This is a genomic window from Oceanobacillus sp. M65 (genome assembly GCF_052246275.1).
In the GTDB taxonomy this organism is placed as follows: Bacteria; Bacillota; Bacilli; order Bacillales; family Amphibacillaceae; genus Oceanobacillus_B; species Oceanobacillus_B jordanicus.
Window position 1 is genome coordinate 807,399 of sequence record NZ_JBQQCJ010000002.1, and the last position, 57,671, is coordinate 865,069.

General features: G+C 38.7%; 60 protein-coding genes, 1 pseudogene and 2 riboswitches (1 of these 63 only partly in view). Of the genes and pseudogenes, 24 read left to right on the forward strand and 37 right to left on the reverse strand.

The window, feature by feature from the left end:
- The 6 genes from ACTWPF_RS11685 to cbpB all read right to left on the reverse strand — a co-directional run.
- Positions 1-1,402, reverse strand: the 5' portion of a protein-coding gene (locus ACTWPF_RS11685) for an ABC transporter ATP-binding protein (protein ID WP_106896529.1). 350 nt of this gene lie to the left of the window's left edge; only the first 1,402 of its 1,752 coding nucleotides appear in the window; its start codon is at positions 1,400-1,402; its stop codon lies beyond the left edge, outside the window.
- A gap of 276 nt (positions 1,403-1,678) precedes the next feature.
- A complete protein-coding gene (locus ACTWPF_RS11690) occupies positions 1,679-2,113 on the reverse strand; it encodes a TlpA family protein disulfide reductase (protein ID WP_106896528.1) in 435 nt (144 codons plus the stop codon).
- Between the two features lie 169 nt (positions 2,114-2,282).
- Complete coding sequence (locus tag ACTWPF_RS11695; protein WP_106896527.1) at positions 2,283-2,525, reverse strand: YkuS family protein; 243 nt, start codon at positions 2,523-2,525, stop codon at positions 2,283-2,285.
- Between the two features lie 55 nt (positions 2,526-2,580).
- Positions 2,581-3,711, reverse strand: a complete 1,131-nt coding sequence (locus ACTWPF_RS11700) for an N-acetyldiaminopimelate deacetylase (RefSeq protein ID WP_443149205.1) — start codon at positions 3,709-3,711, stop codon at positions 2,581-2,583.
- A gap of 12 nt (positions 3,712-3,723) precedes the next feature.
- The gene (gene dapD / locus ACTWPF_RS11705) at positions 3,724-4,443 is read right to left on the reverse strand and encodes a 2,3,4,5-tetrahydropyridine-2,6-dicarboxylate N-acetyltransferase (protein ID WP_036573391.1); all 720 of its coding nucleotides are present in this window, start codon (positions 4,441-4,443) and stop codon (positions 3,724-3,726) included.
- Between the two features lie 252 nt (positions 4,444-4,695).
- On the reverse strand, positions 4,696-5,142 hold the full coding sequence (gene cbpB / locus ACTWPF_RS11710; RefSeq protein ID WP_036573394.1) for a cyclic-di-AMP-binding protein CbpB: 447 nt from the start codon (positions 5,140-5,142) through the stop codon (positions 4,696-4,698).
- Positions 5,143-5,340: 198 nt separating this feature from the next.
- On the opposite strand from cbpB, the gene ACTWPF_RS11715 reads away from it, so the two are divergent.
- Both ACTWPF_RS11715 and ACTWPF_RS11720 read left to right on the forward strand, forming a co-directional pair.
- On the forward strand, positions 5,341-5,643 hold the full coding sequence (locus ACTWPF_RS11715) for an ArsR/SmtB family transcription factor (protein WP_106896525.1): 303 nt from the start codon (positions 5,341-5,343) through the stop codon (positions 5,641-5,643).
- 13 nt (positions 5,644-5,656) lie between these two features.
- On the forward strand, positions 5,657-6,577 hold the full coding sequence (locus tag ACTWPF_RS11720) for a cation diffusion facilitator family transporter (protein ID WP_106896524.1): 921 nt from the start codon (positions 5,657-5,659) through the stop codon (positions 6,575-6,577).
- Positions 6,578-6,656: 79 nt separating this feature from the next.
- Here the strand turns inward: ACTWPF_RS11720 and fadH are convergent, their stop codons facing one another.
- Positions 6,657-7,424 (reverse strand): 2,4-dienoyl-CoA reductase, encoded by a 768-nt coding sequence (fadH, locus tag ACTWPF_RS11725; RefSeq protein ID WP_106898510.1) that lies wholly within the window; start codon positions 7,422-7,424, stop codon positions 6,657-6,659.
- Positions 7,425-7,575: 151 nt separating this feature from the next.
- Here fadH and ACTWPF_RS11730 point away from each other — a divergent pair, with 151 nt between their 5' ends.
- The 5 genes from ACTWPF_RS11730 (at position 7,576) to ACTWPF_RS11750 (ending at position 10,493) form a co-directional block, all read left to right on the forward strand.
- Positions 7,576-8,427, forward strand: coding sequence for a metallophosphoesterase (locus ACTWPF_RS11730; RefSeq protein ID WP_106896523.1), 852 nt, complete (start codon positions 7,576-7,578; stop codon positions 8,425-8,427).
- Between the two features lie 64 nt (positions 8,428-8,491).
- A complete protein-coding gene (locus ACTWPF_RS11735; RefSeq protein WP_443149206.1) occupies positions 8,492-8,722 on the forward strand; it encodes a penicillin-binding protein in 231 nt (76 codons plus the stop codon).
- A gap of 117 nt (positions 8,723-8,839) precedes the next feature.
- On the forward strand, positions 8,840-9,421 hold the full coding sequence (locus tag ACTWPF_RS11740; protein ID WP_106896522.1) for an SCO family protein: 582 nt from the start codon (positions 8,840-8,842) through the stop codon (positions 9,419-9,421).
- Between the two features lie 330 nt (positions 9,422-9,751).
- Positions 9,752-10,213, forward strand: a complete 462-nt coding sequence (locus tag ACTWPF_RS11745; protein ID WP_106896521.1) for a YkyB family protein — start codon at positions 9,752-9,754, stop codon at positions 10,211-10,213.
- A 64-nt stretch (positions 10,214-10,277) separates the two neighbouring features.
- Complete coding sequence (locus tag ACTWPF_RS11750) at positions 10,278-10,493, forward strand: hypothetical protein (RefSeq protein WP_106896520.1); 216 nt, start codon at positions 10,278-10,280, stop codon at positions 10,491-10,493.
- Between the two features lie 372 nt (positions 10,494-10,865).
- Here the strand turns inward: ACTWPF_RS11750 and ACTWPF_RS11755 are convergent, their stop codons facing one another.
- Together ACTWPF_RS11755 and ACTWPF_RS11760 are read right to left on the reverse strand one after the other, a co-directional pair.
- On the reverse strand, positions 10,866-11,198 hold the full coding sequence (locus ACTWPF_RS11755) for a hypothetical protein (protein WP_106896519.1): 333 nt from the start codon (positions 11,196-11,198) through the stop codon (positions 10,866-10,868).
- 98 nt (positions 11,199-11,296) lie between these two features.
- The gene (locus ACTWPF_RS11760; RefSeq protein ID WP_106896518.1) at positions 11,297-11,467 is read right to left on the reverse strand and encodes an FbpB family small basic protein; all 171 of its coding nucleotides are present in this window, start codon (positions 11,465-11,467) and stop codon (positions 11,297-11,299) included.
- Between the two features lie 113 nt (positions 11,468-11,580).
- Between ACTWPF_RS11760 and ACTWPF_RS11765 the strand changes: the two genes are divergently transcribed.
- A complete protein-coding gene (locus ACTWPF_RS11765) occupies positions 11,581-12,732 on the forward strand; it encodes an aminotransferase A (RefSeq protein WP_443149207.1) in 1,152 nt (383 codons plus the stop codon).
- 12 nt (positions 12,733-12,744) lie between these two features.
- Here the strand turns inward: ACTWPF_RS11765 and ACTWPF_RS11770 are convergent, their stop codons facing one another.
- Entirely contained in the window at positions 12,745-12,921 is a 177-nt protein-coding gene (locus ACTWPF_RS11770) for an aspartyl-phosphate phosphatase Spo0E family protein (protein ID WP_106896516.1), read from the reverse strand.
- A gap of 203 nt (positions 12,922-13,124) precedes the next feature.
- Here ACTWPF_RS11770 and lepB point away from each other — a divergent pair, with 203 nt between their 5' ends.
- The 4 genes and pseudogenes from lepB to ACTWPF_RS11790 all read left to right on the forward strand — a co-directional run.
- The gene (gene lepB, locus ACTWPF_RS11775; protein WP_443149208.1) at positions 13,125-13,649 is read left to right on the forward strand and encodes a signal peptidase I; all 525 of its coding nucleotides are present in this window, start codon (positions 13,125-13,127) and stop codon (positions 13,647-13,649) included.
- Positions 13,650-13,962: 313 nt separating this feature from the next.
- Positions 13,963-15,123 carry a zinc ribbon domain-containing protein gene (locus tag ACTWPF_RS11780; protein WP_443149209.1) on the forward strand — a complete coding sequence of 387 codons (1,161 nt, stop codon included), beginning with the start codon at positions 13,963-13,965 and terminating at the stop codon, positions 15,121-15,123.
- A gap of 15 nt (positions 15,124-15,138) precedes the next feature.
- A complete protein-coding gene (locus tag ACTWPF_RS11785; RefSeq protein WP_443149210.1) occupies positions 15,139-16,287 on the forward strand; it encodes a S1C family serine protease in 1,149 nt (382 codons plus the stop codon).
- Positions 16,288-16,464: 177 nt separating this feature from the next.
- Positions 16,465-16,542 (forward strand): annotated as a pseudogene (locus ACTWPF_RS11790) (YjcZ family sporulation protein); the annotation flags it as partial.
- A gap of 49 nt (positions 16,543-16,591) precedes the next feature.
- Here ACTWPF_RS11790 and ACTWPF_RS11795 read toward each other — a convergent pair.
- The 3 genes from ACTWPF_RS11795 to ACTWPF_RS11805 all read right to left on the reverse strand — a co-directional run bounded on the left by ACTWPF_RS11795 (position 16,592) and on the right by ACTWPF_RS11805 (position 20,460).
- A complete protein-coding gene (locus ACTWPF_RS11795) occupies positions 16,592-18,532 on the reverse strand; it encodes a putative bifunctional diguanylate cyclase/phosphodiesterase (RefSeq protein ID WP_443149211.1) in 1,941 nt (646 codons plus the stop codon).
- 18 nt (positions 18,533-18,550) lie between these two features.
- On the reverse strand, positions 18,551-19,915 hold the full coding sequence (locus ACTWPF_RS11800) for a TrkH family potassium uptake protein (protein WP_106896513.1): 1,365 nt from the start codon (positions 19,913-19,915) through the stop codon (positions 18,551-18,553).
- A 131-nt stretch (positions 19,916-20,046) separates the two neighbouring features.
- Positions 20,047-20,460, reverse strand: a complete 414-nt coding sequence (locus ACTWPF_RS11805) for a YwpF family protein (protein WP_106896512.1) — start codon at positions 20,458-20,460, stop codon at positions 20,047-20,049.
- 165 nt (positions 20,461-20,625) lie between these two features.
- Between ACTWPF_RS11805 and ACTWPF_RS11810 the strand changes: the two genes are divergently transcribed.
- Positions 20,626-20,946 (forward strand): hypothetical protein, encoded by a 321-nt coding sequence (locus ACTWPF_RS11810; RefSeq protein WP_106896511.1) that lies wholly within the window; start codon positions 20,626-20,628, stop codon positions 20,944-20,946.
- Between the two features lie 306 nt (positions 20,947-21,252).
- On the opposite strand, the gene ACTWPF_RS11815 is transcribed toward ACTWPF_RS11810, so the two are convergent.
- Complete coding sequence (locus ACTWPF_RS11815) at positions 21,253-21,705, reverse strand: hypothetical protein (protein WP_106896510.1); 453 nt, start codon at positions 21,703-21,705, stop codon at positions 21,253-21,255.
- Between the two features lie 200 nt (positions 21,706-21,905).
- Here ACTWPF_RS11815 and ACTWPF_RS11820 point away from each other — a divergent pair, with 200 nt between their 5' ends.
- The 8 genes from ACTWPF_RS11820 (at position 21,906) to ACTWPF_RS11855 (ending at position 26,906) form a co-directional block, all read left to right on the forward strand.
- Positions 21,906-22,112 (forward strand): DUF1657 domain-containing protein, encoded by a 207-nt coding sequence (locus ACTWPF_RS11820; protein WP_106896509.1) that lies wholly within the window; start codon positions 21,906-21,908, stop codon positions 22,110-22,112.
- A gap of 72 nt (positions 22,113-22,184) precedes the next feature.
- Entirely contained in the window at positions 22,185-22,646 is a 462-nt protein-coding gene (locus ACTWPF_RS11825; protein WP_443149212.1) for a hypothetical protein, read from the forward strand.
- 18 nt (positions 22,647-22,664) lie between these two features.
- Entirely contained in the window at positions 22,665-23,144 is a 480-nt protein-coding gene (spoVAC, locus tag ACTWPF_RS11830) for a stage V sporulation protein AC (protein ID WP_106896507.1), read from the forward strand.
- Positions 23,144-24,160 carry a stage V sporulation protein AD gene (gene spoVAD, locus ACTWPF_RS11835; protein WP_443149213.1) on the forward strand — a complete coding sequence of 339 codons (1,017 nt, stop codon included), beginning with the start codon at positions 23,144-23,146 and terminating at the stop codon, positions 24,158-24,160. Before spoVAC ends, spoVAD begins: the two co-directional genes overlap by 1 nt.
- Positions 24,157-24,507, forward strand: coding sequence for a stage V sporulation protein AE (spoVAE, locus tag ACTWPF_RS11840; RefSeq protein ID WP_036573440.1), 351 nt, complete (start codon positions 24,157-24,159; stop codon positions 24,505-24,507). Before spoVAD ends, spoVAE begins: the two co-directional genes overlap by 4 nt.
- A gap of 11 nt (positions 24,508-24,518) precedes the next feature.
- Entirely contained in the window at positions 24,519-24,719 is a 201-nt protein-coding gene (locus ACTWPF_RS11845) for a DUF1657 domain-containing protein (RefSeq protein WP_106896505.1), read from the forward strand.
- Positions 24,720-24,745: 26 nt separating this feature from the next.
- Positions 24,746-25,603 (forward strand): DUF421 domain-containing protein, encoded by an 858-nt coding sequence (locus ACTWPF_RS11850; RefSeq protein WP_443149214.1) that lies wholly within the window; start codon positions 24,746-24,748, stop codon positions 25,601-25,603.
- A gap of 76 nt (positions 25,604-25,679) precedes the next feature.
- Positions 25,680-26,906 carry a dicarboxylate/amino acid:cation symporter gene (locus ACTWPF_RS11855; protein WP_443149215.1) on the forward strand — a complete coding sequence of 409 codons (1,227 nt, stop codon included), beginning with the start codon at positions 25,680-25,682 and terminating at the stop codon, positions 26,904-26,906.
- A gap of 102 nt (positions 26,907-27,008) precedes the next feature.
- Here ACTWPF_RS11855 and ACTWPF_RS11860 read toward each other — a convergent pair whose 3' ends face one another.
- The 6 genes from ACTWPF_RS11860 to ACTWPF_RS11885 all read right to left on the reverse strand — a co-directional run bounded on the left by ACTWPF_RS11860 (position 27,009) and on the right by ACTWPF_RS11885 (position 34,467).
- On the reverse strand, positions 27,009-27,986 hold the full coding sequence (locus ACTWPF_RS11860; RefSeq protein WP_106896502.1) for a zinc-binding dehydrogenase: 978 nt from the start codon (positions 27,984-27,986) through the stop codon (positions 27,009-27,011).
- A complete protein-coding gene (locus ACTWPF_RS11865) occupies positions 27,983-28,921 on the reverse strand; it encodes an ArsA family ATPase (RefSeq protein ID WP_443149216.1) in 939 nt (312 codons plus the stop codon). The genes ACTWPF_RS11860 and ACTWPF_RS11865 overlap by 4 nt, the downstream gene beginning before the upstream one ends.
- Positions 28,922-28,941: 20 nt before the next feature.
- On the reverse strand, positions 28,942-29,199 hold the full coding sequence (locus tag ACTWPF_RS11870; RefSeq protein ID WP_443149217.1) for a cory-CC-star protein: 258 nt from the start codon (positions 29,197-29,199) through the stop codon (positions 28,942-28,944).
- 101 nt (positions 29,200-29,300) lie between these two features.
- Positions 29,301-31,034, reverse strand: coding sequence for a carbon starvation CstA family protein (locus tag ACTWPF_RS11875; RefSeq protein ID WP_106896499.1), 1,734 nt, complete (start codon positions 31,032-31,034; stop codon positions 29,301-29,303).
- A gap of 441 nt (positions 31,035-31,475) precedes the next feature.
- Positions 31,476-32,855 (reverse strand): Glu/Leu/Phe/Val family dehydrogenase, encoded by a 1,380-nt coding sequence (locus ACTWPF_RS11880; protein ID WP_443149218.1) that lies wholly within the window; start codon positions 32,853-32,855, stop codon positions 31,476-31,478.
- 190 nt (positions 32,856-33,045) lie between these two features.
- Complete coding sequence (locus ACTWPF_RS11885; RefSeq protein ID WP_106896497.1) at positions 33,046-34,467, reverse strand: hypothetical protein; 1,422 nt, start codon at positions 34,465-34,467, stop codon at positions 33,046-33,048.
- A 112-nt stretch (positions 34,468-34,579) separates the two neighbouring features.
- Here ACTWPF_RS11885 and ACTWPF_RS11890 point away from each other — a divergent pair, with 112 nt between their 5' ends.
- Positions 34,580-34,930: a general stress protein gene (locus tag ACTWPF_RS11890; protein ID WP_036573464.1), complete on the forward strand. Its 351-nt coding sequence runs from the start codon at positions 34,580-34,582 to the stop codon at positions 34,928-34,930.
- 142 nt (positions 34,931-35,072) lie between these two features.
- Here the strand turns inward: ACTWPF_RS11890 and thiT are convergent, their stop codons facing one another.
- The 3 genes from thiT to ACTWPF_RS11905 all read right to left on the reverse strand — a co-directional run bounded on the left by thiT (position 35,073) and on the right by ACTWPF_RS11905 (position 38,146).
- Positions 35,073-35,645 (reverse strand): energy-coupled thiamine transporter ThiT, encoded by a 573-nt coding sequence (gene thiT / locus ACTWPF_RS11895; protein ID WP_106896495.1) that lies wholly within the window; start codon positions 35,643-35,645, stop codon positions 35,073-35,075.
- 98 nt (positions 35,646-35,743) lie between these two features.
- Positions 35,744-35,844: riboswitch (TPP riboswitch) on the reverse strand.
- Between the two features lie 56 nt (positions 35,845-35,900).
- Positions 35,901-37,691 carry a M3 family oligoendopeptidase gene (locus ACTWPF_RS11900; RefSeq protein WP_443149219.1) on the reverse strand — a complete coding sequence of 597 codons (1,791 nt, stop codon included), beginning with the start codon at positions 37,689-37,691 and terminating at the stop codon, positions 35,901-35,903.
- A gap of 203 nt (positions 37,692-37,894) precedes the next feature.
- Complete coding sequence (locus tag ACTWPF_RS11905; RefSeq protein ID WP_106896493.1) at positions 37,895-38,146, reverse strand: phage holin; 252 nt, start codon at positions 38,144-38,146, stop codon at positions 37,895-37,897.
- A 182-nt stretch (positions 38,147-38,328) separates the two neighbouring features.
- Here ACTWPF_RS11905 and ACTWPF_RS11910 point away from each other — a divergent pair, with 182 nt between their 5' ends.
- Complete coding sequence (locus ACTWPF_RS11910; protein WP_106896492.1) at positions 38,329-38,865, forward strand: YceI family protein; 537 nt, start codon at positions 38,329-38,331, stop codon at positions 38,863-38,865.
- 65 nt (positions 38,866-38,930) lie between these two features.
- Here the strand turns inward: ACTWPF_RS11910 and ACTWPF_RS11915 are convergent, their stop codons facing one another.
- The 4 genes from ACTWPF_RS11915 to ACTWPF_RS11930 form a co-directional block, all read right to left on the reverse strand.
- Positions 38,931-39,788, reverse strand: coding sequence for a VanW family protein (locus tag ACTWPF_RS11915; protein ID WP_161465741.1), 858 nt, complete (start codon positions 39,786-39,788; stop codon positions 38,931-38,933).
- A gap of 55 nt (positions 39,789-39,843) precedes the next feature.
- Positions 39,844-40,095 carry a hypothetical protein gene (locus ACTWPF_RS11920; protein WP_443149220.1) on the reverse strand — a complete coding sequence of 84 codons (252 nt, stop codon included), beginning with the start codon at positions 40,093-40,095 and terminating at the stop codon, positions 39,844-39,846.
- Positions 40,096-40,303: 208 nt separating this feature from the next.
- On the reverse strand, positions 40,304-41,518 hold the full coding sequence (locus ACTWPF_RS11925; protein WP_443149221.1) for an NAD(P)/FAD-dependent oxidoreductase: 1,215 nt from the start codon (positions 41,516-41,518) through the stop codon (positions 40,304-40,306).
- Positions 41,519-41,735: 217 nt separating this feature from the next.
- Positions 41,736-42,518 carry a hypothetical protein gene (locus ACTWPF_RS11930; protein WP_443149222.1) on the reverse strand — a complete coding sequence of 261 codons (783 nt, stop codon included), beginning with the start codon at positions 42,516-42,518 and terminating at the stop codon, positions 41,736-41,738.
- 458 nt (positions 42,519-42,976) lie between these two features.
- Between ACTWPF_RS11930 and uraA the strand changes: the two genes are divergently transcribed.
- Complete coding sequence (gene uraA, locus ACTWPF_RS11935) at positions 42,977-44,263, forward strand: uracil permease (protein WP_443149223.1); 1,287 nt, start codon at positions 42,977-42,979, stop codon at positions 44,261-44,263.
- Positions 44,264-44,346: 83 nt separating this feature from the next.
- Here uraA and ACTWPF_RS11940 read toward each other — a convergent pair whose 3' ends face one another.
- The 10 genes from ACTWPF_RS11940 to ACTWPF_RS11985 form a co-directional block, all read right to left on the reverse strand.
- A complete protein-coding gene (locus tag ACTWPF_RS11940) occupies positions 44,347-46,497 on the reverse strand; it encodes a type IA DNA topoisomerase (protein ID WP_443149224.1) in 2,151 nt (716 codons plus the stop codon).
- A 144-nt stretch (positions 46,498-46,641) separates the two neighbouring features.
- Positions 46,642-47,826: a cation:proton antiporter gene (locus tag ACTWPF_RS11945; protein WP_443149225.1), complete on the reverse strand. Its 1,185-nt coding sequence runs from the start codon at positions 47,824-47,826 to the stop codon at positions 46,642-46,644.
- A 14-nt stretch (positions 47,827-47,840) separates the two neighbouring features.
- The gene (locus ACTWPF_RS11950; protein ID WP_443149226.1) at positions 47,841-49,250 is read right to left on the reverse strand and encodes a sodium/glutamate symporter; all 1,410 of its coding nucleotides are present in this window, start codon (positions 49,248-49,250) and stop codon (positions 47,841-47,843) included.
- A 118-nt stretch (positions 49,251-49,368) separates the two neighbouring features.
- A complete protein-coding gene (locus tag ACTWPF_RS11955) occupies positions 49,369-50,229 on the reverse strand; it encodes a manganese catalase family protein (protein ID WP_036573506.1) in 861 nt (286 codons plus the stop codon).
- 266 nt (positions 50,230-50,495) lie between these two features.
- Positions 50,496-51,446: an ATP-grasp domain-containing protein gene (locus ACTWPF_RS11960; RefSeq protein WP_443149227.1), complete on the reverse strand. Its 951-nt coding sequence runs from the start codon at positions 51,444-51,446 to the stop codon at positions 50,496-50,498.
- Positions 51,447-51,457: 11 nt separating this feature from the next.
- A complete protein-coding gene (locus tag ACTWPF_RS11965; protein WP_443149228.1) occupies positions 51,458-52,513 on the reverse strand; it encodes an LLM class flavin-dependent oxidoreductase in 1,056 nt (351 codons plus the stop codon).
- A gap of 83 nt (positions 52,514-52,596) precedes the next feature.
- A riboswitch (SAM riboswitch) is annotated at positions 52,597-52,704 on the reverse strand.
- Positions 52,705-52,788: 84 nt separating this feature from the next.
- Positions 52,789-54,261 carry a D-alanyl-D-alanine carboxypeptidase/D-alanyl-D-alanine endopeptidase gene (gene dacB / locus ACTWPF_RS11970; RefSeq protein WP_443149229.1) on the reverse strand — a complete coding sequence of 491 codons (1,473 nt, stop codon included), beginning with the start codon at positions 54,259-54,261 and terminating at the stop codon, positions 52,789-52,791.
- Between the two features lie 208 nt (positions 54,262-54,469).
- Complete coding sequence (locus tag ACTWPF_RS11975; RefSeq protein WP_443149230.1) at positions 54,470-56,071, reverse strand: YndJ family protein; 1,602 nt, start codon at positions 56,069-56,071, stop codon at positions 54,470-54,472.
- Positions 56,061-56,675 carry a DUF4166 domain-containing protein gene (locus ACTWPF_RS11980; protein ID WP_443149231.1) on the reverse strand — a complete coding sequence of 205 codons (615 nt, stop codon included), beginning with the start codon at positions 56,673-56,675 and terminating at the stop codon, positions 56,061-56,063. Before ACTWPF_RS11980 ends, ACTWPF_RS11975 begins: the two co-directional genes overlap by 11 nt.
- Before the next feature lies 1 nt (position 56,676).
- Positions 56,677-57,588: a DoxX-like family protein gene (locus ACTWPF_RS11985; protein ID WP_443149232.1), complete on the reverse strand. Its 912-nt coding sequence runs from the start codon at positions 57,586-57,588 to the stop codon at positions 56,677-56,679.
- Positions 57,589-57,671: the final 83 nt, after the last annotated feature.

Consider the following 57,671-nt stretch of genomic DNA (forward strand, 5'->3'; position numbering starts at 1 on the left):
TCTCTCCTAGCATCGTATCGTATCCTTTCGGCATTTCCATAATAAAATCATGAGCTTGCGCACGTTTAGCAGCATCAATCACTTGCTCATCTGTCACATTGGGATTTCCATATGCAATATTTTCCCTAATTGACGTTGAGAATAAGAAAGGTTCCTGTAAGACAAAACCAATGCTGCTCCTCAGTTTTTTAAGTTCATAATCAACTACTGGACGACCATCAATTAGTACATCACCTTGTTCCGCTTCGTAAAAACGGGTAATCAATTGCGTAATACTTGTTTTACCTGACCCCGTAGCCCCAATCAATCCAATAACTTTACCAGGAGGTGCATCAAATGAGATGTTTTTTAGTGCTGCATCATCATCCTCTATATAGGTAAGTGTTACATCTTTAAACGTAACATGGCCTTTAATATCCGTTTGAAGAGCATCTTCTTTTTCTACAATATCTTCTTTAGCATCTAGAATTTCAAGTAGTCTTTCTCCAGAGGCTTTGGCTTGAGAAAACTGATTTACGACAAACCCTAGGTTCATCAATGGTCCCATAATATACCAAACCAAACTGAAGAATGCGACAAGTTCACCAGGAGCTAGGCTTCCTGAAATAACAAGATATCCTCCAAAGGTCAGTAAAGCTACAGCACATACGTCCCCTATGAATTCCATTAATGGAAAATACTTTGCCCAAATGTACGACGTCTTTAAGTAATTCTGTCGGTAGTTATCGTTATTTTTGGAGAATCGCCCAATCTCGAAGTCCTCTCGTGATAATGATTTCACTGTATTCATGCCACTAATATTTTCCTGAACTCTGGTGTTAAGGTTTCCAAAGGACTTTCTAATCTTTCTAAATGCAGGGTGAACCCGTTTATCGAACTTAAATACGACAATAATTAGAAAAGGCATCGCTGCCATTGTTACCAGTGCTAGTGGAATGGAATAGTAAAACATAACGGCTAAACTAAGTCCGATTAATAATACAATCCGGATTAATTCTGCAAAGCCCGCGGAAAGAAAAAAACGAAAACCTTCCACATCTGCTGTCATTCTCGACATGATGTCACCTGTTTTAGCATTATCATAGTATTTAAATGATAATGTCTGTAACTTCCCATACAATGCATTTCTAAGTTTATAAACAGATACTATTCCAAATAAATCTCCCAAATACTGATGAAAATAGGTCGCAAAACCCTTAACAATCATTAAAAGAATAAAGATTCCTGCAATGTATGGAATCAGAGAGTATTGATCCCCATAGACAACATTGTCGATGGTTTGTTGCAGTATAATTGGATAAACTACAGTAATTGCGGTTACAAAGACAAGAAATACTAGAGATAGAATGAAGTATTTCTTATACGGCCAATAAAACTGCTTTAACTTTTTAAACGTATTCAAGTTGTTCCCTCCCTCAGGATGTTTATTTCCGTAATTACTAATATAACGGGTTCCGAAATAAATATCTACTGCTTTTGCTTAATTTTTTAAATTTTTTTTCAAGTTAGGTTATTTTTACTTCTTATGTAGTGTTAAACAGAAATTCATCGTAGACAAAAGAATATAAAAAGACATCAAGAAAGCACTTACCCTATAGATAAGTGCTTCCTTGATGCCTTTATAAAAGCTAATCGTATTGGCTACTCTGTTGAAGTGACTTCACAACAGCTATGAAGCTTAATCAACAAATCGCTCAATGCGCTTTTTTAGTAACCTTGCAGAGCCACTAGTCTGTTTATATCTCAGTTGCCCTTCCCCATCGAACAAAAAATAAGCAGGCACTGTCCGAACAGAAAAAGAATGGGATAAAGAATATTGGTCATCGATTGCAATTGGTTGTGCGATATTATATTTTTGGGCTTGTTGGACAACTTGCTTAAGATCTTTATCCTTCTCGGAACGTGGCATATGAACCGCGATGACTTGAATTTTCCCCTTATGGGCTTCCATAACAGAGTTTAAAACTGGAATATTCCTCTTACAGGAATCACAGCTCACAGACCAAAAATGTATAAGAACGGGAAGACCATGTTCTAATTCTTCTTTTCTAATTTCCTGATGAAGCCAATTTGTTGCACCTGAAAGATCCGGAATAGATTCTCGTAATTGCATAACGAACCTCCTTATTTTGCTCCTTATTCCTTCTATCTATATGTCGTACAACTCCACTTTGGTGCCTATAGAGAGTAATTCTAGTAATTATTGACGATAATACCTACTCTCCCAAAAAAGAAAAGCCCTCCTATAAGGAGAGGCTTTGTACCTTCAAAAAACTTTATTATCAGCTAAACTTTTGGTTTACCTGATCACACACTGTAGCTGCATTTGTACCCTGTGCATTTATGACAGGCCCAGAAATAGTCGTATCAGCCATTCCCATTACATCCTTATCCTGGCCAGAAATCACACAGCAATCACAATATGCTGCATCCTCTGCTGATTTTAAGTCAACAACTTCATGCCCCATTTCCATGAGGGCCGCTTTAACATCCGATAACGTACTTTCAACACCAATTCGAGCCATTGTACAGCCTCCTATATAGAAAATCTCCTATATAGTTTCTGCATTCAGATTAATGTTATGCATCATTCACTGTTAATTTTGCAATGGTTTGCACCACTGCCTTTACACCAACAGATAAGGCTTCTTCATTTGGATTAAGTTGCGCATGATGGAGCCCATAAGGTGAGGAAACCCCAAGCCAAAACATAAACCCAGGAATCTCTTTTAGCATGTAGCCAAAGTCCTCTCCCGTCATCGCTGCAGGCGCTGTATCAAATTTAATATCGTTTTCTTTCATTACTTTGGAAAAAAGATGTACATAGGAAGCATCATTATATACTTGGTAATAGTTTGCTCCATAATCGACATCTATCTCACACTCATAAGCAAGAGAAAAACCATCCATTAGTTTTTGTAGTTTGTCCTTAATAATTGGCATGGTTTCCGGACTAAGGGTTCGAATTGTACCTTCTAGTCGGGCCGTTTCTGCAATGGCGTTCTGTACATAGCCACTTTCCATTTTGCCTATCGTAATAAGGGCACTCTCCAATGGATCAATTCCTCTGGAAATAATCTGTTGGAGTTGCACAACAAATTGACTTGCCGCAACCGTCATATCCTTGGCTAAGTGGGGATATGCAGCATGGCCGCCTTTCCCTTTAAAATCAATGAACAATTCACTCGTATTAGCGAAAAGTAATCCTTCCTTGCTCGATACGGTTCCTACTGGTAGCTCAGGTGCAATGTGTAGCGCAAAAATGATATCTGGAAACCACGCTTGGAACACATCAGATTGGAGCATGGGCAAAGCGCCCCCCGGTCCTTCCTCTGCTGGTTGAAAAACAAATAACAGATTATCTACTGGCGGGTTCTCAACAAAGTAATGGATAGAACCAAGTGCAATTGTCATATGGAAGTCATGTCCACATGCATGCATTCTTCCTGTGTGAGTGGAAGAAAAGGTAAGTCCAGTATCTTCTTTGATAGGAAGCGCATCAATATCAGACCGAAATCCTATTGTTTTTTTTGGATTGGTACCTGCTATTCGAACTAGCAAACCAGTCTTCCATTTTTTTACTTGGACCCGTTCTGTCTGCCATTCTGTCAACTTATCCAATAAATACTGCTGGGTTTTTGTTTCCTGAAATCCTAGTTCGGGTATCTGGTGTAATTCTCGCCGTATCGAACGTAGTGTTTCATCACTCATTGTTTCACCCGCTTAATTATCAAGTTTACGAAGTTCTTGCTTGATTTCTGTCTTAGATTTGGTGCTTTCATCAATTTCTTTAAGTACTTTTGCCGGCGTACCAGCAACAAGTGTATTTGGCGCAACATCCTTTGTAACGATAGCTCCAGCAGCGACAATCGCCCCTTTGCCAACAGTTACTCCTTCCAGAACAACTACATTTGCACCTATCACTACATCATCTTCGATAACAACAGGTTTTGCTGAAGGTGGTTCAATAACTCCTGCAAGTACTGTTCCAGCCCCTATGTGGCAATTTTTACCGACTGTCGCTCTTCCACCAAGTACAGCATTCATATCAATCATCGTGCCTGCGCCTATCGCTGACCCAATGTTAATCATAGCCCCCATCATAATGACACAGCCGTCACCAATTTCTACTTGGTCTCTAATCACTGCTCCTGGTTCGATTCTAGCGTTAATTCCCTTTAGATCTAATAACGGGATTGCAGAGTTTCTTCTGTCATTTTCTACAACATAGTCTGATACAACGGCCTTATTTTGTTCCAAGACTGCCTTAATAGCATCCCACTCACCAAATAAAACGCCGCTTTTATTTTCAACAAAGGCCTGGATACTCTCACCAAATTCTAATGCATCCAGATTATCACCCTTTATGTAGACTTTCACTGGGGTACTCTTTTTACTGTTTGAGATAAAACTAATAATTTCATTTGCATCCATCATGTTCAATATCTTTTCCTCCTAATACTATACTATCTTTACTTTAGCAGACGCCTTTTCCTCAAGCAATTATAAACTATTCTGCATTAGAGAAACTCGCATTTGGGCGTCTTTTGTGAATGTGTATGTATTTCTTATACGGGGACTTCCAAATTTCAACCATATCGTTATTGCTTCCTAGCTAACATTTTATGCTTCTGCCCCCGTAAAAAAACGGTGACTCATCTCTATGCATCTTGAGAGTCACCGCCTACTATATTATTATTCATATAATGATGTATAGATATCTTTCTTGAGCTTTTTAAGTATTGCTCTTCTCGTTAAGATTCCATCAAAGTACCCTTCCTCGTCTACTACGCAAACGAAAGGGTGATCAATAACTGCATTTAATCCATCCATTATATTATCTTCCTTTTTTAAGCAAGGCAGACCTTCATTCATAATATCTTTAACTTCCATGTGAGCAAGCTTCTCCATCTCAAATCGTTCCAGACCAAGAATTTCATTCAATATTTTCGTCTTACCGACCGTACCTTTTAGTCGATAGGAAGGATCCAAAACCGGGACAGCTGAGTAGCCAGATTTTACTAAGACGAGTAAAGCATGTTCCAACGGATTGTTTACTTGAACATGCGCTACCTTCTCTGAAGAAATCATTAAATCCCCTACTGTACCAGCAGTTAATTGATTAGCTTGAATCATACTCATAGCATGCGCTCCTTTTACATCTATCTTCACAGTTAACAATAATTTTCCGTTTACACGACAAGCGTAAAAATTTCCAGTTACATGTACAGTTTATCATAACTGAACAAATAGAAAAAATATCTTACCACGTGCCTTGATTATTAAAGCGCACTTATATTACAATATGAGCATATGATCATATTGTAAGGGGGAACTGATTTGAACTATACTCCAATTGATGAAGCATTAATAGATAATGTTTCTTTAACTTTTAAAGCCCTAGCTGATCCGACGCGAATAAAAATACTTCATTTATTATTTCAACGGGAATGTTCTGTTAGTGAAATTGCAGAAACATTAGATATGAATCAGTCAGCCATTTCACATCAACTAAAATACTTAAAACAACTACGTCTAGTAAAGAGCCGGCGAGATAAAACAAAGTATTATTATTCTCCAGATGATTACCATGTTATGAACTTGCTTGAACAATCGATTGAACATGCAAAACATATACGTTAAAGGGGGAGATAAAATGGGTCATAGCCATGAACATAATCATAGTCAAGGACATCACCATCATCATACCTCGAATAAGAGGGTACTATTTTGGAGCTTTGTAACCATCTTCACGTTTATGATTGTGGAAGCAATCGGAGGGTACCTAACAAATAGTCTTGCCTTGTTATCAGATGCGGGACATATGCTAAGTGATGCTGCAGCGCTGGGGCTAAGCTTACTTGCCTTTAAAATAGGTGAAAAGCAAGCCACCTCTGATAAAACATATGGGTACAAGAGATTTGAGATTATCGCAGCATTTATAAACGGATTAACTCTCATTGTCATTTCGCTCTATATTTTTTATGAAGCCTATCATCGTTTTCTTGAACCGCCTGAGGTGAGTGCAGGTATGATGTTTATAGCTATTATCGGCTTATTTGTAAATATTTTAGTGGCTTGGATGCTAATGCGTGGGGATTCTCATGATAACTTAAATATTAAAAGTGCACTTTTACATGTTTTCGGAGACCTATTAGGTTCTGTAGGAGCTATCATTGCCGGGATATTAATTATACTTTTCAATTGGAACATCGCTGATCCAATTGCTAGTGTCATCGTATCCGCTTTAATCCTTTTCTCCGGGGTTAGAATTGTAAGGGATTCTCTTCATATATTAATGGAAGGAAAGCCGGCAAACATCGATGTAACAGCTCTTAACGATTCTATTGGAAAACTTGATGGAATCGCTGATGTGCATGATTTACATGTTTGGTCCATTACATCAGAGTTTCCAGCATTAAGTTGCCATGTAGTTGTTAAGAACAACGTTGATAGGGACCAATTGTTAATTAATATAAATAACTTGGCGAAGAATACCTTCCATATTTCTCACTGTACGATCCAAGTTGAAGGAGAAAATACTTCCATTCATTCTAACTGTGATAATTGTGATTAGTTTTGGCTTTTTATTCCAGAACCTCCACGTTACTTTCCTGTGGAGGTTCTTTTGTTTCCCTCACAGCATAGGATAAGTTTTAGAAAGGAAACTTATTCAGCCATTGGCCCCCGTCTAACGTAATTACCTCTCCATTCATATACGCTGCTTTTTCGGACAGCATAAAATGTGCAAGGTCTGCAATTTCTTCTGGCTTACCTAATCTCCTCAGCGGAACAGATTGGATGGTACGCTTAGCCGCCTCCTCTGATTCGAATAATTTATCTGCCCCTCCTGTACGCTCGATTGGGCCTGGAGCAATCGCATTCACCCTTATTCCATATTTAGTCCCCCACTCGACAGCCAATGTTCGTGTCATATTTAACACTCCTGCTTTTGCAGCTGAAGAGTGAACTACACCAGCTCCCGCATTCCAAGCATAAGTTGCTACCATGTTAATAATCGAGCCTTTTATATTATGTTCTATCCAGTACTGCCCCACTTCTTTGCTACAATAAAACGTACCATTTAATACAATATTAATAACAGAATTCCACCCATTAACCGATAACTCTTCTGCTGGGACAATAAAGTTACCAGCTGCATTATTAATGAGATGATTGATAGCCCCAAAGTGTTCTACTGATTCCGCTACCACTCTTCTTACAGAATCGGGATCTCTTACATCTAATTGGATAGCATGAATCGAGCCCCCGACTTGTTCAAGCAATTCTTGTTTAACCGCTTTCAATTTGTCTTTGTCTCTTCCAGTTATGACTACGTTTAACCCCTCGGCTGCAAATTTCGCAGCCATATGCTTTCCCATACCACTTGTGCTCCCGGTTATGAGAACTGTTTGACCTTGCATTGTCATACCCTTCTCCCCTTCCTACTATTCATACTATTCGGAATCCGACCCAAAGTCAAAGAACAATTAATTAGGTGAATTTTTTTTAAAAACTGTTGTCTTAACATGTTATAATTTACTTTTAACGTATGAAATAGAAAGGTATGACCATATGAATCGACGTTCCTTTTTAAAAAGATCAATTGGCAGCTTACTGGCTCTGATAGGAATAGGTGGAGGTACTTACTATTACGCCAGGGATATCGAACCAAGGATGCTACAAGTTCAGAATGTGAAAATAATGGATGCTACAATCCCTGCATCATTTAATGATTTTAAAGTTGTACAATTCTCAGATACACATATTGGATTTCACTATAGTATAGAACAACTACAAAAGCTTGTTAATAGAATAAATGAAATAAACCCAGATCTAATCGTGTTTACTGGCGATTTGGTAGATGAACCCCATCTATACACATGGAATAATGATTTAATAAATGTTCTTCAATCTCTTGAAGCTCCTCGTGGGAAATTTTGGATTTATGGCAACCATGATCATGGAGGTTACGGAACAGAAAAAGTAAGAGACGTTATGGACGCTTCAGGCTTTACCCTCTTACAGAACGAGCATTCCGTAATCGAACAAAACAATGAGCGAATCATTCTTTCGGGTATTGATGATGTTATGCTTGGTAGCCCTAATCTAAGACAAGCCCTAGAAAATGTGAACCCTGACCTTTTCACGCTATTACTTGCACATGAGCCAGATTTTGTTGATGTAGCAGTAGACTACTCTGTTAACGTACAATTGTCAGGTCATAGCCATGGTGGACAGGTTCGTTTACCATTTATCGGGCATCTTTATACACCTAAGTATGCAGAGAAATATGTAGAAGGAAAATACTTACTAAACGACGGAAACCTACAACTTTTTGTTAATCGTGGTATTGGTACTACCCGTTTGCCATATCGTTTCTTATGTAAACCAGAGCTTCACGTGTACACCTTACACAAGGAATGATATTAACCCATCCTGCAATGCTTGCATAGACTATAAGGAATATAAGAATGAAAGGGAGATCATATTGTATAATCCCCATTATATGCCTTATCGCCAGCACCAGGACCAAGAAGATACACGTTTTTTCCCTGTCCTACCATTTTTGACGGGCCTTGCTTTCGGGCCATTACTATATGGTTCCTTCCAAGGTGGAGGATATCCTCCTTATCCTCCCGCACCTTACTATCACTATCCATATGGATATGGCTACAATCCTGGCCCACCGTATTATCAGCCGTATTACAATCCATACTAACGAGCACGCAGTCGATCTATTTAGTCGACTGCTGTTTTCGTTTACATTTTCGACATGGTTTTTTATCCTCCTTCATGCTAAAATTAATGAGATCTTAAAAGAATGGGGGCCATACATATGTCTACAAGGTCTAAATTACTTTTGTTATTTCTAGGATTGATATTACTATTGGCAGCTTGTGGTGAAAAAGATTATAATGGAGACTTTTCATACGAAGTAAGTGATTTCTCATACACTAACCAGAATAATGAACAATTCGACAGTGGCGAATTGGAAGGAAAATTCTGGATTGCTGATTTTATTTTTACTAACTGTGAGACTGTCTGTCCCAACATGACATCTAATATGGTTGATTTGCAAAAAATGCTTAAAGACGAAGGTTTAGAAGATGTAGAGTTCGTATCATTTAGTGTTGATCCTGAACATGACACCCCGGAGAAACTAAAAGAATACGCTGCCTCAAGAGGAGCTTCCTTTGACAATTGGAACCTGTTGACAGGGTATGAATTCCAAGAAATCAAAGAACTCTCTATTAAATCTTTTAAAACAATGTTAGAAGAAGCCCCTGATTCAGACCAAATGATTCATGGAATCAACTTTTTCGTTGTAACTCCAGAAGGAAATGCGATCAAAAAGTTTAATGGGACACAACCAGCAGAGATGGAAAATATCGTACAATATCTAAAAGAAGTTTATTAGTAGATGCGTTATAAAGTATGCAGAAAAGACCTACAATAAATAAATTTCTTCTTTGCATAACGGTCAATTTGCAAAATAAATCTTCATAAAAAAACTGAGCGGGTTCGGAGTATTTTCGAAAAACCGTTCAGTTTTTGCGTTATATTTACTACAACTATCTCTTTTTAAAAATCCCCTTCTTTAAGAATAAAACAGAAACCTCCTTATGCTGGTTGCGGTGTGAGAGACTTTGAGGTAGGATGTAGACAAGCTATATATTAGATCGTTTAACAATTTTGCAACAGAATCAATTTCAATTTAAAGTTCAAAGTAGTAGAAAGGAGAGAGAGCATGCATAACCAACAACTAAGAGATATTGCCAAAGCATTGTACACTGTAAATAGACATGCAAAAACTGCACCTGAACCACGACACCTATACTATATAAAGAAAGAAACTATAAATCGCCTTCTAAATGAAAAGAAAGCGAACAAAGTAGGATTACATTTTTCTGAACATCCAAAGTTTAGTAATCAGCATTCTACACTCCTTGTCAAAGTAGATGATTACTACTTTCATATTCCGCCATCAAAAAAGGATTTTCAACAGTTAAAACATTTGGGAGCACTCGATGAGAATTATCGAAATCCACAATGCAAAATGTCACTTTCTCAAGCTAAAAAAGTAATCTATGAATATATTGACTGGAAACCACAAGCTCCGTCAACTACCACACCCAAAAAATCATCCTACTATACTCCCTCTTCGCTGGGAAAAATGGAATGGCCACCAAGAAGGAAATCACACCGTTAAATAGGCTGTGATGTTTTAAACTTATATAGATAAGGTATACCTTTAGTAAAAGGAGGCCTTCCGTATGACTGAACTGAAAAATTTTATGTATGAACTGCACCGATACGCTGACCAAACCCATACTTTGAAAGATGCCTATGAAAAATTACCTGAAGCAGAAAAACAGAAGGTTATGAAAACAGCACCCGCATCTGTTCGCTCGCCTGAGGAATTCTTTCATCCGGTCTTTTCATGGTTGGAAACAATGCACAGTGAATATGGTGTTGAAAATGAAGAATAATCATCATCAAAGGATGATAGGAATACAACAAATAAACTCCCAATATTCTGGTGAGCCAACTCATTATAGCCTATAAAAAAATCAATAAATCCGAGCAATGACAAAATAACATTCGAAATCATATATGGTTTCGAATGTTATTTAATTACTTGGAGGAATTTTTAAGTGGTATACTTTCTAAATGAAGTTAGTTGACAAGTAAAAGGAGAAGCATTTTCCTTGCTAAATGGCTTTGTAACATTGCAAATTCTTGTTCCCTTCTAAATGTGCCTTACTACTCTCTGAGTTTACGAATTTATTTCGGAAAGTTTTCGCGTCATCTCGCAAGTTTAGCACCTCACTTATACGTTTGCTTTTCTTTCGGGTTCTGTATTAACTATGTTTTATAAATAGTACCCTAATTAGATTCCATATAACTAATCCAGCCCCAAAGTATGCCAATAGCTGGAGTGTTACTTTTAGAAAGAGACGGAACAATTCTGGTGAGAGTCCCAGCATAAAATAACTGGCAGATAGCATGATACAGAGAATTAAACTAACCATTATATAACTTAGGAGATCGAACACACGGTTCGTAATAAACCATTTCACAGCCGGTCTTACCAATAGATAGCCGATAGCTAAACCAATTGTTACTAAAATATATAGATAACTCGAATCCTCTAGTTTACTTTCCTGCACATTTGTAATTATATTTAAGAACAATGCTATACTTCCTTCCATACTCTTTTTAGCATTGTCCACTAGTTTACCTAACTTTATACTTCACTTTCTTTAACTCTAGAGGTGAAAAATCCCCATCTTTATTCAGATTGTAAAGTCTTGTTCTGGGCTCGTTCCTTCTTCAACATGACACTGTCGGACTGTCTTTTTTCCAAGCGGACTTCGATTTGCGATAACTCCCTTTTATCTTCCATAAGCTCTTGCTTATTTTGTTGAAAAAGTTGTTCGAAATTTAACGTTTTTGGTCGCATATGATACACTCCTTCTAGTATTATATAAAAGTATACCCTATTCTAACTGAAGTAGATCTAAATTTTTTGAACATTTTATAACATTTGAAAAAATGACCATGCAGGAGGCTATAATGGAACATATGTTGAACCAAAAACTTAAACAAATCGAAATATCTGGCATTAGGAAATTTTTTAATATGGTGGCGGATGAAGAGGATGTTATTTCTCTAACAATTGGACAACCTGACTTTCATACACCTGAACATATAAAACAGGCAGCAGTAAACGCATTGTCCTCAAACAAAACAGGTTATACACATAATGCTGGAATCCTTGAATTACGAAAGGCTATCGCTGCATATAATGAAGAGAAATATCATATCAGCTATGATCCTGATAAGGAAATTATCGTTACTACTGGTGCTTCTCAAGCCATCGATATTACTTTTAGGGGGATTTTAAATAGTGGAGATGAAGTAATTTTACCAGGACCTATCTATCCGGGGTACGAGCCACTTATCACCCTAGCCGGGGCGAAAGCAGTTTATGCGGATACCACAAATGATGCATTTAAACTTACAAAAGAGAATTTGGTTCAACATATTACAGATAGAACGAAATGTGTTGTTCTTCCCTACCCTTCCAATCCAACTGGTGCTTCTTTTACCAAAGAGGAACTAAACGAATTGGTGTCCGTATTAAAGGACAAAGATATTTTCATCTTGGCAGATGAAATTTATAGTGAATTAGTGTATGAAAGGCCACATTACTCTATCGCTTCGTTTGAATCAATTAGAGATAAAACAATTGTTATAAACGGCTTATCCAAGTCCCATTCGATGACAGGCTTTCGGATTGGTTATTTACTTGCACCATCATGGCTAGCAAAAGAATTATTAAAAGTACATCAGTACAATGTGTCTTGTGCATCATCCATAAGTCAATATGCTGCTCTTGAAGCATTAACGAATGGTAAAAATGATACGCTAATTATGCAGGAAGCCTATAATGTAAGAAGAGAATATGTATATAAAAGGTTAGTGTCTATGGGGCTGTCTGTTAATAAACCTGAGGGTGCATTTTACTTCTTCCCTAAATTTCCCATGAAAGAAATGGACTCTTTCCAGCTCGGATTGGAGCTTGTTCGTAAAGGAAAGGTTGCTTTAGTGCCAGGTAGTAGCTTTTCAGTGGTTGGAGAAGGATACATGCGTTTATCTTACGCATATGATTTAGAAACAATTAAAAAAGCATTAGATCGATTAGAAGGATTTTTGCAAATGTAAGGAAAGGGGCATCTAGTCGGCTTTACGAGAACTTTGCTTTTTCATATTGTCATAGAGATTCAGTAGGCGATCAAGTTCTTGACTGATTGCTACTGACTCTAAATTTGTGAAACCTTTTTCCAGAGCGACTTCGGTCATTTTTTTACGCAGAAATTCAATACGTTTTAAGAGTTTGTCTAATGCACACATTATCGTAGTTTGTCTGCCCCCTTCTATGTTAATTTACTTTACTTTAGCATAAATTTACAGATTGTGACAAGTTATTTTATACCACATTGTTTATAGGGTATAATATTTTTCCTTGTCATAAACTACAGCAGTTTTGAAACTCGATAACAATTGCTTACTATGCTACTATTATAGAGAAATGTATTTTGGAAAGGATGTCTTCGGTGACCGAACGAAAAAAGAAAAATGAATGGTTCGAATGGGCCAAAGCCATCATTATAGCTGTTTTAATAGCTCTTTTTTTACGTACTTTCTTATTTGCGACATCCATAGTCGATGGGGAAAGTATGGATCCTACTTTGAAGGATGGGGAAAGAGTAATCTTTAATAAGTTTGTTTACCTCGTTGGTGAACCAGAACGTGGAGATATTGTCATCATCGAAAGGCCCCTAAAAAACTATGTGAAACGAGTTATTGGATTGCCTGGAGATACAATTGAAATAAATGGTAGTAGCCTATATATAAATGGGGAAAAATACGAGCAAACATTTCTTAGTGAAGAAGCAGAAATGCAAACCGGAAGCTATGGACCAATCGAGGTCCCTGAGGACAATTACTTTGTAATGGGAGATAATCGTGCGATCAGTAAAGATAGCAGAAATGGCCTTGGCTTTATTGAGGAAGATAATATTATTGGCAGATCAGAATTAATCATCTTCCCATTCGATGAATGGTCGCTAACTAGGTAAAGCACTGTGGGTTCAGCTACAATAACTTCCCATATTTCTCTAAAAAGACAGACAAGCAGTCTGTCTTTTTTTATCTTTCATTGTCATATAAACAAAATCCAATATTCATTAATAGGATACCAAAACAAACAATCCCAAATACTGCTTCAAGCATGCTTATGCACCCCCTGCCCCAAATCTTCTTTCGATCATATCACCTATTTGTTACCCTTTCATCATATCAATATCTTCTCCCTAAATAAAGCAAAAATGTGATAAAATAAAGTAGTATATTTTCATTTGACAAACTTCGAGAGATTTTGGGAGGCACATAATGCTACACTGCCCTTATTGCGGATCATCTATAAAAAGCGACGAACATTACTGTATTACTTGTGGGGAAAAACTTCCTCTTGATATAAATGAGCGATTTATAACTTCAAAAAAATTCAACAAATTTTGGTTGCTTCCTCTTTCTGTTTTTTTCGTGATACTTCTTTTTTCTGGATTACTCTATCTAATCCTGGAAAATAAGACGAATGAAGCGCAGGCATTATACGCCGAGGGTGAAGAACTTGTATTAAAAGGGGATTACGCAAAAGCTAATGAAACATTTGAAACTGTCCTAGAGTACAAGCCACATTTCACGCAGGCAGAGATTTCACTGAGTTTCTTAAGTAAAGCGATTCAGGCAGAATCTTCCCTAGAAAAGGCTGAAAAGCTGTTAGAAGAAGATAAATACCAAGAGGCCCTTTCTCTTATTAATGATTCAGAGAGCGATCTAAATACCTTTAATGGTCCTGGAATAAATAAATTGATTTCTGACATAGGTGCAACAAGAAATAATATAAAGCTTGAACAAATAAAGAATGTACTGAACAAAGAATCTAACATTGATGAATTAAAAATATTACTGTGGGATGCAGAGGCAATAGATAGTACGGAAGCTAATACTATTACCACAAGCATTCGAGAGCAAATAGTAGATTATACGTATACGAAAGCGAATGAACAATTAAACAGCAAGCAATTTAATGATGCTCAGATTATCGTGGAAGACGGGCTGAAATATGCCCCCGACTCAGAGAAACTTCGGAGTCTTAAGACAACAATAGATAAGGAACAGGTGGCTTTCGAAACGGCCCAAGAGCAAAGAATTGAGCAGGCTATGACAACTGCTGAAGAGGAAAGGCAGTTGAATGAAACGGATGCAATTGAACTGGTTGAAGTTGACCTATCAAAGGACAAACAAGGTAAACTTGTTGTACAAGGTGAAGTAAAAAGCGTCGCAACCATTCCTGTAAATTCCGTTTTAATCAATTATTCTCTTGCAACAAAGGAAGGAAACGAAATACTAACAAACGAAGTGTTTGTCTTTCCGGATAAATTATACCCCGGTGAAACAGGTAAGTTTGAATATACTCATTTCGACATAGATGAAAAAGGAAAAGATCTGAATATTGAGGTTCAGAAAATTACTTGGTACACAGACTGACTTCCCCCAAAAGAGGTGTTTTTATTGCATAAAAAGAAATATCTTCCTATCATCCTTTCCGTGTTGTTACTCACGGTAGGAATTGTACTTTGTGTTTTAATGTACAATAGTTGGAATGATGAAGAAATCTCTGTTAATAACCCTACTATTAACAAAGTTAACGTTAATGAAGAAACACTAGATCTTAAATCCATTATTCATGAGGCTGAAAAAAACGTTATTCAAATAGAAGCGCAAAATGACGAAAGTACGCTTACAGGTTCTGGATTCTTATTTAATGAAAAAGGAGATATAATAACGAATGCCCACGTAATTCGTGATGCAGATACCATATATGTTAGAACGGCTAACGCACAAATATATCCTGCTGCTGTTGTTGGCATTGGTGAAAGTCTTGACGTTGCAGTTATCCGGGTACCACAGCTCGCAGGTAAAAATTATTTAGAAGTGGAAAAAGATCTTAATGCGGAGATTGGTGATGAAATTATTGCCCTGGGTAGTCCTCATGGTTTTCAAAATACCGTGACACTTGGAATCATTTCCGGTGCAGAGCGCAATTTCTCAGTTGATGGCTTTGATTACTCTAATGTATATCAAATCTCTGCTCAAATCACCCACGGCAATAGTGGGGGCCCTTTAATTCATAGAAATACAGGAAAAGTAGTTGGAATTAATTCTGTAGGTACAGAGGATGGTACCATCGGATTTAGCATCCCGACAAATGAAGTAATCGGTGACATAGAAAAGTGGTCAAATGAGGCCCAGAATGAGAATTTAGAGTTTACAAGCACAACAGATATTATTGACACAAACACCCCTGAACAATTTATGGAGGATGCAGAGTACCTGATTGACTATTTCCTGGAAAGTATTGATATAAGAGATTATGTTAATGCATATACACTGCTGGGGAGTAATATGCAATCCCAAACCTCTTACCAAGACTTTCGTGAAGAGTACATTCATATCGTAAAGTTAGAGTATAGCGATCTAACTAGCAATGTAACCGAGACGAATACAGTCAAAACAACTGTAGAAGTTGAAATTGAGAGCAAACTAGAAAATAAAGAGAAGACGGAAAAGAAGAAACATACTTTTGAATTTATTACGGATTATGAAAATGACCAATTAAAAATTGTAGAGATTATCGATAATACAGATTAATAATTCCTCTCACTAACCTGTTACCTTCCTGTGGTAGCAGGTTTATTTTTTGAACTAGGCATTCGTCTATACAATTCTAAACGATATACATATAGTAAACTGTAAGAACAAGGGGAGGTGAAAAGAATGGGTTACGGCTATGGCGGATTCGGCGGCGCTGGTTGTGGCGGCGGTAGTGGTTATGGAAATAACTTTGCACTAATTGTAGTGCTTTTTATTCTTTTAATCATTGTAGGTGCAGCTTTTTATTGCTAATTAAACAACAAGCTTGCGCTATTTCATTAATAGCGCAAGCTTGTTTTTCTTATCCTGCTGTTAACAATTGAATTAGCTTTGCTGGTGGTAAAGGTTTACTAAAATAATATCCTTGCATTTCATCACAATTTTCTTCCCTGAGAAATTCAATCTGTTCATGTGTTTCTACTCCCTCAGCAATTACTTTCATATTTAAGGAATGTGACATATGTATAATTGATTTTACGATGGCTTTATTTTGCTTTTGTGAAGCATCCATAAACGTCTTATCAATCTTTAACTTCGTAACTGGAAACACACTTAAATATCGTAATGATGAGTAACCTGTGCCAAAATCATCAATGGAGACAAGGACTCCAAGCTCCCTTAATTGCTGTAAAGTGTTAAGAATGTAGTGCTCGTTTGTCATTGCCATACTTTCTGTGATTTCGAGTTCTAAATATTTTGGATCCAGCCCCGTTTCCTTTAAGGTATTCTTTATTTTGGTAACGAGGTTTTTTTGGTGAAACTGTTTCGCTGACAAATTAACACTTACAATAACAGGGTCATACCCTTTTCCCTGTAAAAGTTTATTTTGCCTACAGGCTTCGTACATAACCCAGTCACCAATTTCTATTATCAGCCCTGTTCGTTCGGCAAGCGAAATAAAATCTAATGGTGGAATATACCCTTTTTCTGGATGATTCCAGCGAAGCAATGCTTCCATCCCGACTATTCCCCCTGTAAGCAAATTTTTCTGGGGCTGATAATGTAATTCAAACTGTTCTTTTTGTAGAGCTTTCCGTAAGTCACTTTCCATTGTAAGCATTGATTTAAAGTTCTCAGAAATAGATGTTTCAAACATTTTATAATTATTACGGTGTTTTTCCTTAATTACATGCATCGCAGATTGAGCGTGAGTCAGCAATGCCTCTGGTGATTTTCCGTTATTCGGATAGACGCTGATTCCAATACTAATAGACGTATAAATGTCGTGTTCTCCAATTTTGACAGGACTCTCAAATTCCACAATAAGATCTTCAGCAAGTTTTACGGTATGCTCCTTTGCCTTTATCCCATTTTGAAGCAAAAGAAATTCATCCCCGCCTATTCTTGCAATGAACGTATCAGGCCCTAGAAAAGATTTCAATTTATCGCTTATTGCTTTTAATAACTTATCCCCAAAAGAATAACCAAGCGTTTCATTTATCTCTTTGAAATAATCAATATCAAGAAAATATACAGCAAGCTGCTCTTCTCCTAATTTCTTAGACTTATTGATTGCTTCATCAAGTATTTTCATAAAAAAGTTTCGGTTTGGAAGATCTGTCAGCTCATCATAATATGCCATGTATTCGATTCGCTTTTCATTTTTCACCTGGTCTGTAACGTTTTTAATAAGAAAGATCCGGGCGCCCTCTTTGCCATGATAGCTAGAATAATCTAATACTTGAATATAAACCGGAGAGCCGTTGCTCTTTTTCCCTGCCAGAATCCCGCTCTCGGTTCCCTTCCACCACTCCGCGTCTATTGTTCCTTTATTAAGCTGTAAAAGTTCGCTAAGTCGAATCGATTTAAGTTGGATACGGGAATACTGAAAAATCGTTGCAAACGATTCATTACAATCTATAATTTTGTCGCCGTCGAGGATAAGTAATCCTTCGCTTTCTTTTACTGTATCTTTAATTTGGAACGTTCCTCCACCTGGTAGCTCGAGGGGCTTAAGAACAATTCCATAGGTGTCCTCTTTTAAGAAAACACACTTGGCTTCAAGAAAGGTTGCATGATCTCGTTTAAGTGGCAAAATACAGGTACAGTTTACTGCCGCTTTCATTTTTTCGAAATCAAAGTAGTCATTTAGGTTAGCTAAAACGTTGTCTTTATTACAGCCTATTAACTTATATGCCGCGTTGGTCCCTGCCAAAAGCGTGCCACTATGATCAACAAACATTATGGGCTCGTTTAAACTGGATAGCAAATTTTGATTAAATGGAAAAAAAGTGTCTTCCATAGTAATGCTCCCTCCATCTTAGCCAATGATAATTTTCTCTTTAGGATAACGATACTTACCGCTTCTTTTTCTATTTTTAAAAGTAAATAATAATGTAATGATCCCTACGCGCCCTATGAACATTAACAACATCAGAATCACTTTGCTAATTGGCTGCAAATCGCTGGTGATACCTAAAGATAGCCCAACCGTACCAAATGCGGAAGTTACTTCATATAATATTTGGGATAGAGAGAACGGTTCAATGATTGACATGATCATCATGGAAAGGAACACAATAACGATAGCCATTAGTGCTACTGCAACAGCTTTAATTAGGTCTTCATCATACACTTCTCTTTTGAAAATGCGAATACTACTTCCACCACGGGCGTATGTAATGATAAAAATGACCACAAGAGCAAAGGTTGTTGTCCTGATCCCGCCTCCCGCACTACTAGGAGAAGCACCGATAAACATCAACAAGGACATAAATAAGTGGTTGGATTCCGTTAATTGCGTGACATCCATTGTTGTGAGGCCTCCACTTCGCGTTGTTACCGACTGAAACAATGCGTAAAAGAAAGACTCGTGCCATGATTTATCTGCAAAAAAGTGATTAAAATCAAGAATATAGATGAACAAAGCACCAATAACAACGAGTATTGAGAAGGTAAATGTTGTCAGCTTTGTATACAAACTAAACCGTATCCTTTTTCTATTTTCTTCTTTTTCGAACAAATATTCTTTTACCTCGATGAGGACAGGGAAACCAATCGCTCCGAAAATAATGAGAAGAATATTAATGAATTGAACAAAATAGTCATTACGATACGGTATTAAGGATTGACCTGTTATATCAAATCCACCATTGGTAATTGCACTAATTGTTCCAAAAAAACCTTGTAGATAGGCTTCACCGGGAGTCGGGAAATAACGCAAGAAATATGTACCCAACACAATAAACCCGATTAGTTCAATGGTAAGCAGCACGAAAACAATTTGCTTAATTAAACGGACCATTCCTTCAAAAGTAGTCTGATTCTGATCCGCCATAATAAGCCGTCGCTCTTTTAAACCAATTTTTTTTCCTAATAATAGCCAGATGAACGTACCAATAGCCATTATCCCAACTGCACCGAGCTGTAGAATAAAGGCCAAAACAAGAATACCTGGCGTGCTCAGCGTGTCTGCTATGGTAATTGTACTGAGCCCTGTAACACTTAAGGCACTAACTGCAGTAAATAGTATATCAATAAATTCTACTCGTACATTCTCCTGGTATACAAAAGGTAGTGACATGAGAATAGTTGACACAATTACTGCAAAGAAATAAAACACGAGCAACACCTGTACCGGTGATAATTTATTTATCCATTTAAAAAATGGACTCCAATAATTCATACTTCCTAACTCCTAACACTTAACTAATGCTTACTACGCCTTTAAAAGCTGTAATGTCACTAACATTATAACAGGCGGTGGTAAGAATTGCTTGCAATTTCGACAAATTCAGGCATCCACCTAAGTCGGCATCATAATATCCGCTGTTTAAACACTGGTAAAAGCGCATTTCCCCGATATCCTTCATCTATCAGGGTAGAGAGTAATAATTCCACTTTACTCGTTTTTTGATCGACCAGTTTCCCGATGAATAATACGTTCATATTATCACCAATATCATTTACCCCTGTAATGTTAGTAATAAAAATAGCAGGTTCATTGCTCTCTGTTGTTATCTTAGCACGAATAATAATCTCACTCTTTTCTTCATAAAGTCTATGTAAAAAGGATGAGTACGCACGGCTAACATACGCTTCTACAGTCCATCTTAGTTGATCATCTTCTCTGTTTATAATCAACCCGTCCATAAGGTCTAAGGAATGACGTTCTATACCATCGTCGTTTAGTTCTAGTATTTGTAAACTCTTTAATTTAAAAGTCTTCATTGCCTTCCTCCATTCGTCGATGAATTAAAAGGTTTTTCTATTATCATTAAAAGTGTATCAGAAATGCATACGATTGAATATATTTATATGAATTTCTTATTATGTTTGGTCAGCTAAGAGGTCGGGTAACTATTTAATAAATAATAGTTATGAGGAGAGATTAAGATGTCAGAACTGTCATCATATAAAATACAATTAAACCAAAATATCCACACCCAAGACATTGTAAAGATTCATCATTACGCTGTTAAGAACGATGTAAATATGTACCTTTATCGAGATCACCTTATTGCTGATACAAAAAACCTACCAAAACTACTATCCTTTTTCCTTCTTTGCAGAAAAAATCAATCATTGGTTCTTATTATTGATGGACAAGATGCAAAAGAAGTGTATTATATGATTTCACAATTACTTAATAAGTCAATAAAAGTCGAACTTAGAAAAGAAAACATAATGGAAAAAGATAAGACTGTTCTCATTTAAAGTACATTTTAGATTAGATAAAGTGAAACTAACAATCAGTGGGGGGTTTCCGTTCTTCCCCCACTGATTGTTAGTTGAACGAATCGGGGTGGTAGCGTCCGTTTTCTCCCACTCAAAACTAGTTTCACCTCATGTTTTGAAGTGGGAGTCTTACGGACGGTTGCACCGGGATAACTTGCATTCGCTTGTCTTTTCTTATACTTGGGTCTACAAATTCAAACTATGTCGTCATTGCATCCTATCCTACCATATGTACTTTCCTTCTTAAAATTAAAAGGAGCCTTGCTATAAAAGCTTGGCTCCTTTTTAATTAAACTCTAACTCTTCAACATGCTCGATCATAATTCTTTCCTCGGTATCGGTAAATAACCTGGCGTTTACATATAATGAGCTACCCTCTATGTTGTCAATCTCCGTTATTACTACTGGGTCCTGTGGGTAGTATACATTCCCTTTACTCAGTTTTTTTGTCACCATACTCCCTGTAAAAGTGGGTTTCTTATCTTTCAAGGAAACGGAAACCAATGGTGACTGATGTTTAATTTCAACAGGTTCCTCTCCCACATACTGAATGGACTGACGAACCTCTATTCCTTCTTCTACCTGAATTACACTCATATGTAAAATGAAATCTCCTTGCTGTTTTGAAAAAGATTTGTTTTCTGCAAGGATAGTATGTCCTCCAGCAAATTGCTGATAAATAAAAACGAATAAGCAAAGAATAAATAGTACCCCTATAAATATATACCTTCTTTTCATTGTATCTCTCTCCTACTTTTTATAAAAATAAGGTCGGCCGTTTTGTTCGCTTATATTATAAGACGGATTTGGTAGTGGAAATGTTTCAACTTTTTCAATATTTTTATAAAAAATGGGTATAAAAGGAAATTTATTAACTGTATATATAATTCTCTTCTTTGTCATTATAAGTAGTGACATTCTTACGAAGGAGGATACACATGACAGTTGGTAGCCAAGTAAAACAGACCATTGCTGGATTAAAGAGTGCACAGGCAAGCTTCGAGCAGTTTGCCCTACAAACAGAAAACAAACAGGCAAAGAAATTATACGAAGACGCAGCACAGCAAACAATGTCTATTCTGCAATCAGTAGAACCAAGAGTTCAACAAATGGAGAAAGAAGAGCCCCAGTATAAGGGTTTCTAAATATAGATAAGTCAAAGGATTGGTTAGCCAGTCCTTTGATTATTCTTTGAGAAAACGGGTGAGAAAATGTCCATGAAGAGATGGCTGCTTCTTATCGGCCTACTTTGTACACTATGCAGTTGTGGAAACGAATCAGCACTTGAACCATCCAAAAATAAAAACGAGGCACTTGATTTAACTCATATTTCGACAAAAGATCAAAATACGAGTCAGCAACAGGCAAACCAGGCAAAAGCAGCCTTAAGTAATTATAAGGAAATCACGGCAATTAAAGCTGTTAATACATCGAAGCAATTAATTATAGCCGTACAAGTGGAACAAAACCAACGTTTAAAACTTGCTAAAATACGAAAACAACTTAGTAAAGAAATGAAAGAAATGTTTCCTGATTTAAAGGTGGAACTAACTACAGATAAAAAGATTGCGATTGAGTTAGAGAAACTGGAAGAAAAACTAAAATCAGGTTCGATGTCCAAGAAAAGTATGGAGAAACGTGTAAAGAAAATTGTAGACCTCTCCAAAGAACAGACTTAACGAAATGAGTGAAGCGAAATGGCAGATAAAAAGAAAAAAAAATTACCACCTGAAGCTCAGAACTACCAGGCATTTCAACAAGATCGCGAAGTAAAGCGTCCCGTATTATTAAATTGTCTTAAGGCGTTCCTTGTTGGAGGTTTCATATGCTTTATCGGCCAATTAATTTCAACCTTTTATGTATATTATTTTAATTTCACCGAGCAAACTGCTGGTAATCCGACAACTGCTACGTTAATTTTTATAACTATGCTACTTACAGGGTTTGGCATTTACGATAGAATTGGCCAATTCGCCGGGGCAGGCTCTGCTGTACCTGTTACAGGTTTCGGTAATGCAGTGATCTCGTCCGCGATTGAATACAAAACAGAAGGATTTATTTTAGGTGTGGGTAGTAACATGCTTAAGCTTGCCGGTCCTGTCATTGTATATGGCGTATTTTCTGCTTTCGTTATCGCATTGATAAAGACCCTTTTAATAAAATGGGGGGTAATCTAATGTTACAAGGTCATCAGACTTGGGTTTTTGAGAATAAACCAACCATCATTTCTACTGGTGTTGTGGGAGGGCCATTTGAAGCCAAAGGAAGTATCCCAGAGGACTTTGATATCCTTCATGAAGATATGTGGCTAAAGCAGGATTCTTTTGAAAAAGCACAACAAATGCTTATGGAAGAATCATGTCAAGTAGCGTTGAAAAAAAGCAGTATTGAAAAAGAACAGGTACAGTTTTTTATTAGTGGAGATTTAATTAATCAAATAACACCTACAAGCTTTACTGCAAAAACCATAGGCATCCCCTACCTTGGTATATTCAGTGCCTGTGCAACATCTGCAGAAAGCCTTGCCCTTTCAGCATATTTTATTAATAGTGGTGGTGCTGATTATATACTTAGTGGTACTTCTAGTCACAATGCTACGGCTGAAAAACAATTCCGCTACCCTACTGAATACGGAGGACAAAAGCCCCCTACTTCTCAATGGACTGTGACGGGAGCTGGGTGTGCGCTTGTTGCTAAAGAAGGCTCCGGCCCTGTTGTTACCTCTGCAACAATTGGAAAAATTGTTGATATGGGAATTACAGATCCCTTTAACATGGGAGGAGCTATGGCAGCTGCCGCTGTAAATACGATAGAAACCCATTTTAAGGATAGAAATATTGATCCTTCTTACTATGATCTTATTGTTACAGGCGACCTAGGCCATATTGGAAGAGAGGTTTCGCTAGACCTGCTTAAACAAAGGGGTTTATCGATTAGAGAAGACCAGTATGTGGATTGTGGGTTAACCATCTACAGAGAAGGACAACCAGTTCTGGCTGGAGCTAGTGGACCAGCGTGTTCGGCTGTTGTAACGTATGGGCATTTTTTGAACAAGCTTAAAAGAGGAGAGATTAAACGAATGTTGCTTGTGGCTACAGGGTCCTTACATTCCCCGCTAAGCATCCAACAAAAGGACCCTATACCATGTATTGCACATGCAGTTTCCATTGAGTCAGGAAGTGATGCAACATGATTTTCTTCTGGGCATTTGTTATCGGTGGCGCCATATGTGTAATCGGTCAAATTTTATTTGATGTATTTAAAATGAACCCTGGACAAACGTTAACCATCCTCGTTATAGCTGGAGCAGTTTTGGACGGAATTGGCCTATACGAGCCACTAATTGATTTTGCTGGCGCTGGAGCAACTGTTCCAATTACAAGTTTCGGTAATTCACTGGTACATGGTGCCATGCAAGAAGCAGAAAAACATGGGCTAGTTGGTGTTGTCACAGGAATGTTCGAAGTAACCAGTGCGGGTATTTCTGCTGCTATTGTATTTGGCGTAATTGGGGCCATTATCTTTAAACCAAAGGGATAGGAGGTGTAATCATGACAGTAGGATCCCAGGTTAAAACATGTTTCTCTTCTATAAAGAGTGTTGAAGCATCCTTGCAAATGCTTGCCGAGAAAACATATGAACAAAATTCCTATCAAGCGTTCAAGGATGCAGAAGCCATTATAACCGAAGTAAAAAACGATTTGCAGAAACAGGTCATTATGCTGAGCAAGGAAGAACCACAATACAACTAAGTTAACCGAGGAAGGAAGAAAACGAGATGCCAGATTGGGTCATAGTTATCGGAAAGTCACTTCTTCTCATTACTATTTTATTTTTTCTAACCAAATGGCTCGGAAAAAAACAACTCTCACAGCTTAATATATTTGAGTATATTTCTGGAATCGTGTTGGGTGGCATTGTCGCGATCCATACAATTGAGCCAGATAGTAACATTTTAAATGGTTTAGTCGCCATGGCAGTATGGTTTCTCGTCCCCTATGCAGTAGAGTATATCTCCTTAAAAAGTAAGTCATTCCGTAATTTTACTGAGGGTAAAAGTACTGTTTTTATTCAGGATGGTAAAATAATGGAAGATAACCTCAAGAAGGAAGGTTATTCTACAGACGACCTGCTAGAAAAATTACGTGATAACAATGTATTTCTTGCTTCAGATGTAGAATTTGCTGTTTTAGAACCTTCTGGTACGTTAAGCGTCCTACCTAAAAAGGAAAATCAGCCTCTGACTGCGAAAGACCTTGGTTTGAAGCTAGCTCCACAGAAAGAACCGCAGGCTGTTATTATGGATGGTAAAGTATTATTAGAACCATTGGCAAATCTATCCTTAAACACGAACTGGCTTGAGACAGAGTTAGATAAAATGAGTGTAAGTATTGAAAACGTCTTTCTCGCACAAGCAGATAATGATGGCCAATTGACAGTGGATCTTTATGACGACAAGATTGCAGTCGCTGAGCCTACTGAGAAGCCATTATTATTGGCTACGATGAAAAAGTGTCAGGCCGATTTGGAGCTTTTTTCCTTAGCAACGAAAAATGAAGAGGCAAAAAAAATGTATGAAAAGAACAGCAAAAAACTGCAGACCGCAATTGACCTTGTCCAATTTCACCTCAAATAGCCTTTTACCAACTCGTCTTTTTCGTGTACAATGAAGAACGGCATTCTTGCAATTACACGAAAAGGACTGAACAGAAATGAAAGAAAAATTAAAAGCATATCGTTTCCCTCTTATTCTCCTTTCTTCAATTATTATTGGCTCCATTATTGGATTGGTCTTTGGGGAAGATGCTACCGTTATTAAACCATTAGGAGACTTATTCATAAATTTACTATTTATGATCGTAATCCCTCTCGTATTCTTTACTATATCCTCCGCCATTGCGAGCATGGATAGTATGAAGCGATTAGGTAAAATCATGAGCTCCATGATGGGCGTGTTTATCGTTACAGGAATTATTGCAGCTGTCTTCATGCTTGTAGCTACCGTGATTTTTGAGCCAGGTCAAGGTGTTGATATTCCTTTAGAAACTCCTGAAAACACAGAGGATTTGACGCTCTCTGAACAACTAGTAAATACATTTACGGTATCTGACTTTGTAGATCTATTCTCTCGTCAAAACATGCTTGCACTTATTATATTCTCTGTTTTAGTAGGTATATCAACCGCATTAACTGGTGAGAAATCAAAAGGGTTTAGCAAATTCTTGACAAGTGGATCTGAAGTATTTATGAAGCTTGTTCAGCTTGTCATGTATTATGCTCCAATTGGATTGGGTGCATATTTCGCTTCTTTGATTGGAGAGTTTGGTGCTGATTTAATTGGGGATTACGCAAAAGCAGTGATCGTTTATTATCCAGTAGCAGTACTGTACTTTGCGATTGGCTTTACTCTATACGCATTTATAGCTGGTGGGAAGCTTGGAGTAATCCGTTTTTGGAAAAACATCCTCTCCCCTGCAGCAACGTCTCTAGGAACAGGCAGCAGTATTGCTTCCCTTCCTGTTAACCTACAGGCAGCGAAACGAATTGGTGTACCAAAAGATGTAAGGGAAACGATCTTACCTTTAGGCGCCACCATTCATATGGATGGTTCCTGCCTCTCTGCTATGTTAAAGATTGCTTTTGTATTTGGTGTCTTTAACATGGACTTTAGTGGTTGGGATACATTTTTAACGGCGATCGGCATTTGTCTGCTGTCCGGGATCGTAATGAGTGGGATTCCAGGAGGCGGATTTATGGGTGAAATGATGATCATTAGCTTGTACGGACTGCCGTTGGAAGCATTGCCAATTATTTCGGCAATTGGAGTAGTAGTTGACCCACCGGCAACGATGGTAAATGTTACTGGTGATACTGTCTCCAGTATGCTTGTTACAAGGCAGATAGAAGGTAAAGATTGGATAAAACAAGCTGAGGTATAAACAAAAAACAAGACCTATCTTATAACCAAAAGAAAGAGAATCATATCGTAGCACTAGTTGGCTACTCATGATTCTCTTTCTTTTTTCATATAATACTTCCTTCTATAGGTTTATGGCTATCTTGCCGAATTGTTTATTAACCTCAAGATATTCAAATGCCTCTTGCATATTGTCTATTGCAAATGTCTTGTCGACGATAGGATGCATATTAAAGTTTTTCATATGATCCAAGAGCGCTCTCAATTCCTGTCTACTTCCCATTGTAGAGCCAAACAGCTGGTATTGCCCATAGAAAAAGGAACGAAGATCGAAGTCGATGGTATCCTCTGTCGTGGCACCAAAAATAACCATGCGTCCACCTTTTTTTAATACATCCAAAGAACGTTTAAAGGTAGCGCGCCCCACACTATCAATCACGAGATCAACTGTTTCGTTCTCTAATTGTTTTACCCAATCTTCGCTATCAAGCAAGACAACATCTGCTCCTAATGATTTTGCTTTTTCAAGCTTTTCTTCGCTTCTTGACGTAACAATTACCCGTGCTCCAACGTTTTTAGCGAATGAAATAAGATAAGTAGACACACCACTTCCAGCACCTGGAATAAATACAGTTTCCCCTTCTTTAATCTGACCTTTTGTAAACAATGCTCTATATCCTGTAAGGGCTGATAAAGCGAGAACTCCTGCTTCCTCCCAAGATAAATGAGATGGTTTTTGTTCCACTTGTTCACTGGATATAACCATTTTTTCGGCGAAGGTTCCATGGTCAGGCATACCTAAGATATCAAATTCTGCTGGTGGAGCATCACTATTCTCATACCAACGCAAACCAGGATTGATGATAACTTCGTCACCTTCTTTAACATTTTGAACTCCTTCGCCAATTGATTCGATTATACCCGCTCCATCTGAGCCAAGAATCAATGCTTCTTTATCCTCTCCGCGCCGATTTGGAATGTAAAGATCACGTCTGTTTAAACCAGCCACTTTTAGGGCCACCAAAACCTGTCCTTCCCCTGCGGTTGGTGTTTCCATATCCTTTACTTTTAACTCGCCATATTCATGTACAAATGCTTTCAATTGCTTTTTCCCCTTTCCACGTATGTACTAAATTTCGATAATTGTGCCTTCGTAATAATATCCTCTGTAAACAATGGGACAAACATAAGGTGTTGGCTCTGAAATTCTTGCTTTATTTTTGAAATGTATTGTTTCTCATGTTTCCTGCGTTTTTCATAAAATGTCCCTTCCACTTCGTTAGGTAATAGTTTATTTACCACTAAGGTATTCACAGAGAGTTGATACTTTTCTAGTAACTCTATCGCCTTTTTTGTTTCAAGTATAGGAAGTTTTTCTGGATTTAATACAAAAATGAATTCCGTCTTTCTTGGGTTTAGCAATATTTCCCTTGCCTGATAGAACCGCTCCTGCCTTGCTTTAAGCACCTCGTATATAGGATCATCTACCGGTTCACCGTCATGTAATAATCTGGAATAATTTTCATTCGTTTTTTGTCTCTTTTGTAGCAGACCATCAATCCATACACCCATCAACTCAGGAAGAGAAAGCAGGCGAATGGTATGTCCTGTTGGAGCAGTATCAAAAACTATTTTATCAAAATTCGCCCTCTCTTCCAAAATAATTGAAATTAATTTTTCAAATAAGGCTGCTTCCTCCGCTCCTGGTGAAGCCTTAGCGGTATCAAGCTGACGATTCACCTCATCTATCATTCCTACATGTACGATACCCTTAATCGTTGATTTCACACGTTGAATGTAAGAGGATGCCTCATAATCAGGGTCAATTTCGATTGCTGTTAAGAATTTGGAAAGGCGTTTCATGGCTCCACCTATTTTCTGATCAAATATATCACCTGTATTATGGGCCGGGTCTGTTGATACAAGTAATGTTCTGATACCTTTTTCAGCAAAACTCCAAGCTAAGGCAGCAGCTGTCGTGGACTTCCCCACTCCTCCTTTTCCACCAATAAAGATGATCTCCTTTTCTGTGTTCATATAGCACCTCCTATTCTATTTTAACAACAACGAATCCCTGATAAGGGGGAGTTTTCCATGCCCATGCGCAAGTGCCAATCATGAAACTTCTCTATTATGTGTGGATAAAGTTCTAGCGTATAGTAAAACACTGGGTTAGGGATGCCAATCATTTCAGAGTATAGTAGTAGCAGAAAAAGATCTTCTTCCTTTCTTAGTTCTCTGGCAATTTCCTGCCGATGCGGTGTACTAAGCACTTCCTCATAAAATGCAATTGCTTTCTTTAGCTTGCCTAGCATTCTATCCCCTCCCTTTAGTATGAAGTTCTATGCTTAATTGCTATGGTGAAATACAAAAAGGAGCTAACTAGCTCCTTTTTGTCATCACACTCAGTTGCTAATTATTCATCTTCTGTTGAATTGATAATCGGTTTTGTTAACACATTAAAGGCCGTTAGGATAATCCAGACAGCAAACACAAAAATAATAGCGCCGAGTACGAACAATAGTGTGTTTGCGTCATTTCCTGCCCATGACCATTCAAACACCACCTGCTGGAACATTGCGTATAGCGTCATAAACATAAGGAAAATCATAGGTATTAACACCACTGCATAGTTTCTCCCTTGCCTCCTGAGCCATACGGCTATTAACATCAAGCTGATGCCTGCTAGTAACTGGTTAGCTGTACCAAATAAAGGCCATAGCTGATAACCACCAGACCCAAACCCTTTCGGCCCTTCTGGCAATAGTACAAGAGCAGCACTAGACACAACAGCTACCGTTGTAGCAACATGCTTTTTGGTTAACGCTGGAACTTTGTATTCTACACCAAGCTCAGAAATAATGTAGCGCATTAATCGTACAGAAGTATCGAGCGTGGTTGCAGCAAAGCTTACAACAATGATCGATACAATGGTTGTAGCAATATCTGCCGGTAACCCGACTCCCGAGGCTAAGTTTGCGGCGCCTTCAATAAACACTCCCAATCCTGCACCATTTGCATCTGTAAAACTGGCATAAGTAGCAAAGAAATCATCTTTATTCGCAAAAAATGTAGCCACCGCAATAATCGAAATAAGTGCAAGAATTCCTTCTCCAACTGCACCAAAATAGCCAACAAAGCGTGCATCTGTTTCTTTATTTAATTGTTTAGAAGAAGTGCCAGAGGAAACCAATCCATGAAAACCAGAGATCGCACCACAGGCTATTGTAATAAATAATAATGGAAGCAATGATTTGTCAGGATTTGCGTTTGTGACAGGAGCCGTCATTTCTGGATTCAAAAATATTAATCCAAGATATAAGATTCCAAGACCTACAACAAGCTGGTGTGAATTAATAAAGTCTCTTGGTTGCAAGAGTTTCCAAACCGGTAGTGTTGAGGCAATGTATACATAGACCATTAAGATGACAATCCAGATGAGAAATGCTGAAGAAGTGGCACCAAGTCCAAACAGTCCACTTGCCCCCTCTCCGCCAAAGTATTTAACCAAGTCAATTTGTAAGAAACCTACTTTGCTAGCCAATATAGCCGTGGCATACATAACACCAAGCGCCAAAAGAGATGGAATGAGCATCCGTTTATTCCGTTTGAATACTGCATATCCAATCCAAATAGCTAATGGAATTTGAATAAACACTGGTAGAACACTAGCCGGATAGGAGATAAATAGATTTGAAATCACCCAGGCAAAAACTGCGTTTACCATTAATACTAGAATTAATATGATAAACAAAAATAATATCTTGGCACGCTGTCCAACTAGTCTGTGTGCTAATGTTCCAACAGACTGGCCCTTATTCCGCACAGAGAGAACTAATGTACCGAAGTCATGGACCCCTGCAGCAAAAACGGTCCCTAGTATCACCCATAAAAACGCTGGAAGCCAGCCCCAATAGACAGCGATTGCTGGTCCTAGTATGGGAGCAGCCCCCGCAACAGAGGTGAAATGATGCCCCCATAAGACGAACTTATTTGTAGGAACAAAATCCACCCCGTCCTTATAACGGTGTGCAGGTGTTACATAATTCGGATCGAGCCTGAAGATTTTTTCTGCTACAAACTTGGAATAATATCTGTAGCCAAGAGCAAAAATGACCATACCAATAAGTGCAACTAAAATACCTGACATACCTTATTCCTCCTATACTAAGTAGTTAACACACCTTCGAAAAGAATATATGGACGTGTTTCTTTAATCCATATGTGAAAGCGCTTTGATTTAGTATGGTTTTATATGGCTTTTTAGAATATTTCAGTGCTCAAATGGTAGTTTATGGGATTTGCAAAACGTAGAAGATTTATCTGTTGTTAATGCAGATTACAAATCTATTGTCGTAGGGTTAAAAGTAGACAACAAAGAAATTTTTACTTCTATGAAATTCCGAAAATGAGGAAAGAAGAATTTTAAACAAAAAAGCCGGACAATAACTTGAATTATCTACGATAAAATTCGAGTTTGTCCGGCGATTACATTTTTATAGATATCTGAAACACCATTCAGCGGAAGAAAATACTTCCATTTGACATAGCGTTCTTTGCTAATGAGAACATATGGCCCAGCGTAATAACTTTAGTAAAGCTTTCCTTGTTTAAATAAGATTGTGGAGAGTTTCATTACAGAGTGGATGTAACAATTTTGCCTTAGTGGAAACGCGTCTCCAAAATACTGCGGATACACTGTTTCAAAGGTGTGTTGCATTTTATCATATAATTTCTCGTAAACTTGCTCTTCACTATAAAATTGCGTTTCTCTCCCTTGTAGCCACTCAAAATAGGAAACGATAACACCACCAGCATTTGCCAAAATATCCGGGATAACAACTACCCCTTTTTCACTGAGATAGCTGTCGGCTTCCCCTGTAATTGGCGCATTCGCTCCCTCAACAATAATCTTTGCTTTCATTTGCTTCATATTTTCCTGGTGGATTTGCCCACCAAGTGCAGCCAATACTAATATGTCTGTATCCATTGTAAGCAAGTCGTCCCTATCGCAAATAGTGGCTTTCACATTGGCCTCTTCCAGGCTTTCTTTATCTATTGGAAGATCACCATTATTCGATTTTGTATACTTTATCAATTCTGGAATATCTAGCCCATCAGCATTATGCAATGTCACGTTTCTATCACTGACAGCTACTACTTTATTGTTCAAAAAGTTACACTTATTTGCTTCAGCTGCTACGACAGATCCAACATTTCCGAAACCTTGTATAGCAATTTTAAGGGACTTGTCTTTATGATCAAGGACAGTTTTAGCAAAAATATTATCCCGTTCGTTTAACCATTTATACTTATCTTTTGTAAAATCATGTAGCATATAGCGAAGGGAGAAATAGACTCCCTTTCCCGTCGCCTGTCTTCTCCCCAAAGAGCCACCGTTTACAACACTTTTACCAGTAAAACTACCTCTATACTTCATACCTGGATGGATGCTCTTGTATTCTCCCATCATCCAGTCCATTTCCCGTTCTCCTGATCCGACGTCAGGCGCCGGTATATCTTTTTCCGGACCAATGATCTGACTGAAATATTGGACATATTTTCTACAGATTTGATTTAGTTCTTTCACCTTAAATTTTCTTGGATCAATTACCACTCCGCCCTTCCCTCCTCCAAAGGGAACTTCATGCAAGGCGTTTTTTAACGTCATTAAGGCAGCAAGGTTACTTACTTCTTCTTCCTCAACAGACTCATGAAAACGAATACCTCCTTTATAAGGTCCTATAATATTATTATGTTGGACACGAAATGCCGGTATCCGAGTCACTTTGCCATCCTCTAACGCGATTCTAAGGAATGATTTATGAATATGATTAGGGGTGGACAAGATAGAGGTGAGAGAAGTAAATGCTTTTTTTCTTGTTTCTCCAGAAATTTCTGGTAAAAATGATTGATCATCAAGCAATGCATCTAGAGATTGTTCGATGATAGTAGAAGTATTGCTTCCCATTTTAGTTCCTCCTGACTAAGATTTGCCAAATGAGGTATAGATCAGCCACCTGCAGGGGGCATGCCAGAAACCGATAGCAGTGCTGCCTTTTGGTTTATGCTCCTTCACCTAAGTAATTGGCGACTGATACAAGCCCCACTTTTTTACGATTCTAACAAATCCAGCCTCAAAGGACCATGAAAACGGTTTATCACCAAAGAAAAATAGCGAAAAGTGTTGCTGCTAGAAGACCAATTATGACTGGAATAAAATTTTTGCGAACGAGCTCCATTACAGAAATACCACAAAAACCTGCGATTGCAATAAGCGATGACCAGGCTACAATTGTTCCTCCCCCCGTCCAAATAGACCCCATTTGCCCAATAGCTGCTAATGTAGCAGCATCAATTGAACCGTTTTCCAACGATGCAGCTAAGGCGCCTGTGAGCGGTAGACCGGAGAATCCCGAACCATCCAAACCTGTAATAATCCCAATGATTAAGATACTTAGCGCAGCAAGAAGGGCATTTTCAGGTAAAAAAGTCTGGCTAGTTTGCACAAGGTCAAACAGAAACGCTGGTTGACTCTCCTCCATTCCTAAAATACTTCCTGAGAAGTCCGAGCTTCCTAGAAAAAAGAAACCAGCAATTGGTATAACTGGGCCCATTGCCTTAAAGGCAAACACAAAACCATCCGTTATATGTGTTGTTATATAATCAAGGGAATGCTGTTTACCAAAGGCTACAGTTGAGAGTAGTAAAAGAATGACTGCTACTCCACCGACAAAGGCAGCTCCATCTCCCCCTTCAAGTCCACTCATTCTTCCAGATAGCAGTTTTTCATATACCATATAAATAACAACACCTAACAGTGTTAGTGGTACAACCACTGCAAATATTTTACTCCACGCGGTTAAATTTTTCGTATGTGCCTTATTCGTCGTCTCTTTTACGGATTGCATTTGCTCCAATTCTAATTCAATTAATGGATCATTTCTATGACGTATTGTTTTCCGGTACAACAAGTAAGCTAACGCAATGGCGATGACACCAGCAATGACAGACAATACAAGGGCACGATCAGCCACTATAGCTGTCTCAATCCCGGCCGCTGTAGCTGATAAGCTTGGTGCTACCTGTACAATATAATCCGACGATAATGCCATTCCTTGACCAGCAAGCGCAATGGCAACTGCTGCCATCATAACCGGCAAACCCGCTCTAATAGCCGCTGGTACTAGCAATGCGCAAATTAATGGGACAGCAGGAGTTGGCCAGAAAAATAATGATATGACATACGTGATAACTGCTAGGACAAAAAAGGAAATATGCCCATTTATCATCATTTTTTGGATGGGTTGGATCATTCGTTTATCTGCACCTAAATCACGTAATGAATGTAAAAGCGCAAGCATGAATGTGATGATTAGGAAAATACTAAACAGTTCCTGTGCAGCAATTAGGTTCGCATTAAAAATGGCTTTAAAGCCTGCTACAAGGTTTCCATTGTACACCCACGCTACAATGAACGTTCCGAGTAATGTTGGTAATACAACCCCTTTTCGAAAAATCATCGTTCCAATAATCAATAAAGTAAACAGTCCATATATCCAATGAGAAATGGTAAGTTCCATCCTACATCTTCCTCTCAATAATGGTTGTATAGCCTATGCATTAAGGGAATGTTTAGTTCTTTGGTTACCGGGAATATAAAAACCATAGAACATTATTAGGAGGTAGAAAAAGATGAAACCATTTATCAAAGAATATACAAATGACGAAGTATTAAAAACAGATGTGAGTATTTTAAAAGACAAAGGGATTAACAAAGATGATGTTTATGTATTGTCCCACGATGACGACCGTACGAAACGAATTGCTGGAAGTGTTGATGCCAACACAATCGGCATAAAGGAAATGGATTTTGGGAACGCAGTCGGAAACTTATTTAATAGTAAAGGTGACGAGCTGCGCTCGAAACTTCAGGAGGTAGGTTTCTCTCAAGCAGAAGCTGAAAATTATGAAGAGGATATGGACGAAGGAAAAGTATTACTAATTGTAACAAACAACGAAAATGCAGCTAGCTACTTAATGTAGTCTTATTACAAAGTCGTTTGTCTTAAGGCTAAAAAACGAGCATGCCAACCAATAATCTAGTTGGCATGCTCGTTTTGTATGTGGTAAAGAAGGTAGTCTCCCTTAATAAGAGAGACCACCCACATGTGAGCGGAATACTTTCTTAATTCGTATTCATTAATGTCCTTGGCTGTTTGTGAAATAAGAAAAAGACAAGTATAGCACTAAGCAGGAAAGCAGGCAGCATGTAAGAGCCATTATATAATAAGGAATACAGCCATACTGGTTGCCCTTCTATTGCTGACTCAAAAAATGTAACTCCTGCAATATAATGTGCACCAAAGCGTAGGATTGATCCTAGAAACACTCCTGCCACTATATATCCCAAATACTTCTTAGTTTGCCCTTTTTGCAGAGCTTGTTGAATTTTTTTAGAAAACATACCTGCAAACCCTAATACAGTAAATGCTACAGCATAGTCAAAAAATCCTTGAAGTGGGTATAATACATAAGCAGTACCTACGGCAATTTGTAACATGCCCCAAAGAAAGCCTGCCAATAAGCCTCCCTTAACTCCCCAACGAAAAGCCACAATAAAAATAGGAATCATAGCAAAGGATATTGATCCTCCTTGGGCCCATATCTTAAATGATAAAAATGGAATAATATCCAACAAAAGTGCAAAGGCAGCAAATATGGCTACCTCAACTAAAAATAATGTGCGTTTTCTATTCATTTCTCTCTCCCCTTTTTAAAGCGAATTTTAAACAAACAAAAAAAGCAATGCCAAGGGGAAGACTTCCTGATGGGAATCCGCTCACATTGCTTTTATTCCATCAAAAAAGCCACCATCCCTACGTTAGTACTAACTAACAGGTTCAAAGGGTAAGAACATCACTGTTCACTCTCAGCCATTGGCTCCCCCTGTAGGCTTTTCAAACTATGCTTTTTTTATTAATTTCATTGTAACCCACATTCTGTAGGCTTACAACTATTGTGTAAGCTCGATAAATTCCTCAACATCCTTCACACATAATTGAATAGCTGCTTCCCAGAAATCAGGTTTCGTTAAGTCGACATTCATATGCTTCATGGCAAGATCCTCCACATTCATTCTACCAGTGTCACGTAGCAACGAAATGTATGCATCCTCAAAGTTTTCCCCTTGTTCTTTGGCGGCAGCATAAATTCCAAGGCTGAATAAATACCCAAAGGTGTACGGGAAGTTATAGAATGGAACACCCGTAATATGGAAATGTAGTTTAGAAGACCAGAAATTAGGATCATATTCATCCAGTGCATCCTGATAAGCTTCCTTCTGGGCCTCTACCATGATCTCATTCAGGCGGTTAACCGATACAAGCCCTTCTTTTCTTTCTTCATAAAAACGGTTCTCAAAGATAAAACGTGCATGTATATTCATGAAGAATGCTACACTACGTTGAATTTTATCTTCAAGCAGTCCGATTTTCTCTTCTTTATTTTGTGCATTTTTAACCGAAGCATCTGCTACAATCATTTCAGCGAACGTGGAAGCTGTCTCCGCAACATTCATCGCATAACGCTGATTTAACCCATTCACATCATTCATAACATGCTGGTGATAGGCATGGCCTAGTTCATGAGCCAAAGTAGCAATATTTGAAGACGTCCCAGAGAATGTCATAAAGATTCTAGTTTGCTCACTATCAGGGAAGCTTGTACAGAACCCACCAGGTCGCTTGCCAGCACGGTCTTCTGCCTCAATCCAGCGTTTGTCAAAGGCCATTTGAGCAAAGTCGGCCATTTTGGGACTGAATTTACCGAAATGGTCTACAATAAACTTACTGGCCTCAGTATAGCTCGATTTTTTCACAGTATTTGTTAATGGTGCTCCAATATCATACATCCTCATTTTTTCTAGCCCAAGAAGGTCTGCTTTTTTCTCTAAATATTTAACAAAGTGCTTTTTATTATTCGAAATAGCTGTCCACATTGCGTCAAGTGTTTCCTGCTTCATTCGGTTAATTGCAAGTGGCTCCTTAAGAACACTCTTCCAATTACGATGCTTATAAGTTTGCAGTCGGAATCCAGCTAAATGGTTTAATGTCTGACCAAAAAGGGCAGATTGTTCCTTCCATGCCTCCCCCAGCTTATCAAAAACAGCCTTTCTTACTTTACGATCTGGATGACCTAATTTATTAGATGCCTGCCCGACAGATAGAGACTTCACTTTATTATCTTCTTCTACTTCCACTGTCATTTTTCCAACGATTGTATCATACATTTGACTCCAGCCGTGATAACCATCAACTCCAAGATCATTGATTAGCACTTCCTGTTCAACAGATAGAAGCTCCTTTGCCTGTTCTCTGTATTCGTTAAGGACAAAGGAAAGCTCCGCTAAACCATCATGCTGAAGTAATGTAACCCATGTGGTATCTTCTATGGCAACTAGCTTTTGTACGAACTTCGACATGATGGCATCTAATTCTGCCCGCAATTCGCTACGTTTACCAACTAGAAGACTTGCTTTCTCGTCCGTTACATCCTGTGCGCTTAGACAACTGATAAACGCGGAAGCTTCTCTTAACTTTTTCATTACACTCTCAAGCTCGTTTACTACACCAGTTAACTGTTCTGCTTCCACATTACCATCTTCTGGAGTAAATGCCTCTACTTCAGCTGAGAATGTTTCTTTATCCTTTTCAATGTCTTTAAGATATGTACGAAATGCTTCTGAATCGCTTCCCCCTGGAAAAATCACATCTAAATCCCATGTTGGGTTATACGTTTGTTGCATAAAATATCTCCTCATTCCATCATTTATATTTGTTTCATTTTACCCTATCTTTTTATTATAACGAAAAATGAAATAATTTTCATCTTGAAGAATTTTCTTTTTTCAAGAAATTTAGCAAATTTCGATTTAGGGTGTTCAAAAATAGCGCTCATTATCTTGAAAGATAACAAAGGCTCCCCAAGCGGGTGCTCAGGGAGTAATGATTATTTCGTTTTCTTTGTTAGCTTCGTTAACCCATTATTCTCAAGCGTTTTCCTTTGTTGCTTACCTTTTTCTGTAATGTAATTATTTTTAAACCACGCAATGAGTGAAGATACCATCGTAAACGTTACTGCAACAAACTGCTCTACTAATTCACTATCAATTGGTAAAGGGGATTTGCCAAATATGACGAGCGTTTGATTAATAAGGGCAACGAATAAAACAAATGATCGAATTAGAGTACCTCTGTCCACTTATTTCCCCTCCTGTCTTTACTCCATACTACGATTTCGCTTAGCAATTGGAACGGCAAACTATTGGGTAAAAGAAAAATAGGGAGGATTTTTATTACTTGACAATACAAGTTTATCATTCTATACTAAGTAACATAAAGTAACTTACGTATTAATAACTTACCTTTGGAGGGATTTTTAAGATGACAAGAACAGTATGGAATGTAGACGTAGTACACAGTGAAATTGGCTTCTCCGTAAAACACATGATGATTTCTAAAGCAAAAGGAGTTTTCAAAGAGTTTGATGCTGTTATCGAAGCAGATGTTGAGGACCTTACAGATTCTAAAGTAGAAGTAACGATTGATGTTAATAGCATCGAAACACGTAATAAAGATCGTGACGATCATTTGCGCTCAGGTGATTTCTTCGATGTAGAAAATCATCCTAAAATTACATTTGTTGCAACAGATATTAAGAAAAAATCTGACAGTGAATATGATGTTACTGGCGATTTAACAATTCGCGGAACTACAAAGCCTGTTACGGTTGATGTAGAATTCGAAGGACAAAGTAAAGACCCAATGAGCGGAAATATTGTTGCTGGATTCAGTGGGAAAACAAAAGTAAACCGTAAAGAGTTTGGACTTACATGGAATGCAGCTGTTGAAACAGGTGGCGTTCTAATCGGTGAAGATGTTACAATCAATTTTGAAATTGAAGCACATAAAGCAGAATAATTTAACTTAGAATACAGCAGGTTCCTATAAGGAAGCCTGCTGTTTTGTTCTACTATAGTAGTTATTTAGGAAGATTCACCCGTAAAATGTTCCACAGAGTCTGATGAAAGGATTCTAACAACCATTCTCCCGTCAGTAGCATGTGCTCTGATTAATAATGGTTGATTATATCTGTTTTTAAATACAAAGTCCGGGCCCCACCAACTTACGGTCGCATCTCTTCCATCAGGTACGTAGGGAACACTTCTACTATGGGCGTATCGCTCCAAGATTTGTATACCTTTCAAGTCTACAGCATTAAAAAGGGTGGAGGAAACCTGGCAAATGCCTCCGCCAATATCTTCAGCAAGCTCTCCTTTTACAATGACAGGAGCACGTTTATAACCTCTTTGTGCTGTTCTCTCCCCTACTACATCATTAAAAGAAAAAGATTCACCTGGAAAAACGACGTGACTATCAATTGCTGCCGTGGCTAATGCAATGTTATCAGCCCTCTCTTTATTTCCCTTTTTATAAAAGGTGGTATAGCTTCCCAGTTCTTTTGTCTGTATTTCTTTGAGCAATGATTGATCAACTTTGGGGTATACCGGCATAGTTGGGACCGTAATATGCTTCATATCCTGCTCATAATAAGCACTTCGAAATAATACTTGAAAGGCTTCTTTATCCAACATCCTGCCAGGTACCTCTGTAATGAGTTCATTATTCTCTGACCAATGGGCATTTTTCGGTTCAATGGCAACCTTCTTTTCTAATTCACTTATCAATGCCTGCAATTTAACTTCATCAATAAATGGCGTTTCTTGAAAGGGATAGAGTCCGTATTGGCTGATTTCTACCTTATCAAGTTTCACGTTACCTATAGCAAACACATTTGAAGCCATACAACTTAATAAAAATACAAGAAGTAAAAGAATACGCATATCGCCAACCTCCTTCACTTAGTATGAGGAAAGAGGTTGTAATACATTCCTTTATTTAAAAAAGGTAAATAAAAAAGGCGAGCAGTGCAAGCGTAATCGTTATCGAGTAGATCCAGATTTGGGTACGTACATTTGATTTCAAAGAGGTAGATTCATATTCTAAAGAACGGGACAATTGGTCTTCAATCGTGTCCCCTTCTTCTTCATACTTTTTCATTTTTCGCTCCTCTTGCTTTAGTGCAAAGAACGTTCCCAATATTGCAAGTATAAACAGGAAAATTAAAAAGATAATTAAGCCGTTATGCACCTGACTTCCCTCCATAGTAAAAAGCCACCCAGCTAAACTGGATGGCCTTGTATTTATCTAAAATCCCTTGAATCTTCCATGTAGTCACTGAGTAATCTAAACCCTACCAACGAAGCAAGTACAAGTAAAAACCCACATAATGTTTTATTCTTCATTCATTACTACCTCCTCGTAATTATCTCGTTCAATTATGACTATTTTTTTATATTTAGAATGGACGGAACTTACCTTTTTTAAGAACCAGCTTCGCTCCACCAAGTAAGAATAGGGAACGGTTATCTACAACTTTCTTCATAGCTGCAGCTGATTTACCAGAAAGCTTATATCCTGACATAACATTACCAATACCATCAGAGTGTCCAAGTGAAGCTACAGTACCTTTATCACTAAATACAAACTCCTCTACTGGCTGATTTGTGATTAGTGATTTTAGATTTGCTGCAACAACGTCTGCTTCCTGCATTGCCAATTGGGCAGTTGATGGATAAGGACGATCTGCTTCTTTGTTCCATACCCATGAGCAGTCTCCAATAACAAACATGTCCTCTACGCCTTCTGGACGAAGATCACTATTCACGTTAACTTTTCCTTTTACTAGTTCAAAACCAGATTCACCAAGAACAGAGCTAGCTTTTACGCCACCAGTCCAAACGATTGTTCCAGCTTTGATTAATTCTTTGTCATCACCAACAACGAATCCTTCAGATGTAGCTTCAGAAATTGCGGCACCGATTTTAAGCTCAACTCCACGATCTTCTAAAGATTTTTTAGCATAATCTACTAGTTCTTTATCGAACATTGGAAGAATAGAAGGTGCTGCCTCTACGTTAATAATACGGACCTTACTACGGTCAATGTCGTATTTTTTGCATAGCTCTGGTACTTTTTGAGCTAGTTCACCAACAAACTCAATTCCAGTGAAGCCTGCTCCACCAACAAGAATGTTTAAGCTTTCTTCACTTACATTCTCTTCATTATTATATTTGGCGAATTGATATTCAATGTGCTCACTAATTAGACGGCTTGAATCGATGTCTTCAATAGCGAAAGCATGCTCAGCCATCCCTTTAATTCCAAAATCATTGGATTCAAACCCTAGAGCAACGACTAGATAATCGTATTCAATTTCGCTGTTTTCTAGAACAACGCGCTTTTCATCTTTGTTAATTTTAACTACAGAATCGTATACGAGTCTAACGCGATTTGGGCTCACCACATCGCTGATCATCACACGCGCCTGATTCGGGTTAATTGTTCCCGCAGCTACTTCATGCAGCCAAGTTGTTTCATAGTGGTAGTTATGTTTGTTTACCAGTACGATCTCTGCCTGTTCTGCTGTTAATTGTTTTGTTAGTCGTTTTGCTGTAGTAAGACCTGCGTAACCAGCTCCTAGTACAACTATTTTTGGAATGCTTGTACTCATTAAAACTTCCACCTTTCTTGAATATACTCTATAATACAAAAGTTAAAGCGTTCAGAATAATAGATAATATACTTGAATCCTATTCAAGCTCGCTAAAAACTTTTTTATAATACCTTTATAATAGCAAAGATTTATTAAATAGGCTAATAATCAGTTGTATCTATTAGATAACAAAACGTTTTAATAAGGGTTTATATTAAATCTATTAGCCCTTAAATTACTGATTTTCTTTAGCTTTATTGTCTTGTTGAGAATTTGCTTTTTCACCTGGTTTTTCCTCTTTAGGTTCATCATCTTCCTTATCAGAACCTTCCTCTTTTTCGTCATCTGTTGCAGGAGGGTTTTTCACTGGATCATCCTTGTTATCAGAATCTGTTGGCTTCGTATCTTCAACAGGTTTTTCTTCTTTTTCGTCTTCCTCTACTGATTCACTAGGAGATTCCCCTTCTCCCCCTTTATCTTGCTCTGTTTCTTGATCAGTGCCACTATTTGTATTGCCACTATCACTTGATGATTTTTCAGTCTTTTTATCAGTAGTGTTTTCATTTTTGTTACTCTTGTTTCCTTGATTTGTAGAGGAAGATTTCTGGTTATGTGTAGACGCATTTGGGTAAGTAGAAACTGTAGTGCTAGCTTCTGCGTCATCTTCTTCTATAGAAAGTTCTTCCGATTCATCGTCAACCTGTTCATCCTCTGTCTTTTCTACCAACAAGCTTGCTTCTTTCATTGCCTCGACAAACAGGGAACTTTTTTGACGCATTAGCTCCCCTGCAGCCGTGGTTTTTTCTACTGCCGGTTCATCAAATTCATCATTTTCTACGGGGGTAATGATAAGGGCTTCTTCCGCGCCCTTCTCCTCTTCTTTGTCAACTTCTTCGACCTTTTCTTCTTTACCATATTTATCCTGCTTTAGCTCAGATTGGTAAATTCCAGTTATCACAACAGCTACAAATGCTGTTAAGGTGAGCAAATTAATGACAAGTAATTTTTTATTTTTCACAACACCGCTCCCTCACTATATGTATAAAGATGTCAAATTAACACGAACGCTAGTATCTCTTATTATTGTAAGCATATTTGCCTATTATTTACAATGGTTTATACTAATAAAGTGGAAGAATTTTCTGTTTCATACCATCCTTTTATTTAATTGGGCAATAAAAATATACTACCCCACTTTTAGTAGTGTTGCGTACTATTTATCAGTTTCGTTAATGGAGAAAGGGATTGACAGCTAACTATTTATGCGTAATAATAAATAGAATAAATTTTACGGTTACCTTTAATCCAGTCCTGTGAGGCTGGCAAGGTGGAACAGATTAGGTCTGTTAAAAGGATGACCTTTGGGAACAGTTACCCAGTGGCTCTATTCTTTCGATGCAAACACCTTGCCCATCTTATGGCAAGGTGTTTTTTCTTGGTTCCAAGGTAACCCGTTAATTCAAGGGGGAAATAAAGATGGCAACATATCGTGAAATTAAGGTGGATGAACGCCTACCAATACTAAAGAGCTTACCGCTTAGTTTTCAGCACTTATTTGCAATGTTTGGATCCACCGTACTGGTTCCTGTTTTGTTTGGAATAAATCCTGCTACCATTTTATTAATGAACGGAATTGGGACATTAATTTACTTATTTATAACAAAAGGAAAAATTCCAGCCTATCTGGGATCAAGCTTTGCCTTCCTTTCACCTGTAGCAGTGGTATTAGGTAATTATGCCGGAGGAGAAGGATATAGCTACGTTCTTGGTGGTTTTCTGGCAGTAGGGATTGTGTTAACCCTTGTTGCCTTAATAGTGAAAATGGTCGGTACAAGTTGGATTGACGTTATTTTCCCACCAGCCGCAATGGGGGCTATCGTAGCAGTTATCGGTCTTGAGCTCGTACCAACAGCTGCCGAGATGGCAGGTTGGATTGCCCCGGCCGATGCAGGAGCTAACTGGGCGATGGATACGGATGTAGCAATTGTTGCGTTATTAACCCTTGCTATTACAATTGTTTGCTGGGTTACCTTGCGGGGATTTTTAAAAATCATACCTATCTTAATTGGAATTATTGCTGGTTATATTATTGCTTACTTCTTCGGCTTAGTAGATTTCACACCTGTGAAAGAAGCGGCTTGGATTTCTCTACCTGAATTTTATCAAATGAAATTTGACTGGTCTGCAATCGTCGTGATCCTCCCAGCAGCGCTAGTTCTTATTCCAGAGCATATTGGGCACTTATTTGTAACTGGGAACATAGTGAAAAAGGATCTTGCAAAAGACCCTGGTCTTGACCGCTCATTGGCCGGAAACGGTATTTCTACAATAATTTCCAGCCTTTTTGGGTCTACACCGAATACGACGTATGGAGAAAACATTGGAGTACTTGCGATAACACGTGTTTATTCAACTTGGATCATTGGTATAGCAGCCGTTATTGCAGTGGTTCTTTCTTTTGTCGGGAAGCTGGCAGCTCTTATATCTTCTATCCCTGGGGCCGTAATGGGAGGAATCTCACTCCTATTATTTGGTATTATAGCAGCAAGCGGAATTCGGATGCTTGTCGAAGCAAAAGTAGATTACAACCGTTCCACCAACTTAATCCTTACATGTGTTGTGCTTGTTATTGGAATTAGTGGTGTTACCATCCAGATTGGCGAAGTTGCTTTAAAAGGGATGGGATTGGCAACTATCGTAGCAATAGTCTTAGGGATATTCTTCAAATTGCTAGATACTTTTAAACTGTCAAATGAAGAATAATAGATAAAGCAGAACAAAAAAAGCAGGCGGTACCATACCGCCTGCTTTTTTTTGTAGTTTCTTGGATCTGATGTATAAGTGGTTTATTTAAAGTCCATTTTCCAGCTGTAATAGCCTTTTTCAGCATTTTTCTCATAAGTTAGATAGGCGTTGAATTTCTTTCCTTTCTTACTGGTGAGTCCTTTTACAAATGCCTGCTTCTTTGTCAACAGATTCTTCACTAATGTTTTCGTAGGTTTCTTTCGCATTGCAGCTAAATACTTGTCATTTTTCCAAATGATAAAATTGCAGCCTTTTTTCCACTTATTACAGGCAAACCCCATATAAACTTCCGTGACAGTTTCTCCACATTCCGGGCATTTCCCTAGTGGTTCATTGGAAATTTTGGCAGGAGTGATTTCATTAATAATCTCACTTTCATCCGCCTTTATCTGATTAACAGAGCTTGTAGTAAACTGTGAAATTACTTCAAGAAATTCTTGCTTACTCCCATCCCCTTTTTGAATATCTGCCAGTGACTTTTCCAGGCGACCTGTAAACTCTAAGTCAAACAGTTGCTTTACTGGGAACGTTTCTACAAGGGTCTTTCCTAGCTTTGTACAAGTAAGGTTTTTCTGTTGTGCAGTTATATATCCTACATCTTTCAGTTTTTTAATAGTTTCAGCCCGTGTGGCTGCTGTACCAATACTAAAACCACCTAAGACTGCCTCCACATCTGCTTCGCCATCAGACTCTTCCTTTAAGTGCTTGCCACATGTCTCCATCACTCGTAGCAATGTCCGCTCTGTATGCTGTTTTGGTGGCTTCGTTACATGCTTAGTGACTTCCGATTTAATCACTGAAACGGAAGCTCCCTGCTCGACCGGAGGCAATAAAGTGTCCTTGGAAGCTATCTTTTCAACCTTTTTCCAGCCTTCAATCAGCTGTACTTTTCCTTTTGTATGAAACATGCCTTCTACGTCAGCAACAGTCGTTACCAGCTTCGTCTCTTCATACACAGCAATTGGCATGAACTGCATGATAAAGCGGTTTTTTATTGCCATATAAACAACCCGCTCATCTGCGGTCAGCCTTTTAGGAAGCAGGTATGTAGGTGTGATAGCACTATGACTTTCCACCTTTGCGTTATTAAATACACGCTTTGTCTTTTGGAACTTTACCTCATCCTTATAAGGAAGATCTTGTATATGATTATCCAATACTTTTTTCATTTTTCCTGTAAGGCTTTCTTCTAAGGCAATACTGGAGGTTCGTGGATACGTAATATACTTTTTCTCATACAACGATTGCGCTACCTTTAGAACCTTATCCGATGTCCATCCATTAAACTTATTGGTGATGTACCCTTGCAAGCTTGATAGATTAAATAAAAAAGGAGGGAATTCCTTTTTCTTTTCCACTTGCTTATCTGTTACATTTCCTTCTTTTCCTTCTAAAACACGTTGGAATTCATCGAGTGCACTTCGTTCCTTAAACTTCTCCTGTTTTCCTTTTTTATATGTTCCTGTGTATTCTTTTCCGTCTTTTGTATAGAATGTCGCATGCAGCCTAAAGTAATCTTCCGCAACAAAGGATTCTATTTCTTTATCACGGTCGTAAATAATTTTTAAAGTAGGCAAAAGAACTCGTCCTATATTAAGGGCCTTCCCTTTCCCTTTTTGATACTTTAATGTTGCCACAGAAGTGAGATTAATTCCGATCATCCAGTCTGCCCATTGTCTACTAATCCCTGCATCTCTTAATGGTTTCATCACATCATTTTGCTTCACTTCTTTTAATCCCTTAATAACTTCTGCAGGTGTCCACTCGTTTAAAAGCAGACGGTAAACGGTTTTATTCGGTTTACTACCTCTATAAATAATACTGTCACCAATCAATTGACCTTCCCGATCATAATCACAGGCCGAAATTATGGCTTCAACATCGTTTCGTTTCATCAGTTTATGTATAGTTTTGAGCTGTTTAGCAGCACCTCCGTCTGTCTGGCTCCTATTACGAGGGTTGCTTTTCACTTTGTACTTTAATTGAGGAGGAATAAAGGGGAAGTTGTCCATTTTCCAACGAGCCATTTTGCTATCATAATCTTTCGCATCGTAGAGCTCTACTAAATGGCCGAACGCCCAGGTAATGATGTAGTCAGCACCTTCAAAGTAACCATCTTTCTTTGTTTTCACTTTAAGTGCATCTGCTATGTTTTTTGCAACAGATGGTTTTTCAGTAAGTATTAACTTCAAAATAAATCACCTTTTTTCATTTATTGGGATGGTAATCCGGAGAGTGTGAATGGGGATTAGCCTATTATACTACATATCTACTATTAAGAAAAACAAAGAAAAAAAGCAACTTTACGAGAAAGCTGCTTTTTAGAACTTCTGATTTTACTTGCTCAATTTCTTGGTAAGTGGGTAAACCCCGACGCTTTGGATAACGAGAGAGAGCATAATTGCTGCAAAGGTTAGGGAAATCAGCATGCTACTTCCGTTGTTTTCTGCTTCTAACCCCATTAATAATGCCACTGACATGGTTCCCTTGATTCCTGTCCATGCTATTAATGTAACATCCTTAACAGAAAAACTTTCTCTCCATTTCGGAATTCCTTTTAATGTGGCAAGTAGAACTACATAGCGAGCAAGCACTGAAGCGATGAAAATGAGTAAGGCAAGCCCCCATTCACTAAACTGAAGATAGCTAGCCGATTGTACGCCGATCATTAAAAATAAAATAGCAAGAACGCTTGGCTCCACAATATCCCAAAATCCATTTAAAGAACTTCTGAAATGTGCTTCCTTAATATTTTTACCAAACTCATAGGATAGCATTAACCCTGCTGTAACGGTAGATAATACTCCTGAGACCCCAATTCCTTCTCCAATGTAAAAGCTCCCATATGCCACAATAATACTTAGCATTACCTGATATTCCCTATGATGTGTGAAATGCACTAGCTTGCTCATTAACCAACCAAAAATCACACCTAATGCGACGCCTCCCAATGCTACAAAAAGAAATTCAGTGACAAATGATCCAATAGCAAAACTAGTATGGTGAAGATACATCTCCAAAAACACTGTAAATAAAACGATACTTGTCCCATCATTCATGAGGGACTCTCCCTCCACTATATCGGCAATCCGCTCATCACTGGATGAATTTTTAAGAATTGAAACCACTGATACGGGATCTGTTGGCGCTAAAATGGACGCTACAAGCAAGGAGGCTGTCAACGAGAGCGAGATAAATACATTACCTATTAAAAAGATAGTTACACCAAGTACAGCTACCGTTAAAAGTAAACCTACTGTTCCTAGACTCCCAATAACCCATTTGTTTTTGCGTAAGTATTTTATAGGAAACCGGTATGCGGACGTAAATAGTAGTGCTGGCAAGAACACCATAAAGATTAGTTCCTTTGATATGGTGACACTACTGAAAAACGGTATAAAGGAGAGGCCAATCCCTATTAATACTAAAACGATAGGAACTGGAAAAAAATTTTGTTTCTTGTCAATAGAGTAAACGATATAGCCAATTACTAATAAGATTAAGAGTTGATGTGTGTTCATACTACTTTTCTCCTTTATTTTTTACCAAAATAGAATAAACCTACCACTGCTCCAAGCAGGCACATGACCAATGATACGATTAAAAATGGTATTGGTCCAAATTGGAAAATTAGTGGGACAGACAAAGCAGTCACTAGCCCCCCACCAAGGAATGGTTCGTAAACAAGCTGCTTATAGCCAAAACCTTCAAAAGCAGGTGACTTCCCGTCAGGATCTGCCACACGCATTAAAAGCAGACCTGTTGCTGTAATTCCCATGGACTGCCCAAAATCACCAATTCCACGCTCAAACCAGTAAGAAGGTATAATTCTCGGTGCTAAAATAATAAACCCGAGTACGTTCCAAGCAATACCAGCTCCTGCCATTAATAAAAATGGAACAAGGTACTCGCCTATAACATCAAGAGACACTGTCCCAATTGCAGCTAGAATTAATATATCAAGAGAGAATCCCTGAATTCGATTAACCATTCTACGATCTAAGATCTCAGTCTGGTCAAATTTGTTGAAGATAACTTGAATGATGATCCCCCCAATCATCGCTAATGGGAACAACGGGATATATGTCATAAACTCTGAATCTGTTATAGCACCCCATGTTACACTTTCTAATCCAATTAGACCTTGTAAAATTAGCCAACCAACTAGTATAGCTAACCCGACCATAGCAAAATGCAACGAAAGTGGTTCGATAGACTCTGGCCTAACTGTCATATTTGCAGCAGGTTCTCTATTTTGAAATTCCATTACTCCCTTTTTACGTAATTCGGAGAAATCCTCTACATTTTTTACGATCCTCGTTTTCTTTTTTCGGACAGCCCAATTAATAAGTATAATCCCAATAATCACACCAGAAAGCACCCCAACTGTTGCCAGACCTATTGCGAGGTCATAGGCTTCTGAGAAACCGAGATCCCCAAAAGTCCCAGCCATCCCAGCTGCAGTTCCGTGTCCACCTTCAAACGCCACTTCAATTAACGCTCCTGCCATTGGAGGAATATCAAAGAAGGGAGTTAAAACCAGTATAGTAAGTAAGATACCAATCACGTATTGTCCCCAGCCTATCGTCCAACCGAAAGCAAGCTGTGGTCCACCATAATTCCATACCTTAGACAGACTAGGTATGGTTGCACCAAGAAACAATGTTGCAAATACGATATTTATCATTAATCCTGGTAACGCACTCCAAACTTCCATTACTTCTTCCGTCATGATGCCGTTCACCCAAAAAGAGTTTTCTCCTGTGAAGTTTTCCAGAATTCTCCCTAATACTTCGGGACCTAGTAATAATGCTAAAAAACCGCCTATAATAGATGAAGGTAAGAATAAATTTTGCAACCATTTCACACGCATACGGATCCATTTACCAACGAGCAGAAAGAATGCAAGATATAATAATGTAAAACCAATTTGGCCTGGTGTCATGAATACTACCCCTTTATTTTGCTTAGTTCCTTGTTTTTTCCCTTCATAAAATTAACTCAAACGCAACTTTGAACATAAAAAAACTCTCTGCCATATACAGAGAGTTTTCAATACAGTTCTATTTTGTATCAGGGTCTGGCAGGTCATCTGACTTGCGCATTGCCCATGCTGGTGTATTAAAAATATAAGGAGGAGCGGGAGGGAGGTGTGGTGCTGGAGCAAATGCAACAGGTCTATCAACATAATTAAAAGTACCACAGCCATCCATACTTGGGCCATGTGCCCATCTACCTTCAGCACTTGCATCTCCTTGGGAGAAATTAAATAATGTATAGGCAACCTGCTGTACCTCTAGTTCTCGAGGGAAAGTACTCGGGACAACTATGTTTTCTTTTTCTTCAAGCTCTTTAATTGCAGCATACCACTGGTTTTGGTGGGCCGTATCTCGTGCTATAAGCCAAGATAATGTATTTCTAACGCCACTATCATTCGTCATCTCATATAAGCGAGCAACCTGAAGTCTTCCCATTGACTCTGCCATTAAATTAGCTCGGAAATCGGCAATTAAGTTACCACTTGCTCCAATATAACTAGCTGTCCAGCGATTACCCACACTATCTACAGGCATTGCTCCTAAACCTGAAACAATGGCATGCTGTGGATTTGAACCTCCCAATATAGCAGCTACAACTGGATCATCCACAGCATCATCCAATTCCAGATCTGGTGCGTTATCCAGAAGACGCGCAATTAGCGTGGCTAGCATTTCTACATGGGCAATTTCCTCTGTTCCGATATCCATTAATAGATCCTTGTATTTCCCATTCCCTCTTACGTTCCACCCTTGGAATAAGTATTGCATCATAACCGATATTTCACCGTATTGGCCGCCTAGAACTTCTTGTAACTTCTTAGCAAAAACAGGATCTGGACGATCAGGCTTGGCATGGTACTGTAAATCCTTTACGTGATAAAACAATCCACTCACATCCTTTATAGTTTGACAATAGGCAAATATCCGCCCCTTTTAGATGGTATGCAGATAGCTAGGCCATTGTTCCACAAAATTTATGCAAGTGGAGGAGTGTTCGTTAATATGTATGTAGTCAATTATAAGGGCAAGAGGGCGATTTATCTGCCATGATTGCGAATTTATTGGTCCTGGCCACTCTCTGTTCAAAAAATTAGGCTAAAAATTAAACTACTCCCACCTTTTTGGGTAAAGGTGGGAGTGTCTAACCTGAATTAAGATAGGATGGTAGGATAGTGGGAGTTTAGTTTTCCCCCTAAATACTTCGCTACCTCCAGCATGCCATAGGTGCCATAATTGGCTTCGGCTTCAGAATTATAATTTGTATTTGTATTAATGTCATACGTATAAAGGTTACCGTCCTCATCTTCAATAAATTCAATACCAGCGATTTGGATGTCATTCCCTTTAAGCACTTGTTTATATTTTTCTAATACTGGGTGGTCAAAGCCTTTCCTAACTTGGAATTTCGCAGGGGCTTCTTGTTCTTCAGCAGGACAGAATAAATCCTCAATAGTACATGCATCTGCCGGGCAAAGTTCAAATCCTTCTGATGTATCTACTCTTACTGCATAAACAAATTCCCCGCCGACAAACTCACACCTCGTAATATAGGATTCTGGTGACTGAATATATTCCTGTATTAAGGTGACACCATCGACAGGCTCTTCGAAGTCCCCACCTTCTACATATTCCTGCAAGGCTTTAACTGAATGAAACAATTGAACACCAAGTCCCTTCCCTGCTCGATTATGCTTTGTAATAAAAGGTTTCCCTGCAAAGCTTTCGGCTACTTCAATAAATTCTTTTTTTCCAACAGCAGCCGTTGTCTTTGGTGTACGGACTCCGTATTTTTCCAATTCCAAATATTGCTTCACCTTGCTGAGCTCTAGATCAAGCGCCCTGCTCCCATTCACAACCGTTCTACCGTGATGTTCAAGCCAGGATAACACGGCACTTGTCAGCTCTGGAGAAAAACGGTTTCCCCTTGTGTGGGATGATGCACTCATTCGATTATAAAAAACTCCCTCTGGCGGGACGGCAGTCAAATCAACCTTCCCGCTCGTTAGAAGCCAATCCTCATAAGGAATCGCTAATTCATCCAATCGCTTAAATAAATGTGTCGTCCATTCTTCATTTTCATGAATGATATATAATTTCGTCATGATGGCCTCTCCTATCTATTATTTAGTAAAACCTTTTTCCATTCATCGACCTTTGGCATAACATTTTTGGCGAAGTTTTCTAGCTCCTCCAATTGCGGTGAGCACTGTAGCAATAGTAAATCGACTCCAGCTTCTTCATATGCTATAATTTGCTCGGCTATTTGTTGCGGTGTGCCCACAAGATTTGGACGTAGGCCCCTGTTCGATACAGAATAATCCTGCAGTTTTACCTGCTGTTCCAGTTGTGACATTGTCGTAAAGTCCTGAAACCCAGCGTACGCATCGGATTCTTTTACAGTTGTAATTCTCTCAAGCTCTCGTAATGCCTCTTCCTCTGTTTCACGGCAAATAACATAGGCAGCCATACCAAACGACTGTAACGGCTCCTTCCCTGCATGCTTTCTCCGTTCTTTCATATCGTTAATTTTTTGTCTCGCTTCTTCTACTGTATGTCCATGCATGACATAGGCATCACAATAGGTGGAAATAACCTCTTTTCCTTTGTCACTTTCACCGCCAGCATACAACACCGGGTTTGGTCGTTGTACAGGTTTTGGTGAAAGCTTTGTATTTTCAATTTGATAAAATTTTCCGTTGTAGGAGAATGACTCTTCCGTCCACAAACCTTTTAACACTTCAAGAAACTCTTCTGTTCGCTCATAACGGGCATCATGCTCTGTAAATTCTGCTCCATATTGCTTCGCTTCCTCTGCCCACCAGCCGGATACGACATTTAATGTAAAACGCCCATTGCTAATATGATCAATGTTGGCCGCCATTTTGGCTGTAACAGCGGGATTGTGAAAGACAGGACGAACGGCCGTCATAATCTCTATTTTTTCGGTTACAGCAGCTAGTGCTGCAGCAGTTGACCATGCTTCAATTGAATCTTCTTTTGTCCCTTTAATATCATTTAAATAGAGTTCAGCAATCAATGTCGTGTCATAGCCCCATTTTTCTGCTGACTGAATTACTTGCTTTGCATAATTAAAAGTAGGTGGCATTTTCTCATCTTCTACATTACGTAGCCAACCTCCAAAAATCGGTAACCAAAATCCATATCTCATCTTCCCCACTCCTATTCTCCAAATTGAAAACAAAAAAACTCTTTCCCGAAGAAAAGAGTTTAAAATTCTAATAGAACTTCATCCTCTTATCTTCCAAGCAATTGCTTGATGGAATTGGCACAGTATCTAACTAAACAGACCTGTTGCCGAGGCTTCAAAGGGCCATATCCCTCCACCTCTCTAGATAAGAAACATTATTATTTAATTAGTACTTAAAAGATTAGCGCAAAATGTTAGAACTGTCAATTAATTAATTTTTCCTAGTAAAAGCAAGGCTAAGGTCTTTCCGCAATAATACGAACAAGGCTATCTTCCACGTCTTTAGCAGCTTCTTCATCAAGCACATTATTAATCATAATAGAAAAAATATAATTCTCTCCTGACAGGTTCTGTAAATAACCAGATAGTGTAGCTACTCCAAAGATTGTTCCTGTTTTAGCTTCAACCTGGACGTCTCCCAACCGATTCCTTAATGTTCCACCAACCATCTTGCCTGTCTCTCCCGCTACTGGGAGTGCGTTCTTGAAGGCAGGAAACCATGGCTTATCCTGTACGATAAAAAGTAGTTTACTAAGTTCGTTTGCTGGAATGAGATTGACATGTGAAATACCCGAACCATCTCGAATTAATAACGTACTTCGATTTAACCCAAGCTTTTCTAGCTCCTTTTGCATAACCTCAAGTCCTTTTTCCCAGCTTCCTTCCTTTTGCACATGCTTTCCCATTTCCTTTATGAGCACTTCCCCGTGCACATTGTTGCTCAGCTTCATAAACGGTACAAGCAATTCTTTTAATGGTATAGAACTATGTTGAAAAAGCAAGGAACTTTCATTAGGCGCTTTGCCAACCATCACTTCCCCAGACCAAGTGATCCCTTTTGCTTGAAGTGCATCCTGAAAAAGGGACATAGCATAGCTTGTCGGATCCCATACGGCCATATATTCTTTCACCGTTTCTGCCCCAGCTGGTATGGTGCCTGTAAGCGTGATTTCGTTTGACCCATGTTCTCTTTCCACTGTTAGATCCTCTTCCACATTGTTGGAACTTGTCTCGGCTCGATTATGTATTGTTACATAGTTGGTGTTAGGTGACACAGTTATGATAGGCTTCTCCCCTGGCTCTTCATCGGCTGTTATCTGAAGCGTAACACTTCCCGCGTCATAGTCTTCGTCAGGTGAGGAAGTCAGCGCCGAAATTTGCGCCCCGTAATGAAATGATTCGTCACTCCAAATTAAGTCAGGGGAAAGGCGTACGTTATCATACCATGTATCATCCCCAATAAGATCTCCCTTGATATGCCTCACTCCCAGTTCTTGAAGTTGCTCTGCAAAACGGGCAAAATCTTCAGGTGTCAAGGTCGGATCCCCTTTTCCGACAAGGTAAAGGTTTCCTACTAACTGTTCATCTCTGTTAACGCCGTCGGTCTTTATTTCGGTAGAAAAGGTGTAGTCTTCTCCAAGAACCTCTAAGGCTGCAGCTGCAGTTAAAAGTTTCATATTGGATGCAGGACGAAGCCTTGTATCTCCAAGGTTTTCATATAGAAGCTCGCCAGATTTTGCATCCCGCACACTCATTCCAACTAATGCACCTTTCAACATTGGTTCTGTTTCTATTTCGTTATCCAAACGCTGTTTCATTGTCCCCCGCTCCTCTATCGCATGTACTCTCTTTTCTTCGGGCACTGAAGCAGCTAAGCAAAAGATGAGCAAGAGTATCCATACACGGCTGACATTTCTTTTTAACATCATGTAAGCACCTCTTACATTTTATTGATCAGGCCCTATTCAGTATTTCCACAAAATAAGAAGGAAATCCTTGTTATTAGAAAAACTCGCATTCGCTCGTCTATTAACGAACGCGTACGTTTTTCTTATACTTGGCACTTCAAAATTTTAACTACGTGGTGATTGCTTTCTAGCTGAAATTTTATAATTTCCTAACGTACGAATAAAATGTTTATCCTTTATTCTTATCAACAATCCGGTAGTTGATGGTTAAAAAAGGTATCGAGAAAATGCGCATCTTATGTGTCGCTCTCAAACTCCCTTCCTGTTCTTCACCTACCACAAATGTTTCCTCTAGAGGAAGCTTTAGTACCTGCCTGCCAACAGCCAAATAGATCCCTGCTTGTTGCGCGTTTTCTTGTTGTTTACTTGTTAATTGCAGGTTTCCGTGCTTATTCTGCAATGCAAGGGTGCCAATCATAGTAGAGCCTGGAAGGGGTAGTGCAATATCCATGTAGGTTCTGTCCTCCCCTTCATGAAAAGAATAAATCGCGACAAATATTGTTTCCTCGTTCACCTTTCGCAGCCAGACACGTGGTTTTGTTCGTCCATCAACTGTTTCGCTAATCCCGATAATCCTCCCCGTCATCTCTACTTCCTTAGAAGAGAAAGGAAGATTAAGCTGCCCAATCCGCTTACTAATATGTTGATAGATCCAAGCAAAGGGCTTAAACCATCCGTGCCATTTCACTTGCGAAAAAAGCCTGTAATCATTGGTGTTTTCATAGAAATCAATCACCGAATTTGATAGACTCTCTCTTTCAATTTGCGGCTCGTAAACGTGCATGGAGTCTACCAGTCCACTGTATGTATCTTTCGCTTTTATATCAGCTAGCACTTTTTCTCCGATAACCCGCTTTCCTCTTATGCGACTGACAGGGAATGATCGGTGCATCGCTTTTGGGCGAGGGCAGTTTATCATCCAGCCAATTAGCCCAACCATAGCAAATACGACTCCATTCATTACACCATGGAACCTGAGCATAAAGTCAATGCTTACATAAAACACACCTGTCATATTACCAAAGGCGTAGCATAGGGAGAACAAAATGGAAATTCCCAACGCAGAAAAGGACAGCCGAATGAGCCATGCTTGTATCGAGCGGGAAAAGCTAGTTTTCCATGCTAAGGTGATCAAGCTGTAGATCCCTATCATATAAAGCATTACACCAAGTAACTCTAGTACAACCGCATACGAAATACCAACTGCTACAAGAATGGGTGCCAATAAGATAGCTATACCAGCCATTTTATAAAAACGGTTTTGCTTTAGCCTTCCTAAAAACCCTGCAAAAACCGGTAACAAGAAGGAAGCATAATGAAAATGGATGCCTGTTAACCATGTTAAAATAGGAGAAAAACCAGTATCTAGCTGTACGACACTAGCGAAATACCAAGCCCCTCCAATTGCAAGGTACATGCAACCTATATCAATCATAAATTCTTCAAACCGGGCAAACCCACGCTGTAATAGTCGCTTTGCCCCAAAGCAAGCCACAAGTATCGTGAAAGCTAGATAAAAAAGCGCAAGGACGATATCCCAAGGTGTGCGCTGTGTCATTTCAAGCAAGAAAACAGCAGTTAGTCCGAGAAAAGCTGCATACGGCAGGATACGAAAAAATCCTTGCTCCGCTTTGCCTAACAAATGAAGGGTTAGTGGCACAAATACTAATTGGGCAATACTTAGCAATAAATAATACCATGGCCCAGTACCGAATAAAGTAAGGAATAAAAATAACCCAATCATGCCTATTGCTACTTTATCAAGTGTCATAATGGTGAAACACTCCCTCATAGGCGAAAACAATTCCGATTAGCGGGTTTTTCACATGCACGCTAATCGTGTACGCCTCCTTTTCTTCTATGTATGCTTCTTTAACAGTGGCTTTCCCTTGAAAGATGCTTGGCAATGGAATCTCAACTGGACCAAGCAGCAAGCGCTGTCGCTTGGAAGTGATGGTGAGTGCTCCATGATCGACCGCCAGTTCCAGATCCGAATAAACAATGGGCGGTTCTCCCAGATAATCCTCGATAATAGCCTCTTTTGCATTAAAACGCATTAAGGCATTGAAATAGCGTTGTTTTTCACCAAAGTAAAAAATACGCTCCCAGTGCACTTGCGCCTCCCCATCTCTTCCGATGCCCGGTGTGTTTTTTAACGTAAAAGGAACCCCTTTTCCTCTCTCTGGAAAAAGTAATTTTCTTTTTACACCAAACAAACCAAGCGGCAGTAAGCCTTTTGGCACACCTTTTATTCGTTTCATGACACCCCTTGCTTCAAATGGACGGTCTTGTAAAAATGTATAGCGTTGTTGTAGTTTTGGGTGTAATTGGTAAAACGCTTGGCCTAATATTTGTTCGTAAATCGAGACGGTCATGTTAATCTCCTTGCTTTCTTTTACAGTTTTTTGCAGTTGGTACCCCTCGACTTGCCATCCAGCCGACCCAGGCTAAAACGAGCAATGCCACGTTAAAGGTGAGGGCATTGAATGGCGCGGTAAGCTGCTCTGGTGCAGCAAAAATTGCTCCTACTGTCAGGAGTGGAAAAGCGATAAACTGCAGTCTGTACAGCTGACGTTTCTTTCGATAAAATAGCCAGCCTACCCCGAATAATACTTCCAATATCCCAATTATTATCACGAGCATGATAGCTGTTTGTGTATCTACTGGAGCCACCTTTTGTAGCATGGACAGTTCTGCCGGATGCTGGTTTATGACCTTTGGCACTAAACCATGATAAATCCAGACAAAAGCGAAGAGAATAGTAGTGATCCAGTGGGTAAAAAACCGTGCATACTGTGCCCATGGTTGTTCCCCTTTTTCTAGCCATCGCTTTACAACATCAAAACTAAGTGCTGTAGCCCAGCCGATTAACGGGCGAAAAAATAGCATATCAAAGAGACTTCCAAGTTTTCCATACCGTGTTTCATAATTATATTGGGTGAGGAAGGTGACGGTATTATCACTTTCTGGCTGGTACTTCCAATACCCTCTTCCTTCTCGAATGAGAGAGATTTTCTGATCCGTGCCAAAATGCAGTGAAGACGTTCTTGCATCGCCCTTTGCTTGATAGCTTCCCACACTTTCACCCCAGCCTTTAATCCGTACTCCAAATCCGATTTTGGTTTGATACGAAAATTGCTGGGGGTTGCCTTCCTTTTTTGGTAAATATGTAATGGAGGAAAATCGCAAATCCCATTTTTCATGGAGGTCAGGACGCTGGGTTGCCTCCCATAAGGATTCCATGTCTGTATGTATTGGTAATTCCACATAGATTGGTTTTGGCTTCATAATACCTCCCCTTAGAAATATGTTTATTTCAAATATAACATAGATTCCGTTATCTTTTTTCCTGTTTTCAAAGCTGGCGGAAT

What these genes read in the sequence shown, in the direction of transcription:
- ACTWPF_RS11690 (WP_106896528.1), bottom strand. Translation starts at nt 2,113, where the DNA reads ATGCAATTACGAGAATCTATTCCGGATCTTTCAGGTGCAACAAATTGG.
- ACTWPF_RS11695 (WP_106896527.1), bottom strand. Translation starts at nt 2,525, where the DNA reads ATGGCTCGAATTGGTGTTGAAAGTACGTTATCGGATGTTAAAGCGGCC.
- ACTWPF_RS11700 (WP_443149205.1), bottom strand. Translation starts at nt 3,711, where the DNA reads ATGAGTGATGAAACACTACGTTCGATACGGCGAGAATTACACCAGATA.
- cbpB (WP_036573394.1), bottom strand. Translation starts at nt 5,142, where the DNA reads ATGAGTATGATTCAAGCTAATCAATTAACTGCTGGTACAGTAGGGGAT.
- ACTWPF_RS11720 (WP_106896524.1), top strand. Translation starts at nt 5,657, where the DNA reads ATGGGTCATAGCCATGAACATAATCATAGTCAAGGACATCACCATCAT.
- fadH (WP_106898510.1), bottom strand. Translation starts at nt 7,424, where the DNA reads ATGCAAGGTCAAACAGTTCTCATAACCGGGAGCACAAGTGGTATGGGA.
- ACTWPF_RS11730 (WP_106896523.1), top strand. Translation starts at nt 7,576, where the DNA reads ATGAATCGACGTTCCTTTTTAAAAAGATCAATTGGCAGCTTACTGGCT.
- ACTWPF_RS11740 (WP_106896522.1), top strand. Translation starts at nt 8,840, where the DNA reads ATGTCTACAAGGTCTAAATTACTTTTGTTATTTCTAGGATTGATATTA.
- ACTWPF_RS11745 (WP_106896521.1), top strand. Translation starts at nt 9,752, where the DNA reads ATGCATAACCAACAACTAAGAGATATTGCCAAAGCATTGTACACTGTA.
- ACTWPF_RS11750 (WP_106896520.1), top strand. Translation starts at nt 10,278, where the DNA reads ATGACTGAACTGAAAAATTTTATGTATGAACTGCACCGATACGCTGAC.
- ACTWPF_RS11760 (WP_106896518.1), bottom strand. Translation starts at nt 11,467, where the DNA reads ATGCGACCAAAAACGTTAAATTTCGAACAACTTTTTCAACAAAATAAG.
- ACTWPF_RS11765 (WP_443149207.1), top strand. Translation starts at nt 11,581, where the DNA reads ATGGAACATATGTTGAACCAAAAACTTAAACAAATCGAAATATCTGGC.
- ACTWPF_RS11770 (WP_106896516.1), bottom strand. Translation starts at nt 12,921, where the DNA reads ATGTGTGCATTAGACAAACTCTTAAAACGTATTGAATTTCTGCGTAAA.
- ACTWPF_RS11780 (WP_443149209.1), top strand. Translation starts at nt 13,963, where the DNA reads ATGCTACACTGCCCTTATTGCGGATCATCTATAAAAAGCGACGAACAT.
- ACTWPF_RS11795 (WP_443149211.1), bottom strand. Translation starts at nt 18,532, where the DNA reads ATGGAAGACACTTTTTTTCCATTTAATCAAAATTTGCTATCCAGTTTA.
- ACTWPF_RS11800 (WP_106896513.1), bottom strand. Translation starts at nt 19,915, where the DNA reads ATGAATTATTGGAGTCCATTTTTTAAATGGATAAATAAATTATCACCG.
- ACTWPF_RS11805 (WP_106896512.1), bottom strand. Translation starts at nt 20,460, where the DNA reads ATGAAGACTTTTAAATTAAAGAGTTTACAAATACTAGAACTAAACGAC.
- ACTWPF_RS11810 (WP_106896511.1), top strand. Translation starts at nt 20,626, where the DNA reads ATGTCAGAACTGTCATCATATAAAATACAATTAAACCAAAATATCCAC.
- ACTWPF_RS11815 (WP_106896510.1), bottom strand. Translation starts at nt 21,705, where the DNA reads ATGAAAAGAAGGTATATATTTATAGGGGTACTATTTATTCTTTGCTTA.
- ACTWPF_RS11820 (WP_106896509.1), top strand. Translation starts at nt 21,906, where the DNA reads ATGACAGTTGGTAGCCAAGTAAAACAGACCATTGCTGGATTAAAGAGT.
- ACTWPF_RS11825 (WP_443149212.1), top strand. Translation starts at nt 22,185, where the DNA reads ATGAAGAGATGGCTGCTTCTTATCGGCCTACTTTGTACACTATGCAGT.
- spoVAC (WP_106896507.1), top strand. Translation starts at nt 22,665, where the DNA reads ATGGCAGATAAAAAGAAAAAAAAATTACCACCTGAAGCTCAGAACTAC.
- spoVAD (WP_443149213.1), top strand. Translation starts at nt 23,144, where the DNA reads ATGTTACAAGGTCATCAGACTTGGGTTTTTGAGAATAAACCAACCATC.
- spoVAE (WP_036573440.1), top strand. Translation starts at nt 24,157, where the DNA reads ATGATTTTCTTCTGGGCATTTGTTATCGGTGGCGCCATATGTGTAATC.
- ACTWPF_RS11845 (WP_106896505.1), top strand. Translation starts at nt 24,519, where the DNA reads ATGACAGTAGGATCCCAGGTTAAAACATGTTTCTCTTCTATAAAGAGT.
- ACTWPF_RS11850 (WP_443149214.1), top strand. Translation starts at nt 24,746, where the DNA reads ATGCCAGATTGGGTCATAGTTATCGGAAAGTCACTTCTTCTCATTACT.
- ACTWPF_RS11855 (WP_443149215.1), top strand. Translation starts at nt 25,680, where the DNA reads ATGAAAGAAAAATTAAAAGCATATCGTTTCCCTCTTATTCTCCTTTCT.
- ACTWPF_RS11865 (WP_443149216.1), bottom strand. Translation starts at nt 28,921, where the DNA reads ATGAACACAGAAAAGGAGATCATCTTTATTGGTGGAAAAGGAGGAGTG.
- ACTWPF_RS11870 (WP_443149217.1), bottom strand. Translation starts at nt 29,199, where the DNA reads ATGCTAGGCAAGCTAAAGAAAGCAATTGCATTTTATGAGGAAGTGCTT.
- ACTWPF_RS11875 (WP_106896499.1), bottom strand. Translation starts at nt 31,034, where the DNA reads ATGTCAGGTATTTTAGTTGCACTTATTGGTATGGTCATTTTTGCTCTT.
- ACTWPF_RS11880 (WP_443149218.1), bottom strand. Translation starts at nt 32,855, where the DNA reads ATGGGAAGCAATACTTCTACTATCATCGAACAATCTCTAGATGCATTG.
- ACTWPF_RS11885 (WP_106896497.1), bottom strand. Translation starts at nt 34,467, where the DNA reads ATGGAACTTACCATTTCTCATTGGATATATGGACTGTTTACTTTATTG.
- ACTWPF_RS11890 (WP_036573464.1), top strand. Translation starts at nt 34,580, where the DNA reads ATGAAACCATTTATCAAAGAATATACAAATGACGAAGTATTAAAAACA.
- thiT (WP_106896495.1), bottom strand. Translation starts at nt 35,645, where the DNA reads ATGAATAGAAAACGCACATTATTTTTAGTTGAGGTAGCCATATTTGCT.
- ACTWPF_RS11900 (WP_443149219.1), bottom strand. Translation starts at nt 37,691, where the DNA reads ATGCAACAAACGTATAACCCAACATGGGATTTAGATGTGATTTTTCCA.
- ACTWPF_RS11910 (WP_106896492.1), top strand. Translation starts at nt 38,329, where the DNA reads ATGACAAGAACAGTATGGAATGTAGACGTAGTACACAGTGAAATTGGC.
- ACTWPF_RS11915 (WP_161465741.1), bottom strand. Translation starts at nt 39,788, where the DNA reads ATGCGTATTCTTTTACTTCTTGTATTTTTATTAAGTTGTATGGCTTCA.
- ACTWPF_RS11925 (WP_443149221.1), bottom strand. Translation starts at nt 41,518, where the DNA reads ATGAGTACAAGCATTCCAAAAATAGTTGTACTAGGAGCTGGTTACGCA.
- uraA (WP_443149223.1), top strand. Translation starts at nt 42,977, where the DNA reads ATGGCAACATATCGTGAAATTAAGGTGGATGAACGCCTACCAATACTA.
- ACTWPF_RS11945 (WP_443149225.1), bottom strand. Translation starts at nt 47,826, where the DNA reads ATGAACACACATCAACTCTTAATCTTATTAGTAATTGGCTATATCGTT.
- ACTWPF_RS11950 (WP_443149226.1), bottom strand. Translation starts at nt 49,250, where the DNA reads ATGACACCAGGCCAAATTGGTTTTACATTATTATATCTTGCATTCTTT.
- ACTWPF_RS11960 (WP_443149227.1), bottom strand. Translation starts at nt 51,446, where the DNA reads ATGACGAAATTATATATCATTCATGAAAATGAAGAATGGACGACACAT.
- ACTWPF_RS11965 (WP_443149228.1), bottom strand. Translation starts at nt 52,513, where the DNA reads ATGAGATATGGATTTTGGTTACCGATTTTTGGAGGTTGGCTACGTAAT.
- dacB (WP_443149229.1), bottom strand. Translation starts at nt 54,261, where the DNA reads ATGATGTTAAAAAGAAATGTCAGCCGTGTATGGATACTCTTGCTCATC.
- ACTWPF_RS11975 (WP_443149230.1), bottom strand. Translation starts at nt 56,071, where the DNA reads ATGACACTTGATAAAGTAGCAATAGGCATGATTGGGTTATTTTTATTC.
- ACTWPF_RS11980 (WP_443149231.1), bottom strand. Translation starts at nt 56,675, where the DNA reads ATGACCGTCTCGATTTACGAACAAATATTAGGCCAAGCGTTTTACCAA.
- ACTWPF_RS11985 (WP_443149232.1), bottom strand. Translation starts at nt 57,588, where the DNA reads ATGAAGCCAAAACCAATCTATGTGGAATTACCAATACATACAGACATG.